This is a genomic window from Streptomyces sp. NPDC045998, assembly GCF_056430285.1.
Window position 1 is genome coordinate 273465 of the sequence record NZ_JBWKLJ010000009.1, and the last position, 56848, is coordinate 330312.

The 56848-nt window shown below is 73.7% G+C and carries 50 protein-coding genes and 2 pseudogenes (1 of these 52 running past the window's edge); 21 read left to right on the forward strand and 31 right to left on the reverse strand.

Annotated elements, in window-relative coordinates; translation table 11 throughout:
• Positions 1-194: 194 nt before the first annotated feature.
• From AC07FJ_RS26300 to AC07FJ_RS26310, 3 genes are all read left to right on the forward strand, one after another.
• Complete coding sequence (locus AC07FJ_RS26300) at positions 195-1490, forward strand: DUF6986 family protein (RefSeq protein WP_479051759.1); 1296 nt, start codon at positions 195-197, stop codon at positions 1488-1490.
• A 78-nt stretch (positions 1491-1568) separates the two neighbouring features.
• Positions 1569-3317, forward strand: coding sequence for a serine/threonine-protein kinase (locus AC07FJ_RS26305; protein WP_479051760.1), 1749 nt, complete (start codon positions 1569-1571; stop codon positions 3315-3317).
• A gap of 156 nt (positions 3318-3473) precedes the next feature.
• On the forward strand, positions 3474-3680 hold the full coding sequence (locus AC07FJ_RS26310; RefSeq protein WP_479051761.1) for a DUF6011 domain-containing protein: 207 nt from the start codon (positions 3474-3476) through the stop codon (positions 3678-3680).
• A 111-nt stretch (positions 3681-3791) separates the two neighbouring features.
• Here AC07FJ_RS26310 and AC07FJ_RS26315 read toward each other — a convergent pair whose 3' ends face one another.
• Positions 3792-4853: a LacI family DNA-binding transcriptional regulator gene (locus tag AC07FJ_RS26315; protein ID WP_479051762.1), complete on the reverse strand. Its 1062-nt coding sequence runs from the start codon at positions 4851-4853 to the stop codon at positions 3792-3794.
• A gap of 317 nt (positions 4854-5170) precedes the next feature.
• Here AC07FJ_RS26315 and AC07FJ_RS26320 point away from each other — a divergent pair, with 317 nt between their 5' ends.
• Positions 5171-6139 carry an ROK family protein gene (locus tag AC07FJ_RS26320; RefSeq protein WP_479051763.1) on the forward strand — a complete coding sequence of 323 codons (969 nt, stop codon included), beginning with the start codon at positions 5171-5173 and terminating at the stop codon, positions 6137-6139.
• A 30-nt stretch (positions 6140-6169) separates the two neighbouring features.
• Here the strand turns inward: AC07FJ_RS26320 and AC07FJ_RS26325 are convergent, their stop codons facing one another.
• Entirely contained in the window at positions 6170-7387 is a 1218-nt protein-coding gene (locus AC07FJ_RS26325; RefSeq protein WP_479051764.1) for an FAD-dependent monooxygenase, read from the reverse strand.
• A gap of 86 nt (positions 7388-7473) precedes the next feature.
• Between AC07FJ_RS26325 and AC07FJ_RS26330 the strand changes: the two genes are divergently transcribed.
• Entirely contained in the window at positions 7474-8037 is a 564-nt protein-coding gene (locus tag AC07FJ_RS26330; protein ID WP_479051765.1) for a hypothetical protein, read from the forward strand.
• Between the two features lie 4 nt (positions 8038-8041).
• On the opposite strand, the gene AC07FJ_RS26335 is transcribed toward AC07FJ_RS26330, so the two are convergent.
• Positions 8042-9568 (reverse strand): MFS transporter, encoded by a 1527-nt coding sequence (locus AC07FJ_RS26335; protein WP_479051766.1) that lies wholly within the window; start codon positions 9566-9568, stop codon positions 8042-8044.
• Positions 9565-10194: a TetR/AcrR family transcriptional regulator gene (locus tag AC07FJ_RS26340; RefSeq protein WP_479051767.1), complete on the reverse strand. Its 630-nt coding sequence runs from the start codon at positions 10192-10194 to the stop codon at positions 9565-9567. Before AC07FJ_RS26340 ends, AC07FJ_RS26335 begins: the two co-directional genes overlap by 4 nt.
• Before the next feature lie 115 nt (positions 10195-10309).
• On the opposite strand from AC07FJ_RS26340, the gene AC07FJ_RS26345 reads away from it, so the two are divergent.
• Entirely contained in the window at positions 10310-11350 is a 1041-nt protein-coding gene (locus AC07FJ_RS26345; RefSeq protein ID WP_479051768.1) for an NUDIX hydrolase, read from the forward strand.
• 203 nt (positions 11351-11553) lie between these two features.
• Here the strand turns inward: AC07FJ_RS26345 and AC07FJ_RS26350 are convergent, their stop codons facing one another.
• Complete coding sequence (locus AC07FJ_RS26350; RefSeq protein WP_479051769.1) at positions 11554-12942, reverse strand: M20/M25/M40 family metallo-hydrolase; 1389 nt, start codon at positions 12940-12942, stop codon at positions 11554-11556.
• A 177-nt stretch (positions 12943-13119) separates the two neighbouring features.
• Between AC07FJ_RS26350 and AC07FJ_RS26355 the strand changes: the two genes are divergently transcribed.
• On the forward strand, positions 13120-14343 hold the full coding sequence (locus tag AC07FJ_RS26355; RefSeq protein WP_479051770.1) for a geranylgeranyl reductase family protein: 1224 nt from the start codon (positions 13120-13122) through the stop codon (positions 14341-14343).
• Positions 14344-14427: 84 nt separating this feature from the next.
• Positions 14428-15168, forward strand: coding sequence for an SDR family NAD(P)-dependent oxidoreductase (locus AC07FJ_RS26360; protein WP_479051771.1), 741 nt, complete (start codon positions 14428-14430; stop codon positions 15166-15168).
• Positions 15169-15542: 374 nt separating this feature from the next.
• Here AC07FJ_RS26360 and AC07FJ_RS26365 read toward each other — a convergent pair whose 3' ends face one another.
• Positions 15543-15797, reverse strand: a complete 255-nt coding sequence (locus AC07FJ_RS26365) for a DUF6332 family protein (protein ID WP_479051772.1) — start codon at positions 15795-15797, stop codon at positions 15543-15545.
• A 73-nt stretch (positions 15798-15870) separates the two neighbouring features.
• On the reverse strand, positions 15871-17376 hold the full coding sequence (locus AC07FJ_RS26370) for an MFS transporter (protein ID WP_479051773.1): 1506 nt from the start codon (positions 17374-17376) through the stop codon (positions 15871-15873).
• An 86-nt stretch (positions 17377-17462) separates the two neighbouring features.
• Here AC07FJ_RS26370 and AC07FJ_RS26375 point away from each other — a divergent pair, with 86 nt between their 5' ends.
• Positions 17463-17894 (forward strand): MarR family winged helix-turn-helix transcriptional regulator, encoded by a 432-nt coding sequence (locus AC07FJ_RS26375; protein ID WP_468291791.1) that lies wholly within the window; start codon positions 17463-17465, stop codon positions 17892-17894.
• A gap of 12 nt (positions 17895-17906) precedes the next feature.
• On the opposite strand, the gene AC07FJ_RS26380 is transcribed toward AC07FJ_RS26375, so the two are convergent.
• The 4 genes from AC07FJ_RS26380 to AC07FJ_RS26395 form a co-directional block, all read right to left on the reverse strand.
• Positions 17907-18662, reverse strand: coding sequence for a maleylpyruvate isomerase family mycothiol-dependent enzyme (locus tag AC07FJ_RS26380; protein WP_479051774.1), 756 nt, complete (start codon positions 18660-18662; stop codon positions 17907-17909).
• Positions 18663-18674: 12 nt separating this feature from the next.
• A complete protein-coding gene (locus tag AC07FJ_RS26385; RefSeq protein WP_479051775.1) occupies positions 18675-19922 on the reverse strand; it encodes an MFS transporter in 1248 nt (415 codons plus the stop codon).
• 182 nt (positions 19923-20104) lie between these two features.
• Positions 20105-20464 carry a DUF8129 domain-containing protein gene (locus tag AC07FJ_RS26390; RefSeq protein ID WP_355360653.1) on the reverse strand — a complete coding sequence of 120 codons (360 nt, stop codon included), beginning with the start codon at positions 20462-20464 and terminating at the stop codon, positions 20105-20107.
• A 15-nt stretch (positions 20465-20479) separates the two neighbouring features.
• Complete coding sequence (locus tag AC07FJ_RS26395) at positions 20480-21139, reverse strand: HhH-GDP family DNA glycosylase (protein WP_479051776.1); 660 nt, start codon at positions 21137-21139, stop codon at positions 20480-20482.
• 168 nt (positions 21140-21307) lie between these two features.
• On the opposite strand from AC07FJ_RS26395, the gene AC07FJ_RS26400 reads away from it, so the two are divergent.
• Positions 21308-22552 carry an ROK family protein gene (locus AC07FJ_RS26400; protein ID WP_479051777.1) on the forward strand — a complete coding sequence of 415 codons (1245 nt, stop codon included), beginning with the start codon at positions 21308-21310 and terminating at the stop codon, positions 22550-22552.
• Positions 22553-22580: 28 nt separating this feature from the next.
• Here AC07FJ_RS26400 and AC07FJ_RS26405 read toward each other — a convergent pair whose 3' ends face one another.
• From AC07FJ_RS26405 to AC07FJ_RS26420, 4 genes are all read right to left on the reverse strand, one after another.
• Entirely contained in the window at positions 22581-23165 is a 585-nt protein-coding gene (locus tag AC07FJ_RS26405) for a DUF4865 family protein (RefSeq protein ID WP_479051778.1), read from the reverse strand.
• A gap of 13 nt (positions 23166-23178) precedes the next feature.
• Positions 23179-23772 (reverse strand): TetR/AcrR family transcriptional regulator, encoded by a 594-nt coding sequence (locus tag AC07FJ_RS26410; RefSeq protein ID WP_479051779.1) that lies wholly within the window; start codon positions 23770-23772, stop codon positions 23179-23181.
• 89 nt (positions 23773-23861) lie between these two features.
• Positions 23862-24410 carry an ATP-binding protein gene (locus tag AC07FJ_RS26415; RefSeq protein ID WP_361420057.1) on the reverse strand — a complete coding sequence of 183 codons (549 nt, stop codon included), beginning with the start codon at positions 24408-24410 and terminating at the stop codon, positions 23862-23864.
• 246 nt (positions 24411-24656) lie between these two features.
• A complete protein-coding gene (locus AC07FJ_RS26420; protein WP_479051780.1) occupies positions 24657-25037 on the reverse strand; it encodes a hypothetical protein in 381 nt (126 codons plus the stop codon).
• A 231-nt stretch (positions 25038-25268) separates the two neighbouring features.
• On the opposite strand from AC07FJ_RS26420, the gene cds1 reads away from it, so the two are divergent.
• Positions 25269-26378, forward strand: a complete 1110-nt coding sequence (gene cds1, locus AC07FJ_RS26425; protein WP_479051847.1) for an L-cysteine desulfhydrase Cds1 — start codon at positions 25269-25271, stop codon at positions 26376-26378.
• Between the two features lie 27 nt (positions 26379-26405).
• Here cds1 and AC07FJ_RS26430 read toward each other — a convergent pair whose 3' ends face one another.
• Together AC07FJ_RS26430 and AC07FJ_RS26435 are read right to left on the reverse strand one after the other, a co-directional pair.
• A complete protein-coding gene (locus tag AC07FJ_RS26430) occupies positions 26406-26849 on the reverse strand; it encodes an SRPBCC family protein (RefSeq protein ID WP_479051781.1) in 444 nt (147 codons plus the stop codon).
• Between the two features lie 7 nt (positions 26850-26856).
• Positions 26857-27750 (reverse strand): DeoR/GlpR family DNA-binding transcription regulator, encoded by an 894-nt coding sequence (locus AC07FJ_RS26435; RefSeq protein ID WP_479051783.1) that lies wholly within the window; start codon positions 27748-27750, stop codon positions 26857-26859.
• Between the two features lie 304 nt (positions 27751-28054).
• Between AC07FJ_RS26435 and AC07FJ_RS26440 the strand changes: the two genes are divergently transcribed.
• Positions 28055-30412, forward strand: coding sequence for a hypothetical protein (locus AC07FJ_RS26440; RefSeq protein WP_479051784.1), 2358 nt, complete (start codon positions 28055-28057; stop codon positions 30410-30412).
• Here AC07FJ_RS26440 and AC07FJ_RS26445 read toward each other — a convergent pair.
• The 5 genes from AC07FJ_RS26445 to AC07FJ_RS26465 form a co-directional block, all read right to left on the reverse strand.
• On the reverse strand, positions 30382-32829 hold the full coding sequence (locus AC07FJ_RS26445; protein ID WP_479051786.1) for a right-handed parallel beta-helix repeat-containing protein: 2448 nt from the start codon (positions 32827-32829) through the stop codon (positions 30382-30384). The two genes, AC07FJ_RS26440 and AC07FJ_RS26445, sit on opposite strands and share 31 nt — an antisense overlap.
• 199 nt (positions 32830-33028) lie before the next feature.
• On the reverse strand, positions 33029-33637 hold the full coding sequence (locus tag AC07FJ_RS26450; protein WP_479051787.1) for an Rv1733c family protein: 609 nt from the start codon (positions 33635-33637) through the stop codon (positions 33029-33031).
• Positions 33638-33754: 117 nt separating this feature from the next.
• A complete protein-coding gene (locus tag AC07FJ_RS26455) occupies positions 33755-34588 on the reverse strand; it encodes an MOSC domain-containing protein (RefSeq protein ID WP_479051789.1) in 834 nt (277 codons plus the stop codon).
• Between the two features lie 37 nt (positions 34589-34625).
• Positions 34626-35129 carry a DUF6643 family protein gene (locus AC07FJ_RS26460; RefSeq protein ID WP_468291839.1) on the reverse strand — a complete coding sequence of 168 codons (504 nt, stop codon included), beginning with the start codon at positions 35127-35129 and terminating at the stop codon, positions 34626-34628.
• A 295-nt stretch (positions 35130-35424) separates the two neighbouring features.
• On the reverse strand, positions 35425-36612 hold the full coding sequence (locus tag AC07FJ_RS26465) for a glycosyltransferase (protein WP_479051790.1): 1188 nt from the start codon (positions 36610-36612) through the stop codon (positions 35425-35427).
• Positions 36613-36670: 58 nt separating this feature from the next.
• Between AC07FJ_RS26465 and AC07FJ_RS26470 the strand changes: the two genes are divergently transcribed.
• Together AC07FJ_RS26470 and AC07FJ_RS26475 are read left to right on the forward strand one after the other, a co-directional pair.
• A complete protein-coding gene (locus AC07FJ_RS26470; RefSeq protein ID WP_479051791.1) occupies positions 36671-37456 on the forward strand; it encodes a glutamate racemase in 786 nt (261 codons plus the stop codon).
• A 115-nt stretch (positions 37457-37571) separates the two neighbouring features.
• A complete protein-coding gene (locus AC07FJ_RS26475; protein WP_479051792.1) occupies positions 37572-38162 on the forward strand; it encodes a hypothetical protein in 591 nt (196 codons plus the stop codon).
• Here AC07FJ_RS26475 and AC07FJ_RS26480 read toward each other — a convergent pair.
• Positions 38083-39375: an O-antigen ligase family protein gene (locus AC07FJ_RS26480; RefSeq protein WP_479051793.1), complete on the reverse strand. Its 1293-nt coding sequence runs from the start codon at positions 39373-39375 to the stop codon at positions 38083-38085. The two genes, AC07FJ_RS26475 and AC07FJ_RS26480, sit on opposite strands and share 80 nt — an antisense overlap.
• A gap of 215 nt (positions 39376-39590) precedes the next feature.
• Between AC07FJ_RS26480 and lnt the strand changes: the two genes are divergently transcribed.
• From lnt to AC07FJ_RS26500, 4 genes are all read left to right on the forward strand, one after another.
• Positions 39591-41198: an apolipoprotein N-acyltransferase gene (gene lnt, locus AC07FJ_RS26485; protein ID WP_479051794.1), complete on the forward strand. Its 1608-nt coding sequence runs from the start codon at positions 39591-39593 to the stop codon at positions 41196-41198.
• A 30-nt stretch (positions 41199-41228) separates the two neighbouring features.
• Entirely contained in the window at positions 41229-41708 is a 480-nt protein-coding gene (locus AC07FJ_RS26490; protein ID WP_479051795.1) for an NUDIX hydrolase, read from the forward strand.
• Positions 41709-41768: 60 nt separating this feature from the next.
• On the forward strand, positions 41769-42566 hold the full coding sequence (locus AC07FJ_RS26495; RefSeq protein WP_479051796.1) for a 3-hydroxybutyrate dehydrogenase: 798 nt from the start codon (positions 41769-41771) through the stop codon (positions 42564-42566).
• Positions 42567-42635: 69 nt separating this feature from the next.
• On the forward strand, positions 42636-44564 hold the full coding sequence (locus AC07FJ_RS26500) for a helix-turn-helix domain-containing protein (protein WP_479051797.1): 1929 nt from the start codon (positions 42636-42638) through the stop codon (positions 44562-44564).
• 146 nt (positions 44565-44710) lie between these two features.
• Here the strand turns inward: AC07FJ_RS26500 and AC07FJ_RS26505 are convergent, their stop codons facing one another.
• From AC07FJ_RS26505 to AC07FJ_RS26535, 7 genes are all read right to left on the reverse strand, one after another.
• Entirely contained in the window at positions 44711-46108 is a 1398-nt protein-coding gene (locus AC07FJ_RS26505) for an MFS transporter (RefSeq protein ID WP_479051798.1), read from the reverse strand.
• A 1303-nt stretch (positions 46109-47411) separates the two neighbouring features.
• The gene (locus AC07FJ_RS26510; protein WP_479051799.1) at positions 47412-50159 is read right to left on the reverse strand and encodes a fumarate reductase/succinate dehydrogenase flavoprotein subunit; all 2748 of its coding nucleotides are present in this window, start codon (positions 50157-50159) and stop codon (positions 47412-47414) included.
• A gap of 24 nt (positions 50160-50183) precedes the next feature.
• A complete protein-coding gene (locus AC07FJ_RS26515; protein WP_479051800.1) occupies positions 50184-50939 on the reverse strand; it encodes an ABC transporter ATP-binding protein in 756 nt (251 codons plus the stop codon).
• Entirely contained in the window at positions 50936-51835 is a 900-nt protein-coding gene (locus tag AC07FJ_RS26520) for an ABC transporter permease (protein ID WP_479051801.1), read from the reverse strand. Before AC07FJ_RS26520 ends, AC07FJ_RS26515 begins: the two co-directional genes overlap by 4 nt.
• A complete protein-coding gene (locus AC07FJ_RS26525; protein ID WP_479051803.1) occupies positions 51832-53172 on the reverse strand; it encodes an ABC transporter substrate-binding protein in 1341 nt (446 codons plus the stop codon). Before AC07FJ_RS26525 ends, AC07FJ_RS26520 begins: the two co-directional genes overlap by 4 nt.
• Before the next feature lie 14 nt (positions 53173-53186).
• A complete protein-coding gene (locus tag AC07FJ_RS26530; protein ID WP_125741086.1) occupies positions 53187-53414 on the reverse strand; it encodes a 4Fe-4S dicluster domain-containing protein in 228 nt (75 codons plus the stop codon).
• A 97-nt stretch (positions 53415-53511) separates the two neighbouring features.
• The gene (locus tag AC07FJ_RS26535) at positions 53512-54279 is read right to left on the reverse strand and encodes a GntR family transcriptional regulator (RefSeq protein WP_479051804.1); all 768 of its coding nucleotides are present in this window, start codon (positions 54277-54279) and stop codon (positions 53512-53514) included.
• Positions 54280-55402: 1123 nt separating this feature from the next.
• On the opposite strand from AC07FJ_RS26535, the pseudogene AC07FJ_RS26540 reads away from it, so the two are divergent.
• The 3 genes and pseudogenes from AC07FJ_RS26540 to AC07FJ_RS26550 form a co-directional block, all read left to right on the forward strand.
• A pseudogene (locus AC07FJ_RS26540) lies at positions 55403-55571 on the forward strand (LLM class flavin-dependent oxidoreductase); the annotation flags it as partial.
• A gap of 64 nt (positions 55572-55635) precedes the next feature.
• Positions 55636-55815: pseudogene (locus tag AC07FJ_RS26545) on the forward strand (TauD/TfdA family dioxygenase); the annotation flags it as partial.
• A gap of 32 nt (positions 55816-55847) precedes the next feature.
• Entirely contained in the window at positions 55848-56726 is an 879-nt protein-coding gene (locus AC07FJ_RS26550) for a glutathione S-transferase C-terminal domain-containing protein (protein ID WP_479051848.1), read from the forward strand.
• Between the two features lie 78 nt (positions 56727-56804).
• On the opposite strand, the gene AC07FJ_RS26555 is transcribed toward AC07FJ_RS26550, so the two are convergent.
• Positions 56805-56848, reverse strand: partial view of an ABC transporter substrate-binding protein gene (locus AC07FJ_RS26555; RefSeq protein WP_479051805.1) — the 3' portion only. 1063 nt of this gene lie beyond the right edge of the window; only the last 44 of its 1107 coding nucleotides appear in the window; the start codon falls outside the window, past its right edge; its stop codon occupies positions 56805-56807.

Consider the following 56848-nt stretch of genomic DNA (forward strand, 5'->3'; position numbering starts at 1 on the left):
ATACAAAAACACTCGCCACCCCGAAAAACAACCCCCCCCCTCCCCCCCCCCCCCCCCCCCCCCCCCCCCCCCCCCCCCCCCCCCCCCCCCCCCCCCCGGCCCGTTGGAGGGACCATTGACGCAGGTCACGGACACCCATTAACTTCACCATACGGATTGTTGTTTCCGTGTAGTGGAAAGTGGAGGGTGTGGGAATGGGTCAGGGTCAGCAGGAGAAGGTGGCGACGAGCCTCGCCGGAGCGGTCAGCGAGGGCATCAGCGCCTCCCTCGTCTCGGTCGACGAGGAGCTCGCCCGCCGCTACCCGGGCGACCCCGGCACCCGTCAGCCCGTCCACACGGTGTACGTGCCGGGTGAGGTCTTCGACGCGGGCACCATCCGCTCCTGGGGCGACCAGGCCCTCGCCATGCTCGACGAGCACGCCCCCGACGCCGCCTCCCTCGCCGCCGTCCTCGGCCTCTCCGACGAGCTCGCCGACGACGTCCACGCGCGCGTACGGGCCAAGCTGGAGCGCGAGCCCATCGAAGACCTGCGCGTCGACTTCGAGGACGGGTACGGGGGCGAGGACGAGGACGCCGACGCCGCCCGCGCCGCCCGCCTGATCTCGGAGGCGTACGCGCAGGGCACCGCCGCCCCGTACATGGGCATCCGCATGAAGTGCATGGAGGCCGCCGTACGCGACCGCGGCATCCGCACCACCGACGTCTTCCTCACCGGTCTCATGGAGCGCGGCGGCCTGCCCGAAGGCCTCGTCCTCACCCTCCCCAAGGTCACCTACGCCGAGCAGGTCAGCGCCTTCGTCCGGCTCGTGGAGGCCTTCGAGAAGGCCCACGGGCTCGACGCCGGACGCCTCGGCTTCGAGATCCAGATCGAGACCAGCCAGGCCATCCTCGCCGCCGACGGCACCGCCACCGTCGCCCGCATGATCGACGCCGCCGAGGGCCGCGCCACCGGCCTCCACTACGGCACCTTCGACTACAGCGCCTGCCTCGGCGTCTCCGCCGCCTACCAGGCCAGCGACCACCCGGCCGCCGACCACGCCAAGGCGATCATGCAGGTCGCCGCCGCCGGCACCGGCGTACGCGTCTCCGACGGCTCCACCAACGTCCTCCCGGTCGGCCCCACCGAGAAGGTCCACGACGCCTGGCGCCTCCACTACGGCCTCACCCGCCGCGCCCTGGCCCGCGCCTACTACCAGGGCTGGGACATGCACCCGGGCCACCTCCCGACCCGCTACGCCGCCGTCTTCGCCTTCTACCGCGAGGGCTTCGAGCAGGCCGCCAAGCGCCTGGCCGCGTACGCCAACCACGCCGGCGGCGACGTCATGGACGAGCCCGCCACCGCCAAGGCCCTCAGCTCCTACCTGCTGCGCGGCATCGACTGCGGCGCCCTCGACACCGACGAGGTCGCCCGGATCACCGGACTTTCCCGCGCCGACCTGGACGGCTTCGCCGCTCCGCGGCGCGGGGATCTGACGGCCACGGCCCACTAGGCGCCGGGGCTGTCACCGCCGGCCCGTACTCTGTACGCGTATTCGGACGGGAATCGCGACACAGGGGACGGGCCAGCGGTGTCTTCGGGGGAGAACGAACTGATCGCCGGGCGCTACCGGGTCATCCGGCAGCTCGGCCGCGGCGGCATGGGCGTCGTCTGGCGCGCGCTCGACGAGGTGCTGGGCCGCGAAGTGGCCCTCAAGGAGCTCCGTACATACACGGACTCCTCGGGGCACGAGCTCGCCGACCTGCGGCTGCGGATGCAGCGCGAGGCCCGGGCCGCCGCGCGCGTACGCCACCCCGGGGTGATCGCCGTCCACGACGTGGCCGACCACGAGGGCCGGCCCGTCATCGTCATGGAACTGGTCGACGGGCCCTCCCTGGACGACGTGCTCGCCGAGCGCGGCGTCATGGACCCGCGTGAGGCCGCCTCGATCGGGGCCCGCGTCATGGAGGCGCTCGGCGCCGCCCACGCCGTCGGCGTGCTGCACCGCGACGTCAAGCCGGGCAACGTCCTGCTGGACCGCACCGGCCGCGTCGTGCTGACCGACTTCGGCATCGCCGCCATGGACGACCCCGGCGACGGCTCCACCGCCCACCTCACGCGCAGCGGCGAGATCGTCGGCTCGCTCGACTACCTGGCCCCCGAGCGCGCCCAGGGCCACGAGCCGGGACCCCCCTCCGACATCTGGGCGCTCGGCGCCACCCTGTACGCGGCGGTCGAGGGCTCCTCGCCCTTCCGCCGTACGTCGACGTGGTCGACGCTCAGCGCGATCGTCGCGGAGCCGCTGCCCGAGCCCCAGCGCGCGGGGGCCCTCGGCCCCGTACTGCGACTGCTCATGGACAAGGACCCCGCGCGGCGCCCGGACGCGGCGACGGCGGCACGGCTGCTCGCGGAAGTGGGGGAGGGGCGGGCGCCGCGGACGGCGCCCCCGCCGGCGTACGTGCCCACCGAGCTGAACGCCGTGCCGCACCGGCCGCAGGGCTTCGGCCCGCCGCCCGCGGCGGGCCAGGGTCCGGTGCCGGCACCGGTGTCGGCGGCGGGTGCGGTACCGGGGCCTGGGCCTGGGCCGATACCGGGGCCGTCGGCCGCTCCGACGGCCGTTCCGGTGGCCGGGCGGGCGGAGCGTGCGGCGGCGCGTCGCAAGAGCCGCGGCAGGCTCCTCGTCGCCGTGGCGACCGCGGCCGTCCTGCTGGCGGGCGGAGGCGTGACGTACGTCCTCATGGAGCGCGACCAGCCGACGGGTGGACAGGCGCTGGTGGGCGGTCAGGCCGATCCCACGTCCGGTACGCGCGACCCCGGTCGCGCGCTCGACCAGGGCGCCGGGGCGTCACCCTCCGCCGCCACGACACCGGGCGACGACGCCGAGCCGTCGGAGTCCGCCGCCACGCCGGCGTCCGGCGCCCCGTCCGGGAAGGCGCCCGACGCCTCCCCGTCGCCCGCGCCGACGCGCAAGCCGCCCACGCGCGGCACGGGCGGGGGTACGGACACGGGCGGGGGCGGCGGGGCGGACCCCGCGCCCTCCTCCGCGCCCGCCCCCGCACCCGTGTGCCACTCCATCGGCGGCGGCAAGTACAACTGCCAGGTGTGGGCCAGGGCGAAGTCGTACCGCGCCGACGGCAGCGAGGCGGGTGTCCTCAACGCCGGCACCAACTACTTCTTCTGCCAGTCGAACCTCGGCCGCCGCGAGACCCACGGAGAGTGGACCAACGTGTGGTGGGCCAAGACGGACGACGACAGCGGCAACGCCGGCGTGTGGGTGAGCGACGTCTACATCCAGGGCGGTGACAACGACGCGCCGGTGCCCGGCCTGCCGGTGTGCTGACCGGCCATCGGCCGAGCGGTACGGGAAGCTCGTCGCCGCTGCCAGTGAGGGTGCGACTCACGTGGAGTCGAGGAGTACGGGCAGAGCGCCGCGCGGCGAGAGGGGAGCGTCTGCGGCCGTTCCCCCCGGTCGGCACCAGGCTGCACACTCGACTCCATGGCCCCTCACCACACACCCCGGCAGCCCACCCTCGTCGACGACCCCGCAACCGGCTACCGACACCGCTACTGCCGACGCTGCGGCCGTGAACTCACCACACCGGCCTCCCGCCTGAACGGCTACGGCGCCGCCTGCGACCCCAACCGCCGGCCACCCGCCCCGCCCGAGCACGCCGTCGACCAGGACCCGCTCCCCGGAACGTGACGGTGGCCCCCGCCGGAACGCGCGAAAGGGGGCCACACCGCCGCCACGGAGCTCCCGTACGCCCCTCACGACGCGGCGACCCTGGCGGCGACGGCGAGCGGTCGGCTCCCGTCAGGACGACGGTGGCGCGATCTCGCCCGAGCCGCGCGGGATCAGCGTCGTCTCCAGCACCACTCGCGCCGGGGCGTCGTCCGAGCCGTCCAGCCGCCGGAAGAGCCGCTCCGCCGCCGTGCGGCCCAGCGCCGCCGCGTCCTGCGCGATGACGGTGATGCCCAGCAGGTCGGCGAGCTCGATGTCGTCGAAACCGACCAGCGCCACCGGGTGCGGGCGCCCGGCCAGCTCCCGTACCACCGTCACCGTCACGCGGTTGTTGCCCGCGAACAGCGCCGTCACCGGCTCCGGCCCGGCCAGCATCGCGGCGACCGCGCCCCGCACGCGCTCCGGTTCGGTCGAGCCGAGCGAGACCCAGGAGTCGTCCACCGCCAGCCCCGCGTCCTCCATCGCCGCCCGGTAGCCGCGCAGCCGCTCCACGGCGGTGTGGATGCGCGGCTGGTCGCCGATGAAACCGATCCGGCGGTGCCCGTGCGCGATCAGGTGCGCCACGCCCGCGCGGGCGCCGCCGAAGCTGTCGGAGAGCACCACGTCGGCGTCGATGCGCCCGGCCGGGCGGTCCACGAAGACCGTGGCGACACCGGCCCTGATCTCCGGCTCCAGGTACCGGTGGTCGGTACCGGCCGGGATCACGATCAGCCCGTCCACGCGGCGCGCGCAGAGCGCCAGCGCCAACTCCTGCTCCCGGTCCGGGTCCTCCGCACTGGAGCCGTTGATCAGGAGAGCCCCGTGGGCGCGGGCGACCTCCTCGACGGCACGGCTGAGCGGCCCGTAGAACGGGTCCGCGAGGTCCTCCAGGACCAGCCCGATGGAGGCGGTGCGGCCCTTGCGCAGCACCCGCGCGCTGTCGTTGCGGCGGAAGCCGAGCGCCTCGATGGCCTCCTGGACGCGGCGTTCGGTGTCGGGGGTGACGCCCGGCTCGCCGTTCACCACGCGGGAGACGGTCTTGAGTCCGACACCCGCGCGGGCGGCCACGTCCTTCATGGTGGGCCGGGTGCCGTAGCGGTGGTCGGGGCGGCGGGCGATCTGGGCCACAGTGCGCTTCCTGCTTCCTGTCGTCATCGTCGGAAAGTCGGAGGGTCGGAGGGTCGGAGGGTCGGAGGGTCGGAGGAGTCGGGGTCGGGGTCGGAGTCCGGTCTTGGCGTGGGGGGCCGGATGTGATGGTCCGACGGTCGGAGGGTCGGGTGAGACGAGTGTTCGGATAGTGAGATGGACGGGTGTATCAGCCTGTTGGCGTCGAGCATAGGCCCTGGACAACGTTGTCAACGCGGGTGCGCTGAGGCAGACTCTTCTTGAACAAGGTCTGTATTCGCAGGTACTCGCGGGTACGCGTAGGTACGCGCCGGTAACTGACAGCTCTCACGGGGGACCACACGCCGATGCACTCGGACATCACCGCCGCGCTCGACATCGGAGGCACCAAGATCGCCGGTGCCCTCGTGGACGGCGACGGCGGGATTCTCGTACGGACCCAGCGGCCGACCCCGGCGCGTGAGGACGGCGAGACGGTGATGCGCGCCGTCGAGGCGGTCCTGGCCCAGCTCACCGCCTCACCGCTGTGGGCCGCCGTCACGGCGGTCGGCATCGGCAGCGCGGGTCCGGTCGACGCCTCCGCCGGTACGGTCAGCCCCGTCAACGTTCCCGGCTGGCGCGACTACCCCCTCGTCGAGCGGGTGCGCCGGGCGACCGGCGGCCTGCCCGTCCACCTCGTCGGGGACGGTGTGGCGATGACCGCGGCCGAGCACTGGCAGGGGGCCGCCCGCGGCCACGACAACGCGCTCTGCATGGTGGTCTCGACCGGCGTCGGCGGCGGACTCGTCCTGGGCGGCCGGCTCCACGCGGGCCCCACCGGGAACGCCGGCCACATCGGCCACATCAGCGTCGAGTTGGACGGGGACCCGTGCCCGTGCGGGTCGCGCGGCTGCGTCGAACGGATCGCCAGCGGCCCCAACATCGCCCGCCGAGCCCTCGGCAACGGCTGGCGGCCCGGCCCCGACGGCGACGCCACGGCCGCCGCGGTGGCCGCCGCCGCGCGCGCCGGGGACCCGGTCGCCGTCGCGTCCTTCGAGCGCGCCGCCCAGGCCCTCGCCGCGGGGATAGCCGCCACCGCGACGCTCGTCGAGATCGAGGTCGCGGTGATCGGCGGGGGAGTGGCGGGCGCCGGCGAGGTCCTGTTCGCGCCGCTGCGGCGGGCCCTGGGCGACTACGCCACCCTCTCCTTCGTACGCCGCCTGACGGTGGCCCCGGCGCTCACGGGCACCGACGCGGGGCTGCTGGGCGCCGCGGCGGCGGCCGCCCCGCACCGGCCGTCCGGGACGGCGGCCACGGCGGCGAGCCTCAGCGGCTGAGGGGCCCGGCGGTCACGTACCGGGGCGGGGCTACCGGGACCGGGCGGCCTGCAGCGTGCCCGCGACCCGCGGCCCCAGCCACCGCTTGAGCCTGCGCAGCGCCTCCAGCCGCTCGGCCGCCCGGTCGAGCCGGTAGTACAGCTGGGGCGGGACGTGCGGGAGGAGCGGCGAGTGCCGCTGGCCCAGCAGCGCGAACATCCTCGGCGGCGCCAGGTTCACGTACCGCGGCAGGTTCTCGTACCACTGTGCGCTGTACCGGGCGGCGCTGCGGAGGGGGAGGAGGGCCGCCTGTCGTTCCCGCTCGTAGCGGGCGAGGGCCGGCTGGAGCGCGGGTGACGCGTGCAGCGCTCCCGCCAGCGCCATCGCGTCCTCCAGCGCCAGCGTGGTGCCCGCGCCGATGGAGTAGTGCGTGGTGTGGGCGGCGTCGCCGACCAGGACGAGGTTGTCGCGGTACCACGTCCGGTTCGTGACGGTGCGGAAGTTCCGCCACTGCGCGCTGCCGTCGGGGTGCGCCCGGCCGATCAGCCGGTGGCCGTCCAGCGGTTTCGCGAACAGCTCCTCCAGCAGCGCCAGCCCCTCGGCATGGCTCGCCCGGTCCAGGCCGAGGCCCCGCCAGGTCTCGGGCGAGCACTCGACGACGCAGGTGCTGCGGTCCTCGCCGTATCCGTAGGCGTAGCACCAGATCCAGCCGTGCCCGGTCTCCACGAAGGTGAAGGTGAAGGCGTCGAAGACCTTGGTGGTGCCGAGCCAGACGTACATGTTGCGCCCCACGGCCACCTCGGTGCCGAAGTGGCCGGCGTGGCGGTCGCGCAGCGTGCTGTGCACCCCGTCGGCGGCGACGATCAGATCCGCGTCGGACAGCGGTCCGCCGGCTCCCGGGTCCGCCACCGCCTCGTCCTCGAACTCCAGCCGTACGCCGAGGTCCCGGGCGCGGTCGGCGAGGACGTCGAGGAGGTGGTGGCGGCCGACGCCGAAGCCTTCGTCGCCGTGGTGGGCCGTGGTCGCGTCGCGGATGTGCGCGACGCCGCCGCTCCAGCGGACCGAGTGCTCGGCGATGGCGCGTGCGGAGGCGGGGTCGTGCGCGTACAGCTTGTCGAGCAGTCCCGGCCAGTACGTCACCCCCCAGCCGTACGTCGAACCGGCCGGGTTGCGCTCGTGGACGGTGACCTCATGGGAGGGATCGAGCCGTTTCATGAGGAGGGCGAAGTAGAGACCGGCGGGCCCTCCGCCGACGCAGGCGATCTTCACGCGCGCTCCCGTCGAACCGCCCTTCAAGGGGCGAGCTGCTCATGACACAAGGTGCTGATATCAGCACAGAGAGTAACATTCGCGACATGAGTGACCTGCAGACCTCCGCGCGTGGCTGGCACACCGTCCAGCTCGCGGTCTTCGGATTCATCGGCATCTGCGGGGTGCTCAAGAGCGGCAGCGGCAGCGGCGGCGGCAGCGGATCGGCGGCGCCGCGCGCCGTCGAGGAGGCGGCGGGCATCCTGGTCCTGGTGGCGCTCGCCGTGGCGTGCTGGGCGACGTACCTGGTGGCGCGCGTGGCATGGCCGCTGCCCGGGACGGTGGCGGTGGGGGCGGGGCCGGAGGGCCCGGCTGAGGCGCAGGGGCGGGCGGCTCGCCGGCTGCGCGCCGGACTGACCCTGACGTTCGTGGCCGTCGTGCTGGTCGCCACGGCGGCGGCCTCGGCATGGTGGCCCTCGCCCGAGCCCCGGTCCGAGCCCGCCGCGCCGTCCGGACACCTGCTGCGGGTGACGACGTCGGCGGGTACGTTCTGCGGAACCCTGGCCCCGGGCGGAGGCGACGGGAGCCTCCGCATCCAGGTCCAGGGGCGGGGCATCGACATCCCGTTCGCCGGTGTCGCGGAACTGACCCCCACGCCCAGCTGCCCGTAGGCCGTTACCGGCCCTCAGCCCGAGCCCGAGCCCGAGCCCGAGCCCGAGCGCGAGCGCCGATGTCGGCGCCGGCGCTCGCGCGGCTCCCGGCCGGGCTTCCGCGCCCCGGCCGGTCGCTTGCGCTCCCGCTCCTGCCCGCGGGCAGCGTCGTCGCGCACAGCGCCCCGGCCGCGGCGACGGCCGCGAGAACCGCGAGCGTCACGCCGATCGCGGTGGTGAAGCCCTCGGCCGCCCACGCCGACTGCGGCGCGCCGCTGCCGTCCTCGCCGCCCGGCGCGGTCAGGGCCGTCACCGTGGTCGCCATGGCGACGCCGAGCGCGGGCCCGACGTTCATCGCCGTCTGCTGCAACCCGCCCGCCACCCCGGCGTACTCGACCGGCGCATGGCGTACGAGGACGGCGGTGGCGGTGACCATGACCGTGCCGAAGCCGGCGCCCAGGAGCAGGAAGCCACCACCGGCCGCGTAACCGGATTCCGTTCCGCTGACGGCGAGCCAGGACAGGGCCAGGGCCCCGAGGCTGAGCAGCGCCATCGCCGACACGGTCGACCGGCGCGGCCCGAGGCGGCGCATCAGCCGGTCCGCGACCGCCGCGCTCAGGACCATCATCACGGCCAGGGGCAGTGCCGTGAGGCCGCTGCCCAGCGGGTCCATGGCCAGCACCTCCTGGAGGAGGTACGTGCCGACGAACAGCGCGCCGAACAGCGACGCCGAAGCCGCCAGCAGGACGGCGAGCGCCGTGGCCACTGTCGCCGACCCGAGGACCTCCGGCGGCAGCAGCGGGTTCGCCGTACGCCGTTCGTGCACGAGGAACGCGCCGCCGCAGGCCGCCGCCGCGACGAGCCCCAGTGTCGTCGTCGCCGTCCAGCCGGCCGCCGGGATGCCGACGAGGGTGTGCACCAGGCTCACCAGCGTGAGGGCCAGCAGGCACGCGCCGGGCAGATCGAGCCCCACCGCGCGCCGGGGCGCGTGCTCCGGCAGGCGCACCGTGAGCGCCGCCACGCCGATCGCGACCGCCGGGACGACGTTGAGGAGGAACACGGCCCGCCACCCGAACTGCGTGGTCAGCACCCCTCCCACCACCGGCCCCGCGGCGGCCGCCAGGCCGATCGCGGCCGTCCGCAGCGCGAGCGGCCGGCCGATCCGGTCGGACGGGTAGGCCGCGCGCAGCATGCCGAGGGTGGCCGGTTGCAGCAGCGCGCCGAAGACGCCCTGGGCGACCCGCAGGGCGATCACCCAGCGCACGCCGGTGGCGAGGCCGATGCCCGCCGAGGCCGCGCCGAAGCCGAGGATCCCCACGGCGAAGAGCCGCTGGTGGCCGTACCGGTCGCCGAGCCGTCCGGCGAACACCAGCAGGCTCGCCACGGCGATGAGGTAGCCGGTACTGGTCCACTGCACCTCGGTGAAGGAGGCGTGCAGGTCGCGCCCCATGGTGGGCTGGGCGACGGTCAGCACCGTTCCGTCCAGGGCGACGATGGCCGCCCCGGAGACGCTGCCCGTGAGGATCAGCCGTTGCGGGCGTCGCACGTTCACCGGCCCTCCGGCCCCGTCATCGCTGCCGTTTCCGGTCCCGGCTCCGCGCCCAGGTGCGCGTCGAGCGCGGCGCGCAGCAGCGGCTCCACGTCGTCGCAGCCGGTCGCGAGAGGCAGACTGCCCCAGCGCCACAACTGCGCGATGCCGTGCAGGTTCGCCCACAGTGCGCCCGCGACGACCGTCGGCGCCGGTTCCTTCCGGGGGTGCGCGCGGCCGACCAGGTCCACGAGTACGTCGAAGAGGGGGAGCGTCGTCTCGCGCAGACCCAGCTCGCCGCTCTCCAGCAGGTCGTGGCGGAACATCAGCTCGAACATGCCGGGGTGGGTCCGCGCGAAGTCCAGGTACACGCGCCCCAGGACCAGGAGCCGCTCCCGAGGCGCGGCAGCCGCCGCCCCGTCGGCGCTGAGGGCCGCACCCACCTTCTCGGCCAGTTCGGCGAAGCCCTCCCGGGCGATGGCCGACAGCAGGGCCAGGTGGGTCGGGAAGTAGCGGCGCGGTGCGCCGTGCGACACCCCCGCCCGCCGGGCGATCTCACGCAGCGTCAGGGAGGGGATCCCCTCGCTGTTCAGCAGGTCGACGCCGGTCTCGATCAAACGGGCCCGCAGCCCTGAGGTCGTCTCCGTCATAGACGCTGTCTACCAGACCGGCGTAGACACTGTCTACGCCGGTCTGTCCGCCCGCGGGTTTCCATGGCAGTGTGGTGCGGGCAAAGCCACTGGGGGCTACGGAGGAGGGGGAGCCGTGATCGTCTGGATCAACGGTGCGTTCAGTGCGGGCAAGACCAGTACCGCGCGCGAACTGATCGATCTGATCCCGAACAGCACCTTGTACGACCCCGAGGTCATCGGCGGGGCGCTGGGCCGGCTACTGCCGCAGAAGCGTCTCGCGGAGGTGACCGACTACCAGGACGTGCCCATGTGGCGGCGGCTGGTCGTCGACGCCGCGGCCGCGCTGCTCGCGGAGGTCGGCGGGGTGCTGGTGGTACCCATGACCCTGCTGCGACAGGAGTACCGCGACGAGATCTTCGGCGGGCTCGCCTCCCGTCGCATCGCCGTCCACCATGTCGTACTGACACAGGACGAAACGATCCTGCGCAGGCGTATCGCCGAGCGCCGGGAGTTCGACGGCGACCCGGACGGCAACGAGCGCGTACGGCAGTGGGCGTACGCCCACATCGAGCCCTACCGCGCCGCACTCGGCGGCTGGCTGGGCTCGGACGCGTACGCCGTCGACAACAGCGGCCTCACTCCGTACGAGACGGCCGCGGCGATCGCCGAGGCGGTGCGCGGCGAGGCGGTCGGCGCGTGCGAGATCGTGCAGACGCCGGAGCCGACCGGGGAGACGCTCGCGGCCGGGGTGCTGCTCTTCGACGAACAGGACCGCGTGCTGCTCGTCGACCCCACCTACAAGCCCGGCTGGGAGTTCCCCGGCGGGGTCGTGGAGCCGGGCGAGCCCCCGGCCCGGGCCGGCATGCGGGAGGTCACCGAGGAGATAGGGCTCGAACTCGACGCCGTACCGAAACTGCTGCTCGTCGACTGGGAACCGCCCCGCCCGCCCGGCTACGGCGGCCTGCGCCTCCTCTTCGACGGCGGCCGCCTCACCGGGGCCCAGGCCGCCGGCGTCCTGCTGCCCGGAGCCGAACTGCGCGGCTGGCGCTTCGTCACCGAGGAGGAGGCCTCGGGCCTGCTGCCCCCGGTCCGGTACGAACGCCTCCGCTGGGCCCTGCGCGCCCGCGAACGCGGCACCGTGCTGAACCTCGAGGCGGGCGTCCCGGTGGGCTGAGCGGCGGGCCCGGACAGGCGGCCGGGCGGGCGCTGCTTCGCCGGCACGGCTCAGGCCGTCCAGGCCGCCGCGCACGGCACCGCCGCCGTGGCGCGGCGATGGACCGCGGTCGAGCCGGGCGTGCGGCCCGGCGTGTGCAGATCCGGGCCCGCGCCCCGGCCTTCCGCTGTGCGCGGCTTCCGCTCGCGGCCGGCCGGGACGGCTCAGCCGCGCTTGGAGCGGGCGTAGTTGACCAGGAAGCACGCCTCCGCGACCGACATCCGCTCCAGCTCCTCCGGCGACACGCTCTCGTTCACCGCGTGGATCTGCGCCTCCGGCTCGCTCAACCCGATGAGCAGGATCTCCGCCTCCGGGTAGAGCGCGGCCAGCGTGTTGCACAGCGGGATGGAGCCGCCCATGCCCGCCGCCTGCATCTCCTGACCCGGGTAGGCCGCCCGCAGCGCCTCCGCCATGGAGGTGTACGCCGGACTCGTGACGTCCGCCTGGAACGGCTGCCCCTGCCCCACCTGCTCCACCGACACCCGCGCACCCCACGGCGTGTGCGCCTCCACGTGCGCCGCCAGCAGCTTCGTCGCCTCCGCGGCGTCCTGGCCCGGCGGCACCCGCAGGCTGATCTGCGCCCGCGCGGAGGCGTGCACGGACGGCGTGGCCCCGACCACGGGCGGGCAGTCGATGCCCATGACGGTCACGGCCGGACGCGCCCACAGGCGGTCGCCGACCGCGTCGTGACCGATCAGCTCCACCCCGTCGAGCACCTTCGCGTCCTTGCGGAAGTCCTCCTCCGGGTACCGGAGCCCCTCCCACCGGCCGTCCGCCGCCAGCCCGTCCACCGTCGTCGAACCGTCCTCGGCGCGCAGCGAGTCCAGAACGCGGATGAGGGCGGCCAGCGCGTCCGGCGCGGCCCCGCCGAACAGCCCCGAGTGGAGGTTGCCCTCCAGCGTGTCCACCTGGACGCGCAGCATCGTCATCCCGCGCAGCGACGCCGTCACGGTGGGCAGACCGGCGCGGAAGTTCCCCGCGTCACCGATCACGATCGCGTCCGCCGCCAGCAGCTCCGGGTGCTCCTCGGCGTACCGCTCCAGGCCGCCCGTGCCCTGCTCCTCCGAGCCCTCGACGACGACCTTGACGCCGACCGGTATCCCGCCGTTCGCCTTGAGGGCGCGCAGCGCGAGCAGGTGCATGATCACGCCGCCCTTGCAGTCCGCGGCGCCGCGGCCGTACCAGCGGCCGTCCTCGCGCTCGGTCAGCTCGAACGGCGGAGTGACCCAGCCGGCCAGGTCCAGCGGCGGCTGCACGTCGTAGTGCGCGTACAGCAGGACCGTCGGCGCGCCCGCCGGACCGGGCAGGTACCCGTACACCGCCTGCGAACCGTCCGGGGTGTCCAGGACGGCCACGTCCCGGAAGTCCTCCGCGCGCAGGGCGTCCGCCACCCAGGCCGCCGCGGCCTCGCACTCGCTCGGCGGGAACTGCGCCGGGTCCGCCACCGACTGGAACGCCACCAGCTCCGCGAGCTCCGCCTTGGCGCGGGGCATGAGGGAGGCGACGGTCTCGGCGATCGGCGCGGCGGTCGGGTCGGTGGTGCTGGCGGACATGGGCACGCTCCTGGTAGGTGCGACGTTGGACTGACGGTGGTGACCGTTGCATGTACGGGCGAACGCACGACCGATCCTCCCACAGGGGGTGGCGTGAGCCCGAGCCGTAGGATGCGATCGAGATCATGGGCACGGGCCGGGATCGGCCGGACGTCGGGACAGGAGCAGAAGCACATCGTGAGCAGCGAGAACGCAGACGCCGGTAACGAGCACTCCGCGCCGGTGTGGGATGTCGTCGTGGTCGGGGCGGGGCCGGCCGGGGCCTCCGCGGCCTATGCGGCGGCCGTCGCGGGCCGCCGGGTGCTGCTCCTGGAGAAGGCGGAGCTGCCCCGCTACAAGACGTGCGGCGGCGGCATCATCGGCCCCTCGCGCGACGCGCTGCCACCCGGCTTCGAGCTACCGCTCCAGGACCGGGTGCACGCCGTGTCGTTCTCGATGAACGGCCGTTTCACGCGGACGCGCCGCTCCAGGCGCATGCTGTTCGGGCTGGTCAACCGCGCGGAGTTCGACGCCGCACTGGTCGAGCACGCCCAGAAGGCGGGCGCCGAGCTGCGTACGGGTGCCACGGTGTCGCGCGTCGAACAGCACGGCACCACCGTGCCGGACCGGCGCACGGTCGCCGTGGTCCTGGCCGACGGCGAGGTCGTGCTCGCGCGGGCGGTCGTCGGCGCGGACGGCAGCGCCAGCCGCATAGGAGCCCACGTCGGCGTGAAGCTCGACCAGGTCGACCTGGGGCTGGAGGCGGAGATCCCGGTGCCGCCGACGGTCGCGGAGGACTGGGCGGGGCGGGTGCTCATCGACTGGGGTCCGATGCCCGGCAGCTACGGCTGGGTGTTCCCCAAGGGCGACACCCTCACCGTGGGTGTGATCTCGGCGCGCGGCGAGGGCGGCGCGACCAAGCGGTACCTGGAGGACTTCATCGCCCGCCTCGGGCTCGCCGGTTTCGAACCGGCCCTCTCCTCGGGCCACCTGACCCGCTGCCGCAGCGACGACTCACCGCTGTCGCGGGGCCGGGTGCTGGTGTGCGGCGACGCGGCCGGGCTGCTGGAGCCGTGGACCCGCGAGGGCATCTCGTACGCGCTGCGCTCCGGGCGGCTCGCGGGGGAGTGGGCGGTGCGGATCGCCGAGTCCCACGACGCGGTGGACGCGCGGCGGCAGGCGCTGAACTACGCGTTCGCCATCAAGTCGGGGCTGGGCGTGGAGATGGCGGTCGGCCGGCGGATGCTGACGCTGTTCGAGCGCCGCCCCGGTCTGCTGCACGCGGCGATCACCGGCTTCCGTCCGGCGTGGCACGCCTTCGCGGACATCACCCGCGGTGTGACGACGCTGGCCGGGATCATCCGCTCCCACGGGGTGGCGCGCCGCGCCCTGGACGCCCTGGACCGCCGCATCGAGGGCTGACGCGAGGGGGGGGCTGTCGCGTGGGCCCCGTTCTCGCGGCGGGCGGGGCGGGGCGCGACGGCCGCCGTGACATGATCCGCCGGCATGAGGATCGAACAAGCGGATGCGCCCGTCGCCCTGGTCAGCGGGTCCACGTCGGGCATCGGCCAGGCCATCGCGCGGCGGCTGGCCATGGACGGGACGCGGGTCGTCGTGCACTCGCGACACAGCGCGGAGGCCGGGGAGGCGCTGGCGGCCGAGCTCGGCGGGACGTACGTACAGGCGGACCTGGCGGTGGAGGAGGAGGCCCGGGGGCTGGTCGAGGCGGCACTCGGCCGGTACGGGCGGCTGGACGTCCTCGTGAACAACGCGGGCGTCAGCCGGCGGATCCCGCACGACGACCTCGCCGCGGCGACACCGGCCGACTGGCGGCACCTGCTGGAGGTCAACCTGATCGCGCCCTGGGTGCTGTGCACGGCGGCACTTCCGGCGCTGCGCAGGTCTCCCGGCGGTGGCAGCATCGTGAACATCACCAGCCACGCCGGGGTGCGCCCCAAGGGCGCGTCGGTGCCCTACGCGGCGAGCAAGGCCGCGCTGAACCACGTGACCCGGCTGCTCGCGGCCGCGCTCGGCCCCGACGTGCGGGTCAACGCGGTCGCGCCGGGGCTGGTGGACACGCCGATGACGAAGGACTGGACGCAGGCACACGAACTGTGGCGGGAGCACGCGCCCATGCGCCGCCCGGCGCAGCCCGTCGACGTGGCCGAGCTGGTGGCGTCGCTGATCGCCGGCTCGTACGTGACGGGCGAGGTGATCGTTCTCGATGGCGGGCTGAACCTGACCTGAACCCGTCCGCCCACAGGGGGTGTGTCCGGTCGCGCTCGTGGCCGTGAGGGCCTTCCCGGCCTTCCCGACGAAGGCCATCGCTACGCCCGCGCGCATCGCGCGGCGCACCCGGAGCGGCGAGATCCCGGCCGCCCGGGCCGCCGCCCCACGCCGGGCCCGGCCCGCAGGGCCTACGCCGCCACCGCGTCGCCGGAGCGATGTATGCCGCAGGAGCCCGTGCCGCCGGCCAACAGGAGCGGTCGTCGTCCTGCCCGCCGCCCTGACCCGCTGGGGCCACCGCATGGAGCGCCCGCCGTCCGACCCGACGGGGCCTCCGGCACCGCGTCGCCTTGAGCGCCATGCCGCCGCGTGAGGGGAGCACGCGGCGTACCGGCCTACGCCTCTGGGCCGCTCGGCCTGCCGGCGCCGAACCGCCACAGCACGCGTACGACGCGGGCCACGAACCCCAGGCAGGCGGTGCCGGCGGCCGCGACCAGCACCGAGCGCTCGGCGCCGCCGTCCAGGTCGAAGGCGATCACCGGGGCCGCCACCAGGCAGAAGAGCCCTGCCGCGACGAAGACGCCGGTCAGCAGGGCGTAGCCGATCTCGACGGTCATGGCGTCGCGTTGTGCCTGCGTCCTGGTCCCCATGACCGGCAGTCTCACAAGCGGGCGGCCGGTGGGCAAGGGGATTGCCCACCGGCCGCGCGTCCCTGTCGTGGCGTCAGTTCCGTACGGTGGCGGTCTCCGCGGCCTCCACCGCTTCCGGGCTCGCCGGCGTCGCCGACTTGGCGATCACGACCGACGGCTGCGGCGTACGACCGCGGCGCAGACCGGTCAGGGTGATGAGCAGGCCCACGGCCGCGATGGCGGTGACCACCACCAGCCCGGGCCGGAAGCTGTCGAGAACCGCCTGCCGGGAGCCGCCCTCGGCGCCGCCGGCCGTGATCACGGCCGTCACCACGGCGAGGAAGACGGCGCCGCCCACCTGGACGGAGGTGTTCAGCAGGCCGGAGACCATGCCCTGCTCGTCGTCGTCCACGCCGTTCGTCGCCTGGATGTTGAGCGACGGGAAGGTCAGCGCGCACGCCGCGCCCAGCAGCAGCATCGACGGCAGGACGACGGCCGCGTACCGGGGGGTGAGGTCGACCTGGAGGAAGATGGCGTACGAGGCGACGAGCAGCGCGAAGCCGGTCGCGATCACCCGCGGCGTACCGAACCGGTCCACCACGTCACCGACCTTGGTGGAGGAGAGCGCCACCAGCAGGCCGGCCGGCAGGAAGGCGAGCGCGGTCTGCAGCGCGCTCCAGCCGAGCAGCCCCTGCATGTACTGCGTCACGATGAACTGGAAGGCGACGTACGAGCCGAAGAACGTGGCCGCGCCGAGCTGGGCCCGCAGCTGCGAGCCGGAGCGCAGCACGCCGAGCCGCAGCAGCGGGCTCGCGGTGCGCCGCTCGATGGCCACGAAGGCGGCGAGCAGGACGGCGGCCGCCAGGAACGACAGCAGCGTGCGGGCGGACGCCCAGCCCGCCTCGGGCGCCTCGACGACGGTGAAGACCAGGAGCAGCATCGCGGCCGTGCCGGTGACGGCGCCCGGCAGGTCGTAGCCGCCGCGGGTGTCCTCGCGGTCGCTGTGCGGGATCATCCGCAGGCCGACGACAAGGGCGACGAGGGCGATCGGCGCGGGCAGCAGCATCGTCCAGCGCCAGCTCAGCTCGGTGAGCAGGCCCGAGAGCACCAGGCCCATGGAGAAGCCGGTGGCGGCGCAGGTCGTGTAGATGGACAGGGCCCGGTTGCGCTGCGGCCCCTCCTTGAAGGTGGTGGTGATGATCGAGAGTCCGGCGGGCGCGGTGAACGCGGCGCTGAGGCCCTTGATGAAGCGGCTGGCGATCAGCAGCGGGCCGGAGTCGACGAGACCGCCGAGCAGTGAGGCGAGCGCGAAGACGGCCAGCGCTATCAGGAAGACGCGGCGGCGGCCGAGGAGGTCGGCGGCCCGGCCGCCCAGGAGGAGCAGGCCTCCGTAGCCGAGGATGTAGCCGCTGACGATCCACTGCAGGGTGGCGGTGGACAGGCCCAGGTCGGCGCCGATCGACGGCAGGGCGACGCCGACCATGGAGACGTCGAGGGCGTCGAGGAACATCGCGGCGCAGAGCACCAGCAGGGTGCCCCACAGCCGCGGGGTCCAGCGCTCCTGAGGCGCGGGGGACGAAGCGGTGAGCGGAGAGGTCATGCGGAGCAGAGTTCCATGCGCTTGCATTGAATGCAAGTGCATTTAATTCCGTTGCAACGAAGGTCCCCCCTTGCTAACGTGGGCCCATGGCTGCGACGAACTCCGAGCGCGCGCTCGTGGAGCAGTGGCACGGCGTGCGTGCCCTGCACGCCCGTACGACGTGCGAGCTCGACCGCGAGCTGCACCCCTACGGCCTCGGCGCCAGCGACTTCGAGGTTCTCGACGCCTTGGCCGACGCCGCGGCCGAGGGGACCGGGTCCTCCTACCGCGTCCAGGAGCTCGCGTCCCGCGTGCACCTCAGCCAGAGCGCGCTGTCCCGGCTCGTCGCCCGCCTGGAGAAGGAGGGCCTCGTCACGCGCGGCATGTGCAGCCAGGACCGGCGCGGAGTCGAGGTCGCCCTGACGGACCTGGGCCGAGCCCGGCACGCCGAGGTGCTGCCCCTGCAGCGTGCGGTGCTCGGCCGGGCGCTGGCCGCGGGACAGCCCGGTGCCTCCGAGGGGCCCGCCTGCCGGGCCTGAGCGCGCCGGCCGTCAGACGACGGCGGAGGTCTCCCGCCACAGCCGCGCCAGGCGCTCGTCGCCCGTGACGGTCACGGCGCTCTGCGGCAGCCGGTTCCACAGGGTCAGGTACAGCCGCTCCGCCGGGCCGCTCAGCTCGCAGTCGGCCGCGCCCCCGTCGTCGCCCCGCGTCGCCCGCGACGGCTGCGCCGACAGCCGTACGGTCCACACATCGCCGGTGTCCGTCGCCCGTACGCGCAGGACGGCCGGTTCCGGTGTACGCACCCGGCTCTTCTCCCGCGCGTGGAAGCCGCACAGCAGCTCGTCGATCCCGTCGGCGGCGAACACCGGGTCCATCGGGTCCACCGTGCCGGGCGCCGCGTCGCCGAGCGCCACCTGGACGTCCACCCGGTGGACGGCCGTCTCGTGCGCCTGGCGCCGCGACCAGAAGCCGCGCGCCGAGGACGCCCCGGGCAGGAAGGTCCAGCACTCCAGGGAGTCGGGCGCGTCCGACAGCGCCCGCACGAGGAGCCCGTGGCCCTCGCGGAACCACGCCACGAGCTCCTCGCCGTCCAGGTCGGGCTCATCGCCCATGGGCTGGAAGGCGGTGTGCCCCGCCACGACGAACGCGGTGGCCCAGCGGTGCACCACGCCGGTGTGCCGCAGGGCGTCCCGTACGCGCCATCCGGGACAGGGCGGCACGGGCGCGTCGGGACCCGCCTTCTCGGCGGCCTCGGCCATCAACCGGCCGTCGCGGGCCAGGGTTTCGAGGTACTCGGTGATCTCCATGCGGGGATTGTGTCAGCGACCACGAACGCCCGGCCCGGTAATTTCCCGCGCCGACGCGTCGCGTACCGCGTACCCGATCAGCGCCGCCCCGGCGGCCAGCATCGCCACCGTCGTCAGCGCGAGCGGCAGCGAGAACCAGTCGGCCAGGAACCCGATCGCCGGCGGCCCCAGCAGCATGCCGCCGTAACCGAGCGTGGACGCGGCGGCCACGCCGCCAGCGCCGGCCAGCGCGCCCGCGCGCGCCACCGCCACGGGGAAGATGTTCGCCAGGCCGAGCCCCGTGACCGCGAAGCCCAGCAGCGCGAGCCACACCGTCGGCGCGAGCGCGCCCAGCAGCATCCCGGCGGCTGCGGCCGCCCCGCCCGCCACCAGCGTCCGGGTCTGGCCGAGCCGCTGCAGCAGGGCCGTACCGGAGAGGCGTCCGGCGGTCATGGCGAGCGCGAAGAGGGAGTATCCGGCGGCCGCGGCGCCCGGATGGGCGTGCAGGTCCTGCTCCAGGTGGAGCGCGCTCCAGTCGGCCATCGCGCCCTCCCCGTACGCGGTGCACAGCGCGATCAGCCCGAAGACCGTGACCAGGCCGCGTGTCCGGCCGTCCATGCGCCGTGGTGTGGGCCCGTCGGCGGGCAGCGCCTCCGCCGGTGCGGGGCACGGGTGGCGCAGCAGCACGGAACCGGCCGCGGCGGTCACCAGGAGCCCGATGGCCGTGAGGGCCAGCAGGTGCGTGCGCGGCGCGAGGCCGCCCGCGACGAGCCCGCCGAGCCCGGCGCCGAGCATGCCGCCGAGGCTGAAGGCGGCGTGGAAGCTGGGCATCACCGGGCGGCGCAGGGCGGCGACCAGCTCGACGGCGGCGCTGTTCATCGCCACGTTGATGCCGCCGTACGCGATGCCGAAGACCAGCAGCACCAGGCCGAGGGCGAGCGCCGAGTGGGTCAGCGGCGGCAGCGCGATGCTCAGCGAGAGCAGGACACCGGCCGTGACCGTGACGGGGTGGGCGCCGAAGCGGCGGCACAGTCGGCCGGTGAGGGTCATGGTCAGGACGGCGCCGGCCGACACGCCCAGCAGGGCGAGCCCGAGGTCGCTCGGGGAGGAGCCGGTCTGCTCCTTGATCGCGGGGATGCGGACCACCCAGCCGGCGAAGAGGAAGCCGTCGAGGGCGAAGAACAAGGTCAGGGCGGTGCGGAGGCGGATCAGGGAGCGTGCGGCGGTGTCTCCGCCTGAGTCCCCCGGAACGGCCGTCCGTAGTTTGTTTAGGTGCGGCACAAAGTCAGCATAGGGGCCGCCCGGACCGGCGTACAACCATGCCGGTCCGGGCGGCTCGCGCCGTGGGGGCTGTGCCACGGCTTCGGCGTCGTTCCGCGACCTAGGGCCGGAGTTCCACGGCCTCAGGGTCTGTTCCGCGACCTCAGGGTCGGTTCCGCGGCCCCGGGGTCGGTTTCACGGCCTCAGGGCCGTTCCATGTTCCCCTTCGGCTTGCCGGACTGGAACGGCGTGCCGTGCGGCGGCGGGTGGATCGGCTGCGGCGAGCCCGAGGGCGAGACCGGCGAACCGGCCTGGGCCTTGCCCGGATGTTCGGGCTGGAACGCGCCCGGATCACCGCCGGACGGGGTAGCCCCCTGCTCCAGCTGGTGCTTGCGGGCTGTCAGGACCTGGACGACCATGGGGCGGTCGGCGTGCGCGTGCTCGTAGTGCACCAGCTGGTCGATCTGCTCGCCGCTGAGCGCCCGGATGCGGTGCTCCAGCGCTCCGACGGGCAACTGGTCGTAGTCGGGCAGTGGAAGTTCGCCGCGGTCGGCGGTGCTCATCCGGTCCTCCCTAGGTCAGGTCTCGTTGACTGTCTCGCGGACGCCCTCGACGACGTCCTTGTCCAGCGCGGCGCGCACCAGCGCGGCGGCGAAAGCCGGCAGATCCGCCTCTCCGACCAGGCCGGCCAGCTCCTCGCGGTCCGTCGGCAGGCCCAGCCGCTGCGCGCCGTCCAGCGTCTTGCCGTCCAGGTACGGCGCCACGTCCGGCCAGACGCCCTGCACCTCCCGCAGGAAGATGTCCGCCCCCGCGGGGCCGATGCCCGGCGCCTCCTGCAGCAGCGCGCGCAACCGGTCCAGGTCGCCGCCCGCCTTCTCGCGCATCCGGCGCAGATCACCGCCGTACGCGTCGAGGACGAGCTCGGCGACCTGCCCCAGCTGGGTGGCCGTCCGCTCGTCGTACCGGCGGTAGCCGCCTTCTCCGAGCGCGTCCACCCGCTGCTGCCAGGTCGCGTCGCGCATGTGCCGCGCGTCCTTCATCCCGGCGGCGAACAGGGCGCGCGCCGCCGCGACCGCGATGTCGGCGCGGATGCGGGCACTCAGCAGATGGGCCAGCACCAGCAGCCGGTACAGCGGCTGTGGGGTGTCCTTCAGGTGGATCCCGGCCTCCTCCGCGTACGTGCGCGCCCGCTCGTCGAGCAGCGCCCGTACCACCGCCTTGGTGTCGGAGCGTGACATGGGACCTCCCGCCTCGCGCCGCCCGCGCAGCGTGCGTCAGCCACCCGCAGTACCCGTCCACGACCGGCCGAAACAGTGCGCGGAACCGTGCGGGCGGCAGTGTGCGGACCGGCACTGGACAAGACCGGGCCGACCGTCCGCATCCTGGATCATGGGAGACTCGCCCCCATGAACGGCAAGGCGACCATGACCCGATCACGGCTGGACAGGGGCCGCAGCGCACTCGGCCCCGCGCTCGAACTGGTGCACACCGGTCGGGCGCCCACCCGCGCCGTGCTCACCGCCGAGCTCGGCGTCACCCGGGCCACCGCCGGCGCCGTCGCCGCCGAACTCGAAGCGCTCGGGCTGATCCGCGTCGACTCCCGCCCCGGCGCGGCCGCCGGCTCCCAGGGCCGCCCCTCGCACCGGCTCATCGTCGACGAGAACGGCCCCGTCGCCCTCGCCGCGCAGGTCCACGCCGACGGCTTCCGCGCCGCCCTCGTGGGCCTCGGCGGCCGCATCGTGGCCACCGCCCCCGGCTGCGTGACCGTCACGGCCGACCCGGCCCAGGTGCTCGCGGCCGTCGTCGAGGAGGGCGCCCGGCTGCTGCGCGAGAGCGGGCGCCGCTGCGTGGGCGCCGGGCTCGCCGTCCCGTCCGCGGTCGCCGAACCGGAAGGGACCGCCCTCAACCCGCTGCACGTCGCCTGGCCGGCCGGGGCACCCGTCCGCGACATCTTCGCCGCACAGGTGCGCGAGGCGGGCATCGAGGGCCCCGCCTTCGCCGGCAACGACGTCAACCTGGCCGCCCTCGCCGAACACCGCCACGGTGCGGGCCGCGGCGCCCAGCACCTGCTCTGCGTCGCCACCGGCCACCGCGGCGTCGGCGGGGCCCTGGTCCTGGACGGGCGCCTGCACACCGGCAGTTCGGGCCTCGCCCTGGAGGTCGGTCACCTCACCGTCCACCCCGAGGGCGGGCGCCCCTGCCACTGCGGCAGCCGCGGCTGCCTCGACGTCGAGACCGATCCGCTCGCCTTCCTCACCGCCGCACGGCGCGACCCGGGCCCCGAGGTGTCCCTGCTCCAGCAGGCCCGCGACCTGCTCCGTACGGAGGGCGGCGACCCGGCCGTACGGGCCGCCACCGAGGAGCTCATCGACCGCCTCGGCCTCGGCCTGGCCGGCCTGGTCAACATCCTCAACCCCGACCGGATCATCCTCGGCGGGCTCCACCGCGAGCTCCTCGCCGCCGACCCGGAACGGCTCCGCGCGGTGGTCGCCGACCGCAGCCTGTGGGGCCGCAGCGGCGTGGTGCCCATCCTGGGCTGCACCCTGGACCACAACAGTCTGGTGGGAGCGGCGGAGTTGGCGTGGCAGCCGGTCCTCGACGACCCGCTCGCCACGCTCGGCCGCCCCACGGCGGCGGTGGATGCCCCTTAGGGGGTGCCTTGCCGGGCCGGCGGCGTCCTCACCACTGCCGTCCCCGGCGCAGCCGGTGCCGTTCCGGTGCCGACAGACGCAGGACGCGGTACACGTCGCCGTCCGCCGGCTGTGGCGCGTCCCCGGCCCAGAACGTGACGTGGAGCAGCTCCCAGTGGTACGGGTCCACGGCGAGGGCGGCGGCCACCGCGCCCTGCGTGCGGGCCTGTGACCGGTGCTCCTCAAGGGCCCGGGCCACGGTGTCGGCAGGGCTCTCGCGCTCGTCCGTACGCATCCGGCGGCGCGTCATGGAACGCGGTGCCGACGAGGCGGCGGGCCCCTCCTCGTACGAGAGGCCCGTCCAGTGCTGCACCCGCGGGCGGCCGAAGTCCCGGACGATGCCCTGGAAACCGGGGCCCCAGAGGAAGGCGTTCATGCCCTCGGGCGCCGTCCACAGGTAGAAGGGGGCGTACTGGTTCACGGGGGAGCCGCCGGCGCGCTCCCGTATCAGGTAGGCCTTCAGGCCCAGCCCGGGGAAGTCGTCGAGGAGGTGGCCCTTCGCCGCGACCCGTCGGCGGATGATCTCCATGTCGTAGTCGGCGGGCAGGGTGATCTCGTACTGCATGGCATGCACGGTGCGGGTCTCCTCAGGCGGCGGTACGGGCGCTGCGGGCGGCGGTGAGCAGCGTGAGCAGGCCGTTCACGGCGGTGTCGAAGGGGGCGGGGGAGCCTGACGCGCGGGCCAGCACGTAGCCGCCCTGGACGGTCGCCACGATGGCCGCCGCCGTGTCCCGCGGGTCCAGCGGCCCGGTGAACTCCCCGCTGTCGAGCCCCTCCTGGACGATCCCGGCGAGCCGGTCGCACAGCCAGGCCAGGGTCTCCTCGACCGGTGCGCGCAGCTCCTCGTCGGCGATGACGTCCGGGTCCATCGTCAGCCGTCCGACCGGGCAGCCGCGCAGGACGTCGCGCTCCCGCCGCAGATAGGCCTCGATCCGCGCGAACGCCGATCCGCCGCCGCCCAGGGCCGACTCGGCGGCGGCGCGCATCTCCTCGGCGGTACGGCGGATGGCCGCGAGCGCCAGGGCGGGCTTCCCGGCGAAGTGGTGGTACATGCTGCCCTGGCCCGCCTCCGCCCGCTGCTGGATGGCCTTGGGGCTCGTGCCGACGTAACCCCGCTCCCACAGCAGGTCCCGCGTCGCCTCGATCAGCCGGTCGTGAGTGCTCATGATCGTACTGTACATAACAGTAGGTACAGAAGTGAACGCATGACTGTACGGCGACGAGGGGCCCTCGCCGCCGTGCAGTCATGCACCGGCCGGGTGTCGCCCCGTCAGCCCGCCACGGCGGGCGAACGGTCGGCCGGGGGGCGTTCGCGCACGGCCTCGACCGTCTCGAAGGGGACCGGTTCCGTGAACGGCGCGCCGCCGGCCGCCCCGTACACCGGGAGCGAAGGGATCGGCGGCAGGGGAGTGGCCGAGGGCGCCGGAAGGGTGAACCAGACGACTTTGCCGGAGTCGCCCTGCGGCCGCGCGCCCCAGCTCTCGCTGAACGCCTCTATCAGGGCCAGCCCGCGCCCCGAAGTCGGGAGCGGGTCGGCGGGGTTGAGAGTCAGGACCGTCGGGAGGCGGGGGTCGTGGTCGTGGACCGAGACCGTCAGCCGGTCGAGCAGGAGCTCGAGCTCGACGGTGCACACCTTGTCCGGTTGGGCGTGCTGGTGGACGTTGGTCAGCAGCTCGGTGACACCGAGTGCGGCTTTCTCGATCAGACTGTCGAGATTCCAGTAGCGCAGTTGCGCCGACACGATTCTGCGGACCTGTCCGATCCGCGACGGCAGGGCTTGGAGCTCTACCGTGCACTGCCTGCTTGCCTGGCTGATCACGGCTGCGACTCCCCGAAATGAGGTCCGGAAGAAGACGGAGATCGGATCCAGTAGATGGCTGGCTGTTCGGTCCGGCGGGCTGGATCGCAGCGTCACCGCCGGTGCACCCTGAGTAGTGATGTCAAACCAGCGTGAACCAGCGGTGACCGTTGTGCAACTCGCGGCCACCGATCACGGTTCGGTTCATGCAATTGCAATGCCCTTGGCTCAACCGACCGCTCAACGGCCGGTTCGGTCCCCGGCTCGTTACCCGGCTCGGTCCTTGGCCCGGTCCGCGGCCCGGTCCTTGGCGGGGCCCTCGCCCCGGTCCTTCGCTGTGCCCGCCGTGCGGACCGCCTCCAGGAAGCACCCGGCCATGTTCGTGGGTCCGCCCGGCCCGCGGCCGCGTCGTCCCATCGTCAGCCGGTAGCGATGGCCGTTGAGCGTCGCCACGGTCGCGTCACCGCGCCCCGCGAACCACGGCCTGCCCGCCCGGACCGCGCGCACGGGCGCACTGTCGATCACCCGCCCGCAGCTGGTGAGCAGGGCCAGCCTGCCGTCCTCGATCAGGACCTCGCCCGCCGTCGTCAGCGAACGCGGCCACCGCTCGATCCGTACGCCCGTGGCACTGAAATCAGGCCCAGCCATGACTGTCCCGCCCCCTTCGTGCGGCTTGTCGGTCCGGTCAGTCTGCACAAGTACCCGCGTGTACACCAGGGCGCGTCGGCCGGCCGTTCCCCAAGCCGGTCCTATGGAGCATCAAAGTGAACGTTTGCGCAGGTGAGGGGGGTATGTTCACAGAGAGACGGCAGTGGAGACAGTTGAGGAGCGCGACGCGTGGGCACTGGTGAGCAGGCCGGGACGACAGGGGCCGCCGGGATGAACCGACCGGCGCCCACCCTCGACGTGGACCGGAGCGATCCGGACTACCGCGCATGGCTGAAGGACGCCGTACGCAAGGTCCAGGCCGACGCCACCCGGTCCGCCGACACGCACCTGCTGCGCTTCCCGCTGCCCGAGCGCTGGGGGATCGACCTCTACCTGAAGGACGAGTCCACCCACCCCACCGGCAGCCTCAAGCACCGCCTGGCGCGTTCGCTCTTCCTCTACGGGCTGTGCAACGGCTGGATCCGCCCCGACAAGCCCCTCATCGAGGCGTCCAGCGGTTCGACGGCCGTCTCCGAGGCGTACTTCGCGAGCCTCGTCGGCGTGCCGTTCATCGCCGTCATGCCGCGTACCACCAGCCCCGAGAAGATCCGGCTCATCGAATTCCAGGGCGCCCAGTGCCACTTCGTCGACGACTCGCGCATGATGTACGAGGAGGCGGCGGCCCTCGCCGCCCGGACCGGCGGCCACTACATGGACCAGTTCACGTACGCGGAGCGCGCCACCGACTGGCGCGGCAACAACAACATCGCGGAGTCGATCTACCAGCAGCTGCGCCTGGAGCGCTATCCGGAACCGGCGTGGATCGTCGCCACGGCGGGCACGGGCGGCACGTCGGCGACCATCGCCCGCTACGTGCGCTACATGCAGTACGACACCCGCATCTGCGTCCCCGACCCGGAGAACTCCTGCTTCTTCGAAGGGTGGACCACCGGCAACGCGCAGGCCGCCAGTGACTGCGGCTCCCGCATCGAGGGCATCGGCCGCCCCCGGATGGAGCCGAGCTTCGTCCCCGGCGCCATCGACCGGATGATGAAGGTGCCGGACGCGGCGAGCGTCGCCGCCGTACGGGCGCTGGAGAACGCCATCGGCCGCAAGGCGGGCGGCTCCACCGGAACGGGCCTCTGGAGCGCGTTGAAGATCGTCGCCGAGATGGTGGCGCAGGGCCGCACCGGCAGCGTCGTCACGCTCATCTGCGACCCCGGCGAGCGCTATCTGGACAAGTACTACTCCGACGACTGGCTGGCCGAACAGGGCCTGGACATCGCCCCGTACAGCGCCGCCATCGACGAGTTCCTGCGCAGCGGATCCTGGCCCGAGTAGACGCCGAAGGGCCCTGGACCCGTCCGCTCAGCGGGCTTCGAGCAGCCCGGCCAGGGTGCGTCCGAAGACCAGCCGCCCGGCGCGCGCCAGCAGCCCGTCGCAGGCGCGCGGCAGGCCCCGTACGCGCAGCTCCTCGGTCCACGTCACACGCGTGCGGCCGCCCGTGGTCGGGTGGACGGCGATCTCCGCCCACCCGGTGACCACCCGTCCGCGCTTCTCCAGGCGGCACACGCCCACCGTCCGGCCGGGGGCCGGAGGCTCCCAGCGCACGACCTCCATCGGGTCGTCGAACCCGAACCGTCCGATCCCGGTACGCGCGTTGATCCGGCCGCCCCTCCGCGTCGGCCCGTCCGGCACCGGGGCCACCCGGGTCAACGGCACGCGGGCTCCGTGCGCCGGCCAGTCCGTCACCCGCCGCCACGCCTCGGCGGCGTCCAGCGGCGCCCATCGCTCGATCCGGAAAACGGCCACCCTCGGATCAGCCCTCGCCCGTGCCAGAGCCCGTGCCAGAGCCCGTGTCCGCGCCCCTGTCCGGGCCGGTGTCGCCGGTGTCCCCGCCCGCCACGATCAGGCCCGGCAGGTGTTCCGCCATCTCCGCCCGCGCCTCGGCCGACAGGCCCGCGTCCGTCACCAGGTGGTCGACCTCGTCCAGGCGCGCGAAGGAACTCAGGCCCACCGTGCCCCACTTGGTGTGGTCGGCGACCACCACCACCCGCCGTGCGGAACGGACGAGACGACGGTTGGTCTCCGCCTCCGCGAGGTTCGGCGTGGACAGGCCCCCCTCCACCGAGATGCCGTGCACCCCGAGGAACAGCACGTCGAAGTGGAGCGAACGGATGGCCTGATCGGCCACCGGCCCGACCAGCGAGTCCGACGGCGTACGGACCCCGCCGGTGAGCACCACCGTCGCCGCGCCCGGCCGGGGCGCTCCGGCGCCCGACGCCGTGCCCTGCGCCGCGTGGAACACATCCGCCACCCGCACCGAGTTGGTCACCACCGTCAGGTCCGGCACCTCCAGCAGATGCTGCGCCAGCACGTACGTCGTGGTCCCGCCCGACAGGGCGATCGCGCTGCCCGGCGCCACCATCGCGGCGGCCGCCCGCGCGATGTCCTCCTTCGCGCTCCGCTCCAGCGCCGACTTCGCCTCGAAGCCCGGCTCGTGCGTGCTGGCCTCGGCCACCGGCACCGCCCCGCCGTGCACCTTCGCGATGACGCCCTGTCGGGCCAGCGCGTCCAGGTCGCGGCGGACCGTCATGTCCGACACGTTGAGCCTGCGGGTGAGTTCGTTGACCCGCACACCGCCGCGCCGCCGCACCTCGTCCAGGATCAAGGCGCGCCGCTGCTCCGCGAGGAGGTTCTGGTTGTCGCTCACCGCAGGGGCCGGTCCTTCCACGTCGTCGACACGCTCGCCAGGGATCCCTCATCCTGCCACGCGCCGCACGGCGCGGTACGGCGGGGAGATTGCGTGAATGAGCCGTACACATCGCCGCGCCCATGGACGATTCTTGTCAAGCGCCCCCACTCCGCCTCCGTCCCGTGCCCATCTCGCCCCGCCCCCTCCGCCCCGCCCCCTCCGCCCCATCCCCCCTCGGCCCCATTCCCCCTCGACCCCATTCCCTTACGCCCCGCCCCTTTCCACCCCGCCCCCTCCGCCCCGCAGAGAGCGAGCCGCCGAAGTGCACCCAGCCACCACGGAGCCCGCCGGCCCCGGAGCCGCGCTCGAACTCCTCGTCCACGGCGTCGGCGGCACCACGCCCGAGGAGATGCTCGACGACCCCCGTACCGTACGGGTGACCGGCGACAACACCGCCGCCATCTTCCGCCGCACCGCCGACCGGGACGCCGAGAAGGAGCCCGAACGCTTCCGCCACGGCCCGGTCCAGGAGGCGTACTGCTGGTGCAACCTCACCTCCGGCAACGGATCGCGCGCCCTGTGGCTGCTGCTCCTGCCGTTCATGGTGGTCAACCTCGCGCACTGGATGCGGCCCCCGGCCGAAGGGCGGCCCGCCGCCGTCCGGCTCTACGGCGTGCTCGTACGGCTCGTCGCACTCAGCCTCACCGTGCTGCTCACCGCCGCCGCCTGCGAGGTCGCGCTGGACCTGACGGCCTGGCAGTGCGCGGGCTCCGCCCGCTGCGCCGACGGACGGTCCTGGCTCGGGTTCCTGTCCGTCACGGGCGGCGGCTGGTGGTCGCAGCCCGGCCGCCGCCTCGCGCTCGCCGCACTGGTCCCCGCCGCGCTCGTCGGACTCCTGTGGTACCTGTCCAACCGCACCTGGAGCGCGTACGAGGCCCAACGCCCGCCCCGCGGCGAGCAGGACGGCGACGGCACGGCGGCCGACCGGCAGCCGCGCCCCGCCCTCGGCCGCCCCGGCTTCTGGTACGGACGGCGCCTCGTCGCCCGTCTGCGCGCCGCCCACACCGCCGCCGGGTTCCTCACCATCGCCGCCGCCGTCGGCGGCGCGGCGGCCCGCTACGACCGCGGCGCGGCCGGCACCACGCGCGAGCTGCTCGGCTGGGCCCTGGAAGGCGCCCTGCTGCTCGGCGCGGTGGTCGTGACATGGGTGGTGTGCCGCCGCGGGCGCAGCGAGAAGCGGCTCGACAACCGGCTCGACCGCGCCCTCGTCAGCTGGCTGCCCGGCTCCTCCCTCGCCCTGCTCGCCCTCGCGATGGCGTACGCCGCCTGGTCCCGCCCCGCGTGGCGCTCCGCGCGCACCCTCCCCGGAGACCTGGCCTTCAGCGTCATCACCCTCGCCCAGGGCGTCCTCGTCCTGGCCCTCGCCGCCGTCGCCCTGCGGCTCCACCGCCGCGCCCCGCACACGCGTACCGTGCTGTACGGGCTCGGCGGCCCCACCGTCGCCATGCTCGCGTGCGCGCTCGGCGGCGTGATGAGCGGCGGGATCGCGCAGCGCGTCGCCGACTGGCTCGACGGTCCCGCCACCCCCGGAACCGGAAAGGGCCCCATCGTGGGCCCGCCGGTGCTGCTCAGCTGGCAGGCCTCGGTCATCCCCGTGCTGCTGCTCCTGCTGCTGATCCCCGCCCTCGTCCTCGCCGTCCGCACCGCGCTCACCGCCCGCCGTCTCGGGCCCGTGGTGGAGGCGGAGTACGAGGGCGAGAAACCCGACCCCGTCCGCACCCGGCGCATCGCCGCCGTCCGCGCGGGGGCGGCGCTCACCGACTCGGCGCCCGGCATCGTCGGCATCCTCTCCGGTGCCACCCTGCTGCTCGGCGCGGTCGCCCTCGTCGGGTCGCGCGCGAGCGGAACGGTGCCCGGCAAGGCCTTCGCGGGGACGCACCCCCTCGTCGAGAGCGTGGCCGAGGCCGCGCAGGCGCTCGGCTCCTGGCTGATCGGGTTCGGCTTCATACTGTTCGTCACCTGGGGCCGGCGCGCCTACCGGGACGCCTCCGCGCGGCGCACCATCGGCATCCTGTGGGACGTCGGCACGTTCTGGCCGCGCGCCGCCCATCCGTTCGCGCCGCCCTGCTACGCCGAGCGGGCCGTCCCGGACCTGGCCTGGCGGATGTCGTCCTGGACCGGCCGCACCGGCGGGCGCCTGGTCATCTCCGGCCACTCCCAGGGCAGCGTGCTCGCGGCGGCGGCCGTCTGGCAGCTCCCGGCGGGGACCCGCCGCCGCGTCGCCCTGCTCACGTACGGGTCCCCCCTGGAGCGGCTGTACGGACGGTGGTTCCCGGCCTACTTCGGTCCGGTCCCGCTGGCCGCCCTCCACCGCGAGGTGCACTGCTGGCGCAACCTGTGGCGCCGTACCGACCCGATCGGCGGCCCGGTGAACCTCCCCGCCGAGGGCGACAAGCCCGAGGTCGACCACAAGGCGCTGCGCGACCCGGTCGTGTACGGGCGCACCCCCGAACACCCGCTGCCCGAGCCCGTCCTGGGCCACGGCGACTACCGGGCGGACCCCGTCTTCGCCAAGGAGCGCGCCGTCCTGCTCGACCGGCTCCCGCCCGCCCTGCCGCTGCCCGTGCCGCAGCAGCGCGCGGACGAGGCTCAGGGCATGTCCGGGATGTCCTCCGGATAGAGCAGGGTCAGGTCGTCGGTGCTCGTCTCGGCGAGCGCCGCGACCCGGCCCGCGTGCCGCTCGACCATCGACTCGAACGTCTGCCGTGCGGTACGGCCGTTGCCGAAGGCGGGTCCCTTCGGCAACTCCGTGAAGTACTTCAGCAGCGCCTCACCCGTGCCCGCGCCCAGGCGGTACTCGTGCTCCTCGGCCTGCTGCCCGACGATCCGCACCAGCTCGTCGGGCTCGTAGTCCTGGAAGGTGATCGTCCGTGAGAACCGTGACGCCACCCCGGGGTTGACGGTGAGGAACCGCTCCATCTCGGCGGTGTAGCCGGCGACGATCACCACGACCGCCTCCCGGTGGTCCTCCATCAGCTTCACCAGGGTGTCGATCGCCTCGCGCCCGAAGTCCCGCCCCGAGTCCTCGGGGGAGAGCGCGTACGCCTCGTCGATGAAGAGCACCCCGCCCCGCGCCCGGTCGAACGCCTCCTGGGTGCGGATCGCGGTGGAACCGATGTGCTCGCCCACCAGGTCCACCCGCGACACCTCGACGAGATGACCGCGCTCCAGCACCCCGAGGGAGGCCAGGATCTCGCCGTACAGGCGGGCGACCGTGGTCTTGCCCGTGCCGGGGGAGCCGGTGAAGACCAGATGGCGGCGTACGGAGGCGGCCTTGAGCCCCGCCTCCTGGCGCTTCCTGCCGACCTCGATCATGTTGATGAGGGTGCGGACCTCCCGCTTGACGCTGTCCAGCCCCACCAGCGCGTCCAGTTCGCCGAGGACGTCCTGCGCGCCCCGTACGGGCGGGTCGGGCGTCACCGGGACGACCGCCGCCGCGACGGGGGCCGGGGCCCGTTCCGGAAGGGCGGGGAGCTGCGCCGGTACCGTGCCCAGCAGACCGCCCGCGGGCGCCTGCGCCGCCGTCCGCACGGTGCCGTGCGCGGCGCCCTCCGGTGCCGTGCGGACGACGCCGCTCTCGTCGCTCGTGCACTCCTCCATGACGGGGCCGTCCTCGCCGGACTCGTACCCTCCGCGCGCGCACCGCTCCGTACGGCACCGGCGCAGCGTCGTGCGGCAGCCGTCCATGACGTGGAAGCCGTACCCTCCGCTGCCCGTCACCCGGCAGCCGTGGAAGGTGCCGCGGCCCTCCGCCGAGACGTAGAAACCCGCCTCGGCGGGGGAGGTGACCGTGCACCGCTCGACCGTCGGATCGGCGCCCTTGGTGACGATGACCCCGGTCTGCACGGCGTCGATGGTGCAGCCGCTGAGCGTGCCGCCGCTGCCGTGGTCCCGGAACCAGGCGCCGGTCGACGCCTCCCGGATGCGGCAGTCGTCCAACTGCGCGATGGCGCCGTCGCTGACCGACACCGCCGTGTTGCGCACCTGCGACAGGTCGCTGTCGACGACGTCCACGCGCGAGCCGCGGTCGAGGACGAAGAGGGCGTCCGGTACGTCGCGCACACGGCACCCGTCGAGGACGGCGGCCGCGCCGTCGGAGACCCACACCGCCGGGTAGTCGCCGGTGCTGTCGTGGATCTCGCACTGGTTGGCGTCCACGCGGGTGCCCGGGTCCCACACGGACAGGCCGTTGCGGCCGAACCGCCGCACCGTCGAGCGGGTCAGCGTCAGCACGGCGCGCGACCGCAGATCGACGGCGTTCTCCGGGACGTCGTGGATGTCGCAGTCGGAGAGGGTGAGCGCGGCGTCCGTGTCCAGGGTGATGCCGTCGGCCGTGGTGCGGTGCACCGAGGAGTCCGTCAGGTGCGCGACGGCCCGCGCGGTCACCTGGACGCCGCTGCCCCTGATCTCGTACACCTCGCAGCCGATCGCCTCCAGGCCGCTGCCCTCCCCGGTCACGGACACGCCCGCGCCGGAGGCGTGGTGGATCCGGCACCGCTCCAGACGCGGATGCGCGCCGCCGCGTACCGAGACGCCCGCCTGCCCGGCCGCGACCACCTCGCAGTCCTCGAAGACGCCGCCCGCGCCGTCCAGTACGCCGATGCCGACGCCCGCCGGGTTGTCGACGGTGCAGCGCCGTACGGTGGGCCGCGCGGCGCCGCGCACCTCGACCCCCGAGGCCGAACGGGTCACGATCCGCAGGTCCGAGAGCTCCGGCGTACCGTCCTCGATGAGCAGGGCGGGCGCCGAGCTGTCCTGCCCCTCCACCTGCAGGTCCTGCACGGTCGCGGAGGCCCGTACGGTCAGCGGTACGCCGTCGGCCGGGGCGATCCGCACGGAGCCGGACGCGCCGTCGGCGCCGCGCAGGGTGACCGCGCGGCGCAGGACCAGGTTCTCCCGGTACGTACCGGGGGCGATGGTCAGGACGTCGCCGTCCGCGGCGGCCTCCAGGGCCGCGGCGAGGGAGGCGTACTCGCCCGTGCGGCGCCGCCACCGCGATGTGCCGGTGTGCGTCACCTGGACCGTGCCCTGTGCCATGGTGCTGCTGAGCCCCCCACCTCGTCGTGCGTCGCTGCGAAACGGTCGCACCACCGTAGCGCGCGTGGCGAGGGCGAGTTGACCGGTCGGGCGGCTCGGCGTCGCCCGCGTGGTGCCCGGCCGGGGGCCCGGTCGCACTCGGCTGCGGGTCGGCCGGTCTCGGCCTCCTGAGACTCCCCTGGGCGGCTCCTCGCGTCCTTCAGCTGTCCGCGCCCGTCCGGCCCCAGTCCGGACCCGTCCTGGCCCACTCCTGGTCCAGGCGCGCGTACCGCCGCCGCGTCAACCGCCCGACGACGGCTCTGCGGGCCACTTCCACCAGGCCGGCGAACCCGACGGCGACACCGATGCCGGCCAGTACGGCGTGGTCGCGGACCGTGTCCGCGTCCATGGGCCGGTCCACTGGGCGGCCTCGGTCGTCGACCCAGATGCGCAGGGTGTCGCCCGGCTCCACGGTGTGCCGGGCGGCCGTCACGATCCCGGTCCGTACCGTGCCGTCCTGCGCGGTCCAACGCGCCGCCACCGGCTCGCGCAGCCGGTGCTCGGCGGATGCCTCCGGGGCGCGCGGTGACCCCTCGTGCCCCTGGGCGGGGCCCATCACCTCGGCCGTGACCGGGTGGCGCTGTTCGTGTTGGATCCGCGCCGTCCGTTGGAGGGAGGCTTCGGTCGCCGCGCCGGAGGCCCAGCCCACGGCGGGAGCGACCAGACAGATCAGCAGCAGGGCGGCGAAGGCGGTCCACGCCTCCGCGAGATCGGTGGTCCGGCGCAGGGGGTTGTGCCGCCAGCGCCAGAGCCCGAGGACGGTGTGCAACGGGCCAGCACCCCCTTTCCGTGTCCGTCAACGCGCGTACGGACCTCCCGGGTTCCCGTGACACCACCGCCCATGCGCACCGTTCCGGCCTCTTCGGGCCCCGAGCGGCCGCTGTCCCTAGCTGCGCTCGAGGATCTGCACCCGGTCCCCGGTACGGAGGGTGCCGGTGTTCTCCGGGACGAGGTTCTGGCCGAAGACCATCCGCTTGCCGAAGAGGCGGTGCCGGGCGAGGGTGCGCAGCGGTTCCTTGCCGCGCTGTGCCGTGCGCTGGTCGGTGGTGGTCACGATGCAGCGGCCGCACGGCTTGGCGACGCGGAAGGAGACCTCGCCGATCGCGATCCGCGTCCAGTGGTCCTCGTCCCAGGCCTCGGTGCCGTCGACGACGACGTTCGGCCGGAAACGCTCCATGGGCAGAGGGCCCTCGTCCGGGTGGTCGCCTTGCGCGATGAGCGAGTTGAGGGCGTCCAGCGAGGCGGTGGTGGCGACCAGCAGGGGGTAGCCGTCGGCGAAGCTGACCGTCTCGCCGGGCAGTGCGTAGTCCGGGTCGATGGGGCGGCGGTGCGCGGGCTCGTCCATGTACGTCAGCCGCACCTCGTCGCCGAGGTAGTCGCCGAACCAGGCGTCGGCGGTGGGGCCGGCCGGTACGGCCTCCACCTTCGTGCCGAAGACGTCCGCGGTGACCGTTCCCGCCGACCCGGACGGTATGGCGACGGTGAGCGGCTCGCACCCCGGGGCGGACAGCCGGAGCGCCCCGTCCGCGAGCCGCTCGGCCCGGGCCAACGCCAGCCGCGCGTGACGGCGTTGGGTGACCGCCTTCCCCGAGGTGTCGATCAGCATCCAGCGGCGGTCCCCGGCGAGCCCCCACGGCTCCACCACCGCCTCGGCGGGGGTGCACCCGCCGAGTGACTTGACCGGGTGGATGTGCAGGGAGCGCAGTACAGGAGTGGGCATGGCCTCATCCTGCCAGTCGCCCCGGGCGCCGGGTCGGTCAGTAGCCCCCGCCCTGGTAGGGGCGGTTGTACGGGTCGTCGTACGGAGCGGGCTGGACGGGCACCGGAGCGGGGCGCGGCGCCGCCGGGCGCATCGCCTCGTAGCCGGTGGCGACCGGCCGCGCGTACGGGGCGGCCTGCGGCGCGGGGTAGCCGCGCGGCGCCGTCGCCTGCTGGGGGATGTACGGCGCGGGCGCCTGGTGCAGCGGCGTGGGCTGCGGCATCTGCGCCTGGACGGGCTGCGGGTACGGCTGCGACTGCGGTTGCGGGTAACCGTAGGAGCCGCCGTAGGAAGGACCGGGCTGGGAGGGGGCTGCCGGGAGGGCGGGCAGTGCCGAGGGAAGGGCCGGCAGGTGGCTGCTGCCGGTGTCGTACGCGGCGGGCACTCGGATCGGGGCGATCTGAGGCGTGCCCCGCTCTGCGACCAGGGAGTCGTAGATGGGGGTGTCCGGGAACGACGGCACGCCGTAGTAAGCGCCGCCGTAGGAACGGGGGGAGGTCATGGCACATAAGTTAAGCCCACGATGTGCTTAGTGGGGAGCCCGGTAAGAGGGTTGTTTTACGTGTACTGAGCGGCCACCGGGACCCAATGCGATCGAACGTGGGGAAATAGGGCGTCTCTTCTGCTAAAGCCCGTGCTGAGGAGTGCTAAAGCCCGTGCTGAGGAGGGGGTTACCGGTGGTCCAACCGCCCTTGTTTTCGATGGTTGCTACATAAAACCCCTGAGGTGGTCCGGGGTTCGGAGCGGTGATCGACGCGGAAACGACGGCGGGTCGGGCCTGGCGGGCATGTCCATGATTAGGCGCGCGAATGTCCCGTCCGCGGACGCGGATAGGTGCGGCCCTTCCAGGACGCCCCGCGCCCCCGGTAGTGCTGCACCGCCGAGTCGACCGTCATGCACAGATAGAGCAGCGCCGTGAACGGCAGCAGGAAGGCCGACCACAGCGACTGGCGGTAGTAGCGGAGCATCGGGATGTACGTACCCGTCATCACCGCCCACGCGCCGGCGCCCAGCAGCCCGGCCGCGGTGTCGCCCCCGAACAGCCCCGCGGCGAGCGCGGCGGGCGGCGCCGCGTACACCAGCAGCAGCCCGCCCACCGTGCCGGCCAGGAGCAGCGGGTTGTGCCGGAGCTGGGCGTACGCGCTGCGCGACACCATCCGCCACAGGCTGCCGAGCCCCGGGTACGGACGGATGCTGTCCACCCGCTCGGCGAGCCCCAGCCACAGCCGGCCGCCCGCCCTCCGCACCGCACGCGCCAGTGACACGTCGTCGATGACCGCGTGCCGGATCGACTCCGGCACGCGCGCCCGGTCCGCCATTTCCGTTCGCAGCAGTACGCAGCCCCCCGCCGCGGCGGCCGTCCGCGCACCGTCCTTGTTGACCCGGCGGAAGGGATAGAGCTGCGCGAAGAAGTAGACGAACGCCGGCACCACCAGCCGCTCCCAGCCGCTCGCCACCCGCAGCCGGGCCATCTGTGAGACGAGGTCGATGGACCGCGTGGTGGCGGCGGCCACCAGCTCGCGGAGGCTGTCGGGCTCGTGCGCGATGTCCGCGTCCGTCAGCAGCAGGTACTCGGGCGCCGGCCACGCCTCGCTCGCGCGTGCCACCGCGATGCCGTGCCGCACGGCCCACAGCTTCCCGGTCCAGCCGGCCTCCGGCGGACCCGGTGACGCCACCGTCAGCGGCAGCCCCCCGTACCGTACGGACAGCGCGCGGGCGAGGTCGCCCGTACCGTCCTTGCTGCCGTCGTCGACGAGGACGATCCACGCGGGTCCCGGGTAGTCCTGGACCAGGAGCGAGGGCAGGCTCACCGGGAGCACCTCGGCCTCGTCCCGGGCCGGCACCACGACGGCGACGGACGGCCAGCGGGCGGGGGCCTCGCGGCGGGGCAGGCGCTGATCCGTCCGCCAGAAGAAGCCCTGCCCGAGCAACAGCCAGCCCCACGCCGCCAACGACCCCAGCGCGATCCACGCAATGGTGCTCATTCGTCGCAGTCTGCCCCACAATGGCGGGAGCGCAAGGGCCGTCGGCTAGGGTGACCGGGTGAAGATCGCGCTCATGGACTCCGGAATCGGCCTGCTGCCGGCGGCGGCCGCCGTGCGTCGGCTGCGGCCGGACGCGGATCTGGTCCTCTCCTCGGACCCCGACGGGATGCCCTGGGGGCCGCACACGCCGGACTACCTCGTGGAGCACGCGCTCGCCGTCGCCCGGGCGGCCGCCGCGCACCGGCCCGACGCGCTCATCGTGGCCTGCAACACCGCCTCCGTACACGCCCTGCCGGCGCTGCGCGCCGAGCTGGAGCCCGGGATCCCCGTCATCGGAACCGTCCCCGCCATCAAGCCCGCCGCGGCCGGCGGAGGCCCGGTGGCGATCTGGGCGACCCCCGCCACCACCGGCAGCCCCTATCAGCGCGGGCTCATCCGCGACTTCGCCGACTCCGTCGACGTCACGGAGGTGCCGTGCCCCGGGCTCGCCGACGCCGTGCAGCACGCCGACGAGGACGCCATCGACCGGGCCATCGCGGCGGCGGCCGCCCTCACGCCCGACGACGTAAGGGCCGTCGTCCTGGGCTGCACCCATTACGAACTGCTCGCCGAGCGCATCCGCGCCGCCGTCCAGCCGGCCGGCCTGCCGCCCGTCGCCCTGTACGGCTCCGCCGACGCGGTCGCCGCCCAGGCGTTGCGCCGCATCGGAGCCGACCCGGACCCGACCGCCACGCCCAGCACCTCCCTGGAGGTGCTGCTCAGCGGCCGCCCCTCCGAGCTGCCGGAGGCGGCGCTCACGTACGCCGAAGGCCGCGTACTGGCCGCCGTCACGCCCGCTCGCTGAGGCGCACCGCCGAGCCGCCCGGGGGGTCCGAGGGGGCGGCCCGTCGAGCCGCCCCGGGGCTCCGGGGGCGCCCGTCGAGGGGCCGCGAACGCGGAACGTCAGTACGCTGCTACGCATGAGGGACCACCCCCGCAGCCAGCCGTCCCCTCCGACGGACCCGGTGTCCGAGGTCTGGACGGGGCGCGCGACCAACCGCGGCCAGTGGCTCCTCGCCGCCGCGGGCGCGGCCTGCGTGGCCCTCGGCGTCGAGCTGGCCGTCGAATCCCCGTGGACCTCGGGCGTCGCGGCGCTGCTGATGGCGGTGATCGGCTGTGTCGCGGCCGGCCTGCTGGTGCTCTTCGGGACGCTCGCCTTCGTCCACGTCGAGCTCACCGTCGACCACGACGCCCTCGAAGTGCGCTGCGGCCACATGGGCCTGCCGCGCCGCCGCATCCCGCTGAAGCACGTGGTGTGCGCCGAGTTCGCCCCGTCCGTCACCCCGCGCCAGTGGGGCGGCTGGGGCTACCGCTGGCGCCCGGAGAAGGGCACGGCCGTGGTGGTGCGCCGGGGCGAGGCGCTGGTCCTCACCCTGGGGGACGGACGCAGCTTCACGGTGACGGTCGACGACGCGGAGGGCGCGGTCCGCTTCATCCGCCGCCGCCTGCCCCTCCACCACCGGGAGAGCCGGCGTGAGAGCCGCCGCGAGGAGCACCCTGAGAACCTCTGAGGCTGCCGCCCCCCGGTACCGTCGCCGGGGCGTGTGCCGTCGCCAGGCCGGCCAGCAGGCCGGCGGCCGTCGTCACCGGGGTGAAGCTCAGCGCGCTGCCGACGGCCGCGAAGGCGGCCAGCGCCGTGAGCGCGGCGGCGGCGGACAGGGCGACCGGCGTCGGGCGGGGTGAGCGCCACAGGCCGTACAGCAGCCAGCCGCACAGCGCCGCCAGCAGGACCACGCCGACCAGCCCCTGCTCGGCCGCCTGCTGGAGCGGCGCGGAGTGCGGCTTGCCGTCCGAGCGCGGCGACTGCTGGGCCGTCGTACTCAGAGCGCCGAAACGGCCCGGCCCCACCCCCACGAGCGGATCCGTCCGGGCGACACCGACCGCGTCGCGCCACACCTGTGTCCGGTACGAGGTCAGTGGGCCCTCCACAGAGGCGGCCGGCCCCGCCGGAACGGCGCCGGCGGCCACCGCCCACGGCATCCCGGCGAGCACCCCCGCGGCCAGGGCCAGCGCCGCCAGCGCGGGCAGCCGCCTCCGTATCCGTACCGCCGCCAGCGAGAGCAGCAGCACCAGCAGCCCCGCGACGCCTCCGGCCATCGACCCCAGCGCGAAGGCGGCGCAGGCCACCCCCAGGGCCAGCAGCCGCAGGACCAGGCGGGGTACCGGGCGCCGGGCCGCCACGGCGGCGCAGCAGGCGAAGCCCACGGCCAGCGCCGCCAGCGCGGCGTACGCGCCGGTGCTCCCGGGCGGAACCGGGCCGACGGCCGTCGCGCCCGGCAGCGCGGGCCACGTCGCGAGGACCAGGCCCACGACGCCCAGCGCCGCACCCGCGGCGGCGGCCACCGGCAGCAGCGCCCCGGCGATCCGGCCGCACGCGTACCCCGCCGCGACGGCGAGCACCGCGAGCAGCACCCCCTCGGGGCGCGCGTCCCGCCCGGCCGCGCTGATCAGCGCCGCGACGGCGCAGGCACCGAGCAGGGCGGCACCGACGACGTCCGAGCCCCTGCGGACCTCCGCGACCTGCTCGTACGCGCTTCCGACCTGCTCGGACGCGCTTCCTGGAGCGCCGTCCGCGACGTGCTCCGAAGCCGGGTCCGCGACACGCACCGGGACCACTCGCTTCGAGACGGCCCGCTTCGGGACCATCCGGTGTGAGGCCACCCGGTTCCAGGCCACCTGGCGCAAGACCGTCCCCCGGTACCGGTCCGCGACCGGCTTCGACACGGCAAACATCCCCGTCAACCCCCCCGAAAGTGACGGGCCCCCTGGTGAGAGGGGTCCGTTGCTCACCGTAGGGCACATGGACCGAGATGTGGAGAGCCTGTGCAGAAACGATGAGGCAGGCGGTGAGAGGGACGGCGCGGGAGGCGGTGAGGTGGCGAGGGGGGTCGCCCTGACCGGTTTCCCGTCCCTCCAGGGCGCCGCCGTAGACTCCGCTCGTGAGCGCCACCATGACCCCCGTCGACGACGCACCTCCGCCCGCGGCCGCCGAGGAGCGGCGGAGCACCCGGCTCCTGCGGCAGCTGCCGAGAACCGGGGCGGCGGCGCTCTCCGGCGTCCTGCTGTACCTCAGCTTCCCGCCGCGCCCCCTGTGGTGGCTCGCCGTGCCCGGGTTCGCCCTGCTCGGATGGGCGCTGCGCGGCCGGCGCCTGAGGGCCGGTTTCGGTCTCGGTTACCTCGCCGGACTGGGCTTCCTCCTGCCGCTCCTGGTGTGGACGGGCGAGGAGGTCGGCGCCGTGCCCTGGCTCGCGCTCGTCGCCGTCGAATCGCTCTTCCTGGCGGCCGTCGGCCTGCTCACCGCCGCCGTCTCGCGGCTTCCCGCGTGGCCGGTGTTCGCCGCCGCCGTGTGGGTCCTGGGCGAGGCGGCACGCGCGCGCGTCCCCTTCGGCGGCTTCCCCTGGGGGAAGATCGCCTTCGGCCAGGCGGACGGCCTGTTCCTGCCGCTCGCCGCCGTCGGCGGTACGCCCGTCCTCGGCTTCGCCGTCGCCCTGTGCGGTTTCGGCCTCTACGAGGCGGCCCGCGCCCTGCGTGCCTACCGGAGCACCGGCGCCCTGCCGCGCGGCCCGCTCGCCGCGGCCCTGCTCTCCGTGCTCGTCCCCGTCACCTCGGCCCTCGCCGCGCAGCCGCTCGTCTCCGACGCGGCCGAGGACGGCACCGCGACCGTCGCCGCCGTCCAGGGCAACGTGCCGCGCCTGGGCCTGGACTTCAACGCCCAGCGCCGCCAGGTCCTCGACAACCACGTCCACCGCACCGAGCAGCTCGCCGCGGACGTCGCGGCCGGCAAGGCCGCCAAGCCGGACTTCGTCCTGTGGCCGGAGAACTCCTCCGACCTCGACCCGTACCGCAACGGCGACGCCCACGACGCGATCGACCGCGCCGCCAAGGCCATCGGCGTCCCCATCGTCGTCGGCGCCGTCCTCACGCCCGAGACAGGGCCGCTGCGCAACACGCTCATCGCGTGGGACCCGCGGCGCGGCCCGGTCGACACGTACGACAAGAGGCACGTGCAGCCGTTCGGCGAGTACATCCCCATGCGGTCCTTCGTGCGGATCTTCAACAGCGACGTCGACCGCGTCAGCCGGGACTTCGGGCCGGGCCACGAGGTCGGTGTCTTCGACCTCGCAGGGACCAAGGTGGGGCTGGCGACGTGTTACGAGGCGGCGTTCGACTGGGCGGTACGGGACACCGTCACGCACGGCGCCCGGCTCATCAGCGTGCCCAGCAACAACGCCACCTTCGGGCGCAGCGAGATGACCTACCAGCAGCTCGCCATGTCGCGCGTGCGGGCCGTCGAGCACAGCCGCGCGGTGGTCGTGCCCGTCACCAGCGGCGTCAGCGCGATCATCCGGCCGGACGGGACCATCGTCCGGGAGTCCCGGATGTTCACCCCGGACGCCCTGGTCGCCGAGGTACCGCTGCGGTCCTCCCTGACCCCCGCCACCCGCCTCGGCACCCTCCCGGAGGCCGCCCTGGTGGCGATCGCCGCGGCCGGGCTCGGCTGGGCCGCCGCCCGGGCACGGCGTCCCCGCCGTTCGGCCGTGGCCTGAGGCCCGGGGCATGGGCCTAAGGTCAGGGGCATGGCAACCCCTGACTTCATCCGGGCCCTGCGGGCCACCGCCGGCCACCAGCTGCTCTTCCTGCCGGGCGTCACCGCCGTCGTCCTCGACGACCTGGGACGGGTCCTGCTGGCCAGACGGGCGGACAACCACCGGTGGTCGCTGGTCGGAGGGATCCCGGAGCCGGGGGAGCAGCCGGCCGTCGCCGCCGTACGGGAGGTGTACGAGGAGACCGCCGTGGAGTGCGTGGTGGAGCGGGTCGTCCTGGTGGAGGCGCAGCGGGAGCCGGTGACGTACCCCAACGGCGATCAGTGCCAGTTCATGGACACGACCTTCCGCTGCCGGGCCGTCGGCGGGGAGGCGCGCGTCAACGACGACGAGTCGCTGGAGGTGGGCTGGTTCCCGCTCGACGCGCTGCCGGCACTGCGGGAGGGAGAGCCGTTCCGGATCAAGCAGGCCCTCACGGACGACCCCACATGGTTCGCCACCACGGCTCCGTAAAGCGAAGTGTGGAGCCGGACCACATACGTCGCTGACGTCCGGCTTCATAGGGTGCCGAGCATGACCGCACCCCACCCCCTCGTCACCCCCCTCGACCTCGGCGGCCGCACCGCACTCGTCACCGGCGCCGCGGGCGGCATCGGCCGGGCCTGCGCGCTCCGGCTGGCGGCCGCCGGGGCCAAGGTCAGGGCCGTCGACCGGGACGCCGACGGCCTCGCCGCGCTGGCCGCGCTGGCCGACGCGACGCCCGGCCTGCCCGGCGCGGTCGCCCCGCACCTCCTGGACCTCACCGACCTCGACGCCGCCGAAGAGGCCGCCGCCGGCACCGACATCCTGGTCAACAACGCAGGCCTGCAGCGCGTGAGCCCGCTGGAGGACTTCCCGCCGGACGTCTTCCACACCGTCCTCACCGTGATGCTGGAAGCACCCTTCCGCCTGATCAGGGGCGCGCTGCCGCACATGTACGGGCAGGGGTGGGGCCGCATCGTCAACATCTCCTCCGTCCACGGGCTGCGCGCCTCCGCCTACAAGTCGGCTTATGTGGCGGCCAAACACGGCCTGGAGGGGCTCTCCAAGACCGCCGCCCTGGAAGGCGCCCCGCACGGAGTCACCTCCAACTGCGTCAGCCCCGGCTATGTGCGCACCCCGCTCGTCGAGGCGCAGATCGCCGACCAGGCCGCCGCGCACGGTGTCCCGCGCGAGCGCGTCCTCACCGACGTACTGCTGAAGGACTCGGCGCTCAAGCGGCTCATCGAGCCCGAGGAGGTCGCCGAGGCCGTCGCGTATCTCTGCGCACCACAGGCCTCCTTCGTCACCGGCACCTCACTCGTCCTCGACGGCGGCTGGACCGCGCACTGAGCCCCGTGCCGCGCCCGGCGTTGTCCACAGGGCTGGTGCGCTCACCCGTACGGCAGGAATCCTGTGACCATGTCCGACGACCAGCCCGACCTGCCCCATCAGCCTCATCACCCCGAGCGACTCGGCGAGCCCGCACAGCTCGCCTACTTGGAGCTCCTCGCCCGTGGCGCGGCCGGGGAGGCCTACGACCGCCCCGTGCTGCTCGCCCGCGCAGACGGGGCGGACCCCGAGGCGCTGACCGCGCTGGAGCGGGCCAAGCAGCTCGCGCTGCGCGTGCGCGCGGAGCTGGAGGGCCGGCGGCGCCGGGAGGCCGAGCTGTCCGCGCTCTTCGAGACCGCGCACGACCTCGCCGGGCTGCGCGACCTCGACGCGGTGCTGCGGGCCATCGTGCAGCGCGCCCGGTCCCTGCTCGGCACCGAGGTCGCCTACCTCAGCCTCAACGACCCGGCCGCCGGGGACACCTACATGCGGGTCACGGAGGGCTCGGTGTCCGCGCGCTTCCAGCAACTACGGCTCGGCATGGGGGAGGGCCTCGGCGGGCTCGTGGCCCAGACCGCCCGCCCGTACGTGACGGAGAGCTACTTCGACGACGACCGGTTCCGCCACACCCGTGCCATCGACTCCGGAGTACGGGACGAAGGGCTCGTCGCCATCCTCGGCGTGCCGCTGATGCTGGGCAGCCAGGTCATCGGCGTACTGTTCGCCGCCGACCGCCGGGCCCGGGTCTTCGAGCGCGAACAGATCGCCCTGCTCGGCTCGTTCGCCGCCCACGCCGCCGTCGCCATCGACACCGCCAACCTCCTCGCCGAGACCCGGACCGCGCTGGCCGAGCTGGAGCGGGCCAACGCGATCATCCGCGCCCACAGCGGCGTCATCGAACGTGCCTCGGACGTCCACGACCGGCTCACCGAGCTGGTGCTGCGCGGCGGCGGAGTGCAGGACGTCGCCGCCGCTCTCGCCGAGGTGCTGGGCGGGACCGTGGAGTTCGCCGAAGGCCCGCTCCCGGCGGCGCACGGCGACGGCCATGCCGTACGGCACGGCGACGACTGGGTGGCGGCCGTCTCAGCGGGCGGCGAGGTGTTCGGCGCGCTCGTCGTGCACGGCCACCCGCACCTCGACCCGGTCGACCGGCGCACCCTGGAACGGGCCGCGATGGTCACCTCCCTGCTGCTGCTCGCCCGCCGCTCGGCCGGCGAGGCGGAGCAGCGGGTACGCGGCGAACTCCTCGACGACCTGCTGGACGCGCCCGACCGCGACCGGCGGCTGCTCAAGGAGCGCGCCGCCCGCCTGCGTACCGACTTCGACGCCCCGCACGCCGTGCTGGCCGCCCGGATCGACCGGCCCGCGCCCGGCAGCGTGGAACGGGACGGCGCCGACCGGCAGCGCCTGTGGTCGGCCGCCTCACACCTGGCCGCGACCCGGCACGGACTGGCCTCCGCGCGGGACGGCGGCACGGTCCTGCTGCTGCCGCTCGGCCCCGACGACACCGCCGCCGACCTCGCCCGGCAGGTGGCCAAGCACCTCGGCGGCACCCTGCGCGAACCGGTCACCGTCGGCGCCTCCTCACCCGTCGACGCGCCCGCCACCCGGCCGGGCGCGATATCCGCCGCGTACGCCGAGGCCCGCCGCTGCCTGGAGGCCCTGCGGCTGCTCGGCCGCTCAGGAGAAGGCGCCGCGGCGCAGGACCTCGGCTTCCTGGGGCTGCTGCTCGCCGACACGCGCGACATCGCCGGGTTCGTCACCCGCACGATCGGCCAGGTCATCGCGTACGACCGGCGCCGCGGCACCGACCTGGTCCGCACCCTCGACGCGTACTTCGCCAGCGGGATGAGCCCGGCCCGCACGAAGGACGCGCTCCACGTCCACGTCAACACGGTGGCGCAGCGCCTCGACCGGATCGGCTGTCTCCTCGGCCCGGACTGGCAGTCCCCGTCCCGTGCGCTGGAGATCCAGCTGGCGCTGCGGCTCCACTCGATGTCGGCCGCGGTCACCCACTGACACGGCCGTCGCCCACCGAAACGGCCGGTGACCAACCATCACGGCCGGCCACCGAAACGGCCGGCCACCGAAAGGGCCGACCGCGGGTGCGGCCGGCCGTCGGTCCCCGTCGGTCCCCGTCGGTCCCCGTCGTTCCGGTCCGCGCCTCAGCGGTCCGCGGTGGCGCGCCCCGGGGCGTCGTCGGCCACCTCGGCGACCTCGTCCGCCTCGTCCGCCTCGTCCCCCTCGGCCAGGTCCCGGCTGCGGGTCTCCCTGGCGCACCCGATGGCGACCACGGTCAGCAGCGCCGCGGCGATGACGTACAGCGCGATCGGCGTGGAGCTGCCGTAGTCGGCGAGCAGCGCCGTCGCGATGAGCGGCGCGGGCGCACCCGCGGCCACCGAGGAGAACTGCGCGCCGATCGAGGCGCCCGAGTACCGCATCCGCGTCGCGAACATCTCCGAGAAGAACGCCGCCTGCGGCGCGTACATCGCCCCGTGCAGGACGAGCCCGACGGTCACGGCGAGCAGCAGACCGCCGGAGCTGCCGCTGTCGATGAGGGCGAAGAACGGGAACATCCACAGCCCCACGCCGACCGCGCCGATCAGGTACACCGGCCGCCGCCCGACGCGGTCCGACAGCGCACCCCAGGCGGGGATCACGGCGAAGTGCACGACGGAGGCGAGGAGTACGGCGTTGAGGGCGGTCTGCTTGCTCATCCCGGCCGACGTCGTCGCGTACACCAGGATGAAGGCGGTGATCACGTAGTAGCTGATGTTCTCCGCCATCCGGGCGCCCATCGCCACCAGCACATCGCGCCAGTGGTGCCGCAGCACGGCGACGAGCGGCATCTTCTCCAGCTGCCCGGACTCCTCCCTGCGGGCCTCGGCATGGGCCAACGCGGCCTTGAAGACGGGGGATTCGTCGACGGACAGCCGGATCCACAGACCGACGATCACCAGCACTCCGGACAGCAGGAACGGGATGCGCCAGCCCCATGAGGTGAAGGCGGTGTCCGACAGCAGCGCCGTGAGCGCGGACAGCACCCCGGTGGCCAGCAACTGCCCGGCCGGCGCCCCGGTCTGCGGCCACGACGCCCAGAACCCGCGCCGCTCGGCGTCCCCGTGCTCCGACACCAGCAGCACGGCCCCGCCCCACTCACCTCCGAGCGCGAACCCCTGCACCAGCCGCAACACGGTGAGCAGCACCGGAGCGGCCGACCCGATGGTGGCGTGCGTCGGCAGCAGCCCGATCGCGAAGGTCGCCCCGCCCATCAGCAGCAGACTGAGCACGAGCAGCTTCTTCCGCCCGAGCCGGTCCCCGTAGTGCCCGAACACGAGGGCCCCGAGCGGCCGCGCGGCGAACCCGACGGCGTACGTCAGGAACGACAGGAGCGTGCCGACGAGCGGGTCGGAGTCGGGGAAGAACAGCTTGTTGAACACGAGCGCGGCGGCGGACCCGTACAGGAAGAAGTCGTACCACTCGATGGTCGTGCCGATGAGGCTGGCGGCGACGATGCGCTTGAGACTGGAGGGGGCTGGCGGAGCGGTCGCGGGGGTGGACATCGGCACCACTTCCTGGCGGTTGACGGGGACGTTTGCGTGTCACCACACCGTAGAAATATGCAGGTCAGTGGCGTATGTGGTGGAACACCATAGTTCTTGGTCCCGGAGTGCGCGTGGTCACCATGGGGGCGATGCCGGGCCTCCGCGGCGGCCTCGACGAGGTCGCCGAAGAGGCTGTCCGCCTTGCGCTCTTCGGGCACGGTTTGGGGAGTGCCGTGCTGACTCCCGTGCTGACTTGGTGCTGACTACGCTGCGTAGAGCTCCAGCATGTTGTTGCAGATTGGATGCTGGGCCGTGTGGTAGGCGGTGGAATTGTGGTTGTCGGGTAGGCGCGCAACGCGCGAAGGGCCGGTGCCGGAGGAGGTTCTTTGCCCGGCCGCCCATCGCGGTACCCCCGGCCCGTGAGGCCCGGACGCTGTCGGCACACCCTCGGTAGGGTGGTCTGTGGCCGCACGCGTGCCGAACGTGTGATGACTGTGGGTCGGCGTGTTGCCGGTGATCATCACGTGGAGTGCGTGGTGATCCTCGAACCGACCTTTAAGCGTTTCTGACCTGCGGTTTTGTTTGTGTGCATTTCGTGTGGCGTGGGGGTTACGGGCGATATTTTGACGCTGGAATGCCACTGGTGCACGGCAACTGACGGGGTGTCAGTGGCGTATCCAGGCTTGTCAGGGCATCTGAGGTGCGGCGTTGGTGGGCGAGGAGATCTTCTTGAAGTTGTCCACCTGGTGGCGCTGACCTGCGTCGATGGAGGTCTACACGTCCCTGACCTGCGTGGATGAGTATTTCAGCGTCTTTCAGGGTTGTGCTGCATTACGCGGTCGATTCTCCCCACGCGCTCCCCAGCGCCGTCGATACTCCCCAGATTCTCCCGAGGAAGAGCCGCTGCCGCGGGCTCTGGTGGCGCGTGTGGCGGTGCTGGAGCCCGCCACCAAGGGAGTCTGGCCTGCGGTTTTGTGCGTGCGCATGATGTGCGGTGTGGGCGTTAGGGGCGATATCTTGACGCTGAGATGACGCTTTTGACGCTCCTTCTGATGGGTGGCAGGCGCTCGTACGCGCAGATCATGAGGCCCGTCTGCATGGTTGATGGCAGTGCATTTTTGAAGGAAGTGGCTGCGCGGTGGGCAAGTACCAGTTGGGGCCAGTTCTCGCGGAAGAGACCAGCGAACGCCGTGACCTGCCGTGACGGGTACCTGGTGGCTGCTGAGCTGCGCGCATGGACATTCGGTTGACGCGTGGCGATCGCCTGCGCCGTCGTCGGCGAGCCCGCACTCCTGGTCACGCCGGCTTGCCACCGCGGGGGTCAGTTGGCCGCGCGCGATGCGTATGCGCGGATGTCGGCGTCGGGGTCCGCGGTAGCCGTGGCGAGGGCTGTGCGTGCTTCGGGGACGGCGCGGTGGTGGAGGAGGGACAGGACGGCGGCCTTGCGGACATCCGCGTTCGGGTCGGCCAAGGTCTTGGCGAGGGCGGGGACTGCCTCGGCGGGCAGGGCTGACCGCAGGGCGGTTGCGGCGCCGGCACGGACCTGCCACGTGGGGTCGGCGAGCGCCGCTGCGGCCCGCGCGGCGTACCGGGGAGGGCAGCCGGTGGCGGCCAGTGCGGCCAGGGCGGCGCCCCGGACCAGCGGGTCGGCGTCGTCAAGGAGCGGGTCGAGCGGGGCCGGGGCCGGGGCCTGTACGGCCGCGAGGCCGCGGGCCAGCGCGACCCGGACCTCACGGGCCGGGTCGGCAGTCGCCGCCGCCAGCTCCGGCACCGCGTCCACCGAGACGAGGGCACGGACGGCAGTGGTGCGGACCTCGATGTCGGTGTCGGCGAGCGCGGCGGCGTACACCCCGGAGTCGCCCAGTCGTAGCGCCCGCAGCACGTCGAGCGCGGCGGCGCGGACGACGGGGTCGGCGACATCCAGCGCCGCCCGCAACGCGGCCCCCAGCTCCGGCTCGGCAGCAAGCACTTCGACGAGCTCGCGCAGCGCGGCCGCGGCGGCGGCCCGGACCTGCGGCGCGGTGTCCTGGAGGCGTTCGGCGAGGGCGGGCCCGGCGCCGGCCGGCACCGTCTCGCCGAGGGTGGCGACGGCGGCCGCGCGCACCGCCGGGTCGGCGTCGCCCAGGTACGGACGGAGTGCGTCCAGGTCGGGGGCCTCCTCGGCGAGGGCGAGGAGGCGGAGCAGGGCCGGGCTGGGGGAGGAGACGTCGAGCGCATCGGCCGGGACTTCCGCGGTCGGGTCCGGTGCCACCCCGGGCGTCGCCGGGCGGGCGGCCGGGGCGGCGTCCCGCGGACCGGCCGTGGCCACCGGCACCAGCGTGACCTCGCCCAGACGGCGCTCCGGCCCCGGTGCCGGCGCGAATTCCGGCACCGGGACCGCGTACGGCTCTACGGGCCGGGCGGTGAACTCCATCGCACCGGACGGCGACTTGCGCAGGTCGAGGTGGTGCAGCCAGCCCGCGTCGTCGCGCTCGGGGTGGTCCATACGCTCGTGGTACAGGCCCCACCGGGACTCGGTCCGGGCCAGCGAGGCCCGGGCGGCCATCTCCGCGCAGTCCCGAATGAAGGTGACCTCCGCGCACCGCATCAGCTCGTGCGGCGTGCGCGCGCCCATCCCAGCGATCTCCCGCGACATGCGGGTGAACGCCTCTACGGCAAGGGACAGCTTCGCCCCCGACTTCGGCGGCGCCACGTAGTCGTTGACGAACCGCCGCAGCTTGTACTCCACCTGTGGCTGCGGCGGACCGTCGGGATGGCGCAGCGGCCGGTAGACGAGCTCGTGGGCGGCGGCCAGCTGGTCCGGGGGCAGCTCGCCCTCGTACGCCCGGTACTGTGCGGCGTCCTCACCGGCCAGGTCGCCGAAGACGAACGCGCCGATCATGTAGTTGTGCGGCACGCAGGCCAGGTCGCCGGCCGCGTACAGCCGGGGCACGGTGGTGCGCGCGTGTGCGTCCACCCGTACGCCGGAGGCGGAGTGTCCTCCGCACAGTCCGATCTCCGAGATGTGCATCTCGATGTCGTGGGTGCGGTAGTCGTGGCCGCGGTTCGCGTGGAAGGTGCCGCGGGTGGGCCGCTCCGTGGAGTGCAGGATCGTCTCGACGGCTCCGATGGTCTCCTCGGGCAGGTGGCTCAGCTTCAGGTACACCGGGCCCCGGTCGGAGGCGAGTTCCGCCGCGAACTCCGCCATCATCTGCCCGGACCAGTAGTCCGACTCCACGAACCGCTCGCCGTGCCGGTTGACCTGGTAGCCGCCGAAGGGGTTGGCGACGTACGCGCAGGCGGGCCCGTTGTAGTCCTTGATCAGCGGGTTGATCTGGAAGCATTCGATGCCGGTGAGCGCGGCCCCGGCGTGGTAGGCCATGGCGTAGCCGTCACCCGCGTTCGTCGGGTTCTCGTACGTCCCGTACAGGTAGCCGGAGGCGGGCAGGCCGAGCCGGCCGCAGGCCCCGGTGGCCAGGATGACGGCGCCCGCCCGGACGGTGACGAAAGCACCGGTGCGGGTGTTGAACCCGGCCGCGCCGATGGCCCGGCCGTCGCCCGGGTGGGTGAGCACCCTGACCGGCATGACCCGGTTCTCGATGCGGATCCGTTCCCGCATCTCGCGCCGCCGCAGTTGCCGGTAGAGGACCTTCTTGACGTCCTTCCCCTCCGGCATGGGCAGGACGTAGGACCCGGACCGGTGCACCTGGCGGACCGCGTACTCGCCGTGTTCGTCCTTCTCGAACTTCACCCCGTACGACTCCAGGCGCTTGACCATCTCGAAGCCGCGGGTCGCGGTCTGCCGGACGGTGGACTGGTCGACGATGCCGTCGTTGGCGCGCGTGATCTCGGCGACGTAGTCGTCGGGTTCGGCCCGGCCCGGAATGATCGCGTTGTTGACCCCGTCCATGCCCATGGCGAGTGCGCCGGAGTGCCGTACGTGCGCCTTTTCCAGCAGCAGCACCTGCGCGCCGCGTCCGGCCGCGGTCAGTGCGGCCATGGTGCCGGCGGTCCCGCCACCGATGACGAGAACGTCGCAGGACAGCTCGGTCGCGTCGGCGAGGGCGGGAACGGGCAGGGGAGTGTCCACCAGGGTCTCCACGGGAAGTGCCTTTCAGAGGGATTCGAGGATGCGGCGGCGCAGCTCGGCGGTCGCGGGGGCGTGCTGAGCGTCGCGCCGGCGCGGGTGCGGGACGTCCAGGACCCGGCCGGAGCCCAGCAGCGCGACCCGGTCGCCGAGGTGGAGGGCCTCGTCCACGTCGTGGGTGACGAAGACGACGGTCGCGCCCGTGCCCCGCAGGATGTCCACCAGCAGGTCCTGCATCTCGGCGCGGGTGTGCGCGTCGAGCGCGCCGAAGGGTTCGTCCATCAAGATTGTCCGGGGCTGGCCGGCCAACGCGCGGGCCAGCTGGACCCGTTGCCGCTGACCGCCGGACAGATGGTGCGGCAGCTTGTGGGCTTGCTCGGCCAGCCCGACCCGGTCCAGCCACTCGGCCGCCGACCGTCGCCGCTCGGCCCGGGGGACCCGGCGGATCGCCAGGGGCAGTTCCACGTTGGCGCGGACAGTGCGCCAGGGCAGGAGGGCGTCGTGCTGGAAGACCAGCGCCCGGTCGGCGGCGGGCCGGGCGACCGGTTCACCGTCCTGGGTGACGTACCCCTCCAGCGGGGGCAACAAGCCGGCGAGGGTGCGCAGCAGTGTGGACTTCCCGCAGCCGGACGGCCCGACCACGGCCAGCAGCTCTCCCGGGGCGATCCGCAGTGTGACGGTGCCCGGCAGAGCCGCGCCGTCCGGGTGGCCGAGCCGCACGTCGTGCAGGGCGAGTTCGGCGCCCGGCCGGGTGGGGGTGGTGGGCAGGGTCGCAGTACTCATGGGACCGGTTCCTTCCGGGGAACGGCGGTGACTGCCGCGGTGGGGGTGGCGGCGTGTCCGGAACCGGTCTGCGCGGGGGTGCTACCGGCCCCGCGGAACGCCGGACGCTTCGCCCCGGCGGCCCCCCGTCCGGCCGGGCGGGGCAGCCAGGAGGTGGCGCGGCGGCCCAGCAGTTCCACCGCTGTCGAGGTGAGCCATCCCAGGGCGCCGATGGTGGCCATACCGACGAAGACGCCCCGGTAGTCGACGATCGTGTAGTCCTGCCAGGTGCGGTAGCCCACTCCGTACTCGCCGGAGATCATCTCCGCGGAGATCACGCAGATCCACGAGACGCCGATGCCCACCGAGAGGCCACCGAAGACGCCCGGCAGGGCGCCGGGCAGTACCACCGAGAACAGCACCCGCAGCCGGCCGCCGCCCATGGTGAGCACGGCCTCTTCCCAGGCCGGGGCGAGGGCCCGGACCGCGTGCCGGGTCGAGACCACCACCGGGAAGAAGGCGGCGGCGAAGGTGATGAACACGATGCCCTGCTCGTTGGTGGGTAGGAGCAGGATGGCGACCGGAACCAGGGCGATGGCCGGCACCGGACGTACCACCTCCACCAGCGGGCCCAGCAGGTCGGCCGCCCACCGGGACCGGGCGATCGCGGTACCGACGGCCACCCCCGCCACCGCGGCCAGCAGAAAGCCGACCGCGATCCGGCGGAGGCTGTGGCCGAGGTCCTGCCAGTACGGGGCGGTGCCGAGGCGGTCGGCGAAGGCGGAGGCCACCTCGTCCACCGTCGGGAACTGCTCGAACCGCAGCCACACGTTGACGTCCAGGGAGGTCAGCAGCTGCCAGAGCCCGAGTGCCGCGGCCAGCGAGGCGGAGCGGATCAGCCAACGGCCCGTGCTCATGACGCAAGCCCCACGGCTTCCGCGTAGCGGATGATCCGTGCCCCGGCATGACCGCCGACGTACCTCTTGGCACTGGCCGGAGTGACGAAGGCGTGCAGCTCGGCGCCGTCCGCCACCCACACCGCCCTGTCGGCGAACCACAGGGTGCCGGTCAGCGCGTCCGGCACGTACGCGGCCCGCACGTCCGCGCCCTTGGCGGCCTTCAGTAGATCCCTTGGACTGTCGAAGGTACGGGTGGTGGTCTGGCCCTTCAGCCACAGTTCGGGCTTGGCGGCGCTCGCCTTCGGGTACCCGGTGGCCGGAACGGCCCGCTTCAGCGGCGCCGGGTCGACGAAGGCGTCCACGTCGACGTCATCCACCAGCCCGGCAGCCTTCAGTACCGGCACGTCCTCCTTCAGCGCGGCGATCAGCTCCGGGCGTAGGGCTGGGTCGAAGGTGGCGATGCCGTTCGCGCCGTTGTAGAGGTAGACCACTTCGGCCGGCAGCCCGGTCTCCTTCGCTACCGACTCGGCAGCCGTCACCGGCTTTGTCCGCAGGTGGTCGGTCGCCCGACTCTGCGCCTTCAGGAAGTCGTCGAGCACACCTGGCCGTTCGTCGGCGAACTTCTGCCGGACGGTCACTCCGTGGAAGGTCGGTAGGTTCAGCTCGGCCCCGTCGTACAAAGCCTTCGCCCGGCCCTCGAAGGCCAACTGGCCAGGCCAGGCCACGAACTGCGACAGGGCGTCCGTGCTGCCCGCCTGCAGGGCGGAAGCGCCCACGCTGGGTTGCTGGTTGAGCTTCTGGACGCCCCTGTCGGGGTCGATTCCCGCACGCTGCAGAGCCCGTACGAGCGTTCCGTCGGCGGCGGAGCCCACGCTGGTGGACACCTTCTTGCCGCGCAGGTCGGCCAGCGACTCCAGCGTGGAGTCCGGCGCGGTCACCACGGTGTTGAGGCCGCCGCGAAGGTTGTAGCCGGTGACCGAGACCAGCCGGGTCGGCTGCTTCAGTTCCTTGCCCCGAGCGGCGTTGAGCAGCAGTGGGAAGTCGCCCATCGAACCGATGTCGACCTTCCCGGCGGTCATCTGAGCCGTGATGGGGGCGCCGGTCGCGTAATCCTGCCAGTCGACCCTGTACGTCACGCCCTCCTTCTCGCCGCGTGCCGCCAGCTCCTCCTCGAAGTAGCCGAGGGAGCGCAGCAGGGTGCCGGCGGTGACGGTGTTGATGGTCTTGGACTGGTAGCCGACGGTCACCGTGACCGTCTTGGACGCTCCGCCCGCCTCGGCGTCGCCGCCGCAGGCAGTGGCGAAGGGGAGAAGCAGGGCGATGGGTATGGCGGGGGAGATGATTGTGCGACGCATGGGATGAGGGCCTTTCACCGGAGCAGGTAGGGCATGTTGACGGTCACCGCGCCGGTGGGGCAGCGCGCGGCGCACGGGCCGCAGTACCAGCACTCGTCCACGTGCATGTACGCCTTGCCGTTGTCCTCGCGGATCGCGAGCGAGTCGAGCGGACACATGTCGACGCAGAGCGTGCAGCCGTCGATGCACTTGGACTCGTCGATGGTCACGGGCACGTCGGCGCGCTGAGGAACAAGAGGCATGGCTGGCTCCAAGGGCCCGGAGGGCGGGGAACGGAGGGGGAGGGAAGGACAAGGAGGAAGGACAAGGAGGAAGGGAGCGAGGGAGGCGCTCAGGTGCTCAGAGGGAGCGGTGCAGCACACCGCTCATGGTGATGCGGTCGCCGCGGAACCGGATGAACTCCAGGTCCACCGGCCGCCCGTCGGGCAGATGGGTCAGTCGTTCGAGCATCAGCACGGCGGCCCCGCGCGGGGCCTGGAGCACCGCGGCGGAGTGTGCGTCGGCGTTGACCGCCTCGAGTGTGATCTCGGCATGGCCCAGTGGGCCGCCGGTCAGGGACTCCAGGAGCCGGAACACGTCCGTGTTCTCGAGGTCGCAGTCGAGCAGCTCACCGCCCACGTCCATGGGCAGGTAGGACAAGTCGAGGGACAGCGGCAGGCCGTTGAGGCGACGCAGCCGCTCGATACAGAGCACATCGGTGTGCTCCGGCAAGCCCAGCCGGTGTGCCACGGGACCCGGGGCTGTCACCGGCCCGACGGTACGGACCTCGTTCGTGACCCGGCCGTGCTCGTGCAGGGTCTCGGCCAGCCCCTGGAGGCGGTCCAGGCCGTGTGGGTACTTCTCACAGACCACCACGGTGCCGACGCCCGGCTGCCGGTCGATGAGCTGCTCGCCGCGCAGCAGGTCCAGGGCCTGCCGGACGGTATTGCGGCTGGTCCGGTAGTCGGTGGCGATCACGTCCTCCAGAGGCAGGATTCCGCCGGGGAAGCCGCCCGCCAGGATCTGGTGGCGCAGCAGGTCGGCGAGCTGCCGGGCCTGGTCCGCACGCAGCCGACGGCGGCGCGCGGCGGCGACCGGGAGGGCGGCGGGGGCGGGTTCGGATGGCATGGCAGGAACGTAGCGGGCCGGCGGTCCCCACGGTGTTGCCGCAGTATTGCGCCACTTGATGGACCGCGCGTACCGGCTCTGACCTGCGGTTTCGGAGGAAGAGGAGCGAGAAACGCCACCGGGCCGCCCACCACGTGGACGGCCCGGCGACCACGATGCGAACGGTGACCCGTCAACCGGCCGCCGCCGGGCCTCTGGTGGGCGGCCAGGGGCAGGAGGAGGCGGCGGGGGTGGGGCCATGGCAAGCGAGGGACAGGTGTGCCGGTCAGAGCCGTGGCGATCGGTTCGTGGTCAGCACACGGTCGGCGTCGGACCGAGCCGTCTCCCCTGACGACGATGTTCGGCTTCCCGGTCCACTTCCCGTGGAGCCGGGAACGGATCCGCGACGAGCGCCCGCAGTAGGCCCCGGGCGACCGCGTCGTTCTGGCGGACGGCGGAACGCGGAAGGCGGAAAGCGGGGGCTGGCGAAGGCGGCCACGGCACGGCCGTTGGTGGTGGCACCGAGGGCGAGGCGGCGGGGGTGGGGCCCGAGCCCCGGGTCGATGACGTGGGCGTCCGTCGGAGGCGACGGTGAACCGGCCGGAGCGGTGGGTGTGGTTCGTATCGGTGACGGCCTCCTCGGCGAGCGCGCCCACGCGGTGCAAGTGCCGCAGCAGCGGATCCTTCGTGCGGTCGAGTTCCGGGCCGGGCAGGTACGCCTCGACCAGTGCTGTGGTGTGGACCGAGGGGGGCACTGTGGGGCTCGTCGCGGAGGCGTGCCCGTGGTCTCGTCGGTGTCGACGCGGACGTCCGCACCGAGGAATCGGACGATCCCTGCACGGGAGAGGGCGAGGAGCTGGCGCAGCCGGAGGCCGGGAGCACCGGAGGCGAGGAACCCGAAGAAGCCGGGCCACCAGCCGTCGAGGCCGTCGCTGAGCGAGCGGGCCGTGAGCCGGGCCGTGGACACCAGCGGCGACAGCTGGGCTGTAGACCGAGAACAGGGCGGAGAACGCCCCGAGGTCGCGCTGGACCCGGGGTCCCCGCGGCAGGCGACGCCCTGGGTGATGTGGTCACGCATATGGGCCTGGGCCTGGAAGACGTCCGTCGTGGGGAAGGCGAGGTCGTCCAAGGGCGGTCGATGGCCGCCCGGGCGCACGAGGACCACGGCTGGGACCGGGTGCTGTTCGCCTATGGCTCCGGTTCCCCGGACCTCGCTCCGGCCGCCGCGTACATTGCGAGCTGCCGGACCGAGCGGCTGCGACATCCTGCTCGCTCACCGGCCCAACGTCTCCTGCCTCCGCTTCGGCATCCGCCTGCACGTCATCACCCGCGACACCTCCGAGTACGCGTGGCCCAAGGCCCGCCAGCTGCCCGACGGTCACCTTCGTTCCCGCCTATTCGGCCCTATCTGTCCTGCGTGCCGAGGTTGTGCCGCCCTACGAGAGGCGGGAACCTCTGTGGGCCAACACCGCTGCCGCGTACGCCTAACTGCCCGAGGCTGCGCGGGTGCTGGGCGGCAGCCGGCGCGGAGCCCACACCAACGACTGCGACTACGCCCCGGGCCCCGTCCGCGCTGCTGGAACAGCACCGTGCTCTCCTTCCGTGGCAGGATCGACGGTGACGCCCGCAGCGGCTACCCCGCCCAGCCGCGCCGGTATCGGCTGCATCTTGCGTTGTCCTGTCCGTACTGTCTCCAGATCGCCGTGACCCACAGCCTGATGGGCCTCGACGGCGTTCTTCCCGTCGTGCTGCTGCCGGCCGTGCCCGACGCATGCGACGGCGGACACCTGGCGCTGCGTCCGTTGTACGACGCGAGCGCGTACCGGCATCCCGGCCCGGTGGTGGCGCCGGTACTCAGCGACGACTGGACCGGACGGATCGTCAGTACGCATGCCGCCGACATCCTCAGCGACCTGGCTCGGAGGTTCGCGGGTCACGGGCTCGATCTTCATCCTCACGGGGTCGAGGACGAGATCGCGGCCGTCGGCCGGCTCTGCGAGCAGGGGATCAACGGCGCCGCGCGGCGGGCCGGTCGAGTCGACACGGACGCGGGGGCGCCGGAGGAGGCGCTGAGAACCCTGCTGCACGCCCTGGACGTGCTCGAGCGTCGCCTGTCTCGCCACGATCACGTAGTCGGCGGCGACCTCACCCTCGCGGACGTGCAGGTGTGGGTGACGCTCGTTCAGCTGGACACCGTGCACCGCTGGCACTTGGACGCCGCAGCGGTGCACCACATCACCGATCACCCTCACGTGTGGGCCTACGCGCGCCGCCTCGCGCGGCACGACGCGTTCGGCGCCCACCTCGACCTGGACGCGATCGTGCTGCGACACCACGTCCACTGCCGGGGCCGGGAGGCCGCCGGCGCGGCGATCCGGATCGTGGACTGGGAGGCGGAGCGAGCCCTGGGAGCGGGCCGACGGGTCCTCGAACGCCCCGAACCACTCGAAGGGAACTCCGGTCGATGAGGACTGGTCGCGGCCCGAGAACGCCAGGAGGGCGACGAACTCGCCGTCACCCTCCAGAGATTCGCGTTCGCGGGAAGCCTAGTTCACGCCGAGCCCGGCGTCGTCGATCTCGGCTTTGCCCT

Coding starts and splice junctions, on each gene's coding strand:
- AC07FJ_RS26300 (WP_479051759.1), top strand. CDS start 195: ATGGGTCAGGGTCAGCAGGAGAAGGTGGCGACGAGCCTCGCCGGAGCG.
- AC07FJ_RS26310 (WP_479051761.1), top strand. CDS start 3,474: ATGGCCCCTCACCACACACCCCGGCAGCCCACCCTCGTCGACGACCCC.
- AC07FJ_RS26315 (WP_479051762.1), bottom strand. CDS start 4,853: ATGACGACAGGAAGCAGGAAGCGCACTGTGGCCCAGATCGCCCGCCGC.
- AC07FJ_RS26320 (WP_479051763.1), top strand. CDS start 5,171: ATGCACTCGGACATCACCGCCGCGCTCGACATCGGAGGCACCAAGATC.
- AC07FJ_RS26330 (WP_479051765.1), top strand. CDS start 7,474: ATGAGTGACCTGCAGACCTCCGCGCGTGGCTGGCACACCGTCCAGCTC.
- AC07FJ_RS26340 (WP_479051767.1), bottom strand. CDS start 10,194: ATGACGGAGACGACCTCAGGGCTGCGGGCCCGTTTGATCGAGACCGGC.
- AC07FJ_RS26350 (WP_479051769.1), bottom strand. CDS start 12,942: ATGTCCGCCAGCACCACCGACCCGACCGCCGCGCCGATCGCCGAGACC.
- AC07FJ_RS26360 (WP_479051771.1), top strand. CDS start 14,428: ATGAGGATCGAACAAGCGGATGCGCCCGTCGCCCTGGTCAGCGGGTCC.
- AC07FJ_RS26365 (WP_479051772.1), bottom strand. CDS start 15,797: ATGGGGACCAGGACGCAGGCACAACGCGACGCCATGACCGTCGAGATC.
- AC07FJ_RS26370 (WP_479051773.1), bottom strand. CDS start 17,376: ATGACCTCTCCGCTCACCGCTTCGTCCCCCGCGCCTCAGGAGCGCTGG.
- AC07FJ_RS26375 (WP_468291791.1), top strand. CDS start 17,463: ATGGCTGCGACGAACTCCGAGCGCGCGCTCGTGGAGCAGTGGCACGGC.
- AC07FJ_RS26380 (WP_479051774.1), bottom strand. CDS start 18,662: ATGGAGATCACCGAGTACCTCGAAACCCTGGCCCGCGACGGCCGGTTG.
- AC07FJ_RS26390 (WP_355360653.1), bottom strand. CDS start 20,464: ATGAGCACCGCCGACCGCGGCGAACTTCCACTGCCCGACTACGACCAG.
- AC07FJ_RS26395 (WP_479051776.1), bottom strand. CDS start 21,139: ATGTCACGCTCCGACACCAAGGCGGTGGTACGGGCGCTGCTCGACGAG.
- AC07FJ_RS26400 (WP_479051777.1), top strand. CDS start 21,308: ATGAACGGCAAGGCGACCATGACCCGATCACGGCTGGACAGGGGCCGC.
- AC07FJ_RS26410 (WP_479051779.1), bottom strand. CDS start 23,772: ATGTACAGTACGATCATGAGCACTCACGACCGGCTGATCGAGGCGACG.
- AC07FJ_RS26420 (WP_479051780.1), bottom strand. CDS start 25,037: ATGGCTGGGCCTGATTTCAGTGCCACGGGCGTACGGATCGAGCGGTGG.
- cds1 (WP_479051847.1), top strand. CDS start 25,269: ATGAACCGACCGGCGCCCACCCTCGACGTGGACCGGAGCGATCCGGAC.
- AC07FJ_RS26445 (WP_479051786.1), bottom strand. CDS start 32,829: ATGGCACAGGGCACGGTCCAGGTGACGCACACCGGCACATCGCGGTGG.
- AC07FJ_RS26455 (WP_479051789.1), bottom strand. CDS start 34,588: ATGCCCACTCCTGTACTGCGCTCCCTGCACATCCACCCGGTCAAGTCA.
- AC07FJ_RS26460 (WP_468291839.1), bottom strand. CDS start 35,129: ATGACCTCCCCCCGTTCCTACGGCGGCGCTTACTACGGCGTGCCGTCG.
- AC07FJ_RS26465 (WP_479051790.1), bottom strand. CDS start 36,612: ATGAGCACCATTGCGTGGATCGCGCTGGGGTCGTTGGCGGCGTGGGGC.
- AC07FJ_RS26475 (WP_479051792.1), top strand. CDS start 37,572: ATGAGGGACCACCCCCGCAGCCAGCCGTCCCCTCCGACGGACCCGGTG.
- AC07FJ_RS26490 (WP_479051795.1), top strand. CDS start 41,229: ATGGCAACCCCTGACTTCATCCGGGCCCTGCGGGCCACCGCCGGCCAC.
- AC07FJ_RS26495 (WP_479051796.1), top strand. CDS start 41,769: ATGACCGCACCCCACCCCCTCGTCACCCCCCTCGACCTCGGCGGCCGC.
- AC07FJ_RS26500 (WP_479051797.1), top strand. CDS start 42,636: ATGTCCGACGACCAGCCCGACCTGCCCCATCAGCCTCATCACCCCGAG.
- AC07FJ_RS26505 (WP_479051798.1), bottom strand. CDS start 46,108: ATGTCCACCCCCGCGACCGCTCCGCCAGCCCCCTCCAGTCTCAAGCGC.
- AC07FJ_RS26515 (WP_479051800.1), bottom strand. CDS start 50,939: ATGAGTACTGCGACCCTGCCCACCACCCCCACCCGGCCGGGCGCCGAA.
- AC07FJ_RS26520 (WP_479051801.1), bottom strand. CDS start 51,835: ATGAGCACGGGCCGTTGGCTGATCCGCTCCGCCTCGCTGGCCGCGGCA.
- AC07FJ_RS26525 (WP_479051803.1), bottom strand. CDS start 53,172: ATGCGTCGCACAATCATCTCCCCCGCCATACCCATCGCCCTGCTTCTC.
- AC07FJ_RS26530 (WP_125741086.1), bottom strand. CDS start 53,414: ATGCCTCTTGTTCCTCAGCGCGCCGACGTGCCCGTGACCATCGACGAG.
- AC07FJ_RS26535 (WP_479051804.1), bottom strand. CDS start 54,279: ATGCCATCCGAACCCGCCCCCGCCGCCCTCCCGGTCGCCGCCGCGCGC.